Below are 57,671 nucleotides of genomic sequence, written 5' to 3' on the forward strand. Positions count from 1 at the left end.
ATGTAATGCGTTAATGGAAAAAACAATGTTGGGTGAAGCTGGATTCATGACTGGATTGAAACCGGATGTGTTAGATCCGATGATTGATTTTGTAAAGGATGTAGAGCCTGGATATAGTAGTATTTTAGCAGTTTCAGAAGTAGAGGCTGCGATGCGTAAGACGAAAGTGAATAAAACAAAAACAGTTTGTACATTTTGTGGTGTAGGTTGTTCATTTGAAGTATGGACGAAAGACCGCCACATTTTGAAAGTACAGCCTGTTTCAGATGCGCCGGTTAACGGTATTTCCACATGTGTAAAAGGCAAATTTGGATGGGATTTTGTAAACAGTGAAGATCGAATTACAAAGCCATTAATTCGCCAAGGAGATATGTTTGTTGAAGCTTCATGGGAAGAGGCTCTTGAAGTTGTTGCATCCAATATGCAGCATATTAAATCAGAATATGGCAGTGATGCATTTGGGTTTATTTCCTCTTCGAAAGTAACGAATGAAGAAAATTATCTTATGCAAAAACTAGCCCGTCAAATATATGGAACGAATAATGTAGACAACTGTTCCCGTTATTGTCAATCTCCAGCAACAGACGGTTTATTCAAAACTGTCGGTATGGGCGGGGACGCTGGAACAGTGAAAGATATTGCGGAAGCTGGCCTTGTCATTATCGTTGGAGCAAATCCAACAGAAGGACATCCTGTACTTGCAACTCGTGTAAAACGTGCTCATAAATTACATGACCAAAAATTAATTGTGGCGGACCTTCGTAAACATGAAATGGCAGAGCGTGCGGATTTATTCATTCATCCGCGCCAAGGAACTGATTACGTATGGCTCGCTGGTATTACGAAATATATTATTGATCAAGATTGGCACGATAAAAAGTTCATAGCTGAAAATGTGAAGAATTTTGATGAATATAGCAAAATGGTAGAAAAGTATACGCTTGATTATACAGAAGAAATTACGGGGATTTCGAAAGAAAATCTGAAAGAAATGGCTCGTATGGTATATGAAGCAGATGGTACTTGTGTACTTTGGGGAATGGGTGTAACTCAAAATACTGGAGGAAGTACAACTTCAGCAGCAATTTCAAATCTATTGCTTGTTACGGGTAACTATCGTCGTCCTGGTGCAGGAGCATACCCATTACGCGGACATAATAACGTACAAGGTGCTTGTGATATGGCAACATTACCAAACTGGCTTCCAGGTTACCAAGCAGTTTCAGATGATGCGCTCCGTGCGAAATTTGAAACTGCATACGGTACTACAATTCCGAAAGCACCAGGGTTAAATAATATTGCAATGTTACTTGCGGCAGATGAAGGAAAACTGCGTGGTATGTATGTTATGGGTGAAGAAATGGCTTTAGTAGATTCGAATGCCAACCATGTACAACATATTTTAGCGAATTTAGATTTCCTTGTTGTTCAAGATATGTTCTTGTCGAAAACAGCTCGTTTTGCTGATGTTATTTTACCGGCAGCACCAAGCTTAGAAAAAGAGGGAACATTTACGAATACAGAGCGCCGTATTCAAAGATTATATGAAGTATTGAAGCCGCTTGGTGATTCAAAGCCAGACTGGTGGATTTTACAAAAAGTAGCTCGTGCACTTGGCGGGGACTGGAATTATGAAAGTCCAAGTGAAATCATGGATGAAATTGCATCGCTTGCACCTTTATATTCTCAGGCGACATACGATCGTTTAGAAGGATGGAATAGTTTATGTTGGGGTAGCCATGATGGTAGTGATACACCACTATTATATGTGGACGGATTTAACTTCCCAGATAAACTAGCTCGTCTATCATTAGATGAATGGGTACCACCAGTTGTAGCGCCAGATGAGTATGATTTACTTTTAAATAATGGTCGTATGTTAGAACATTTCCATGAAGGGAATATGACGAATAAATCGGCTGGTATTTTATCTAAAGTATCTGAAGTGTTCGTTGAAATCTCGCCTGAACTCGCCCTAGAGCGCAATGTGAAAGATGGTGGTCTTGTAGAATTAGCATCACCATTTGGGAAAATTAAAGTACAGGCACTTGTTACAGATCGTGTAACGGGGAAAGAGCTATATTTACCGATGCATGCAACGGTAAATGAAGAGGCAATCAATATTTTAACTGGAACGGCGACAGATCTTTATACGTGTACACCAGCGTACAAACAAACGATGGTAAAGATGCGTGTACTACGTGAAAAAGGGAATCGTCCGTTACCATCTTCAAACCCGAGAGATAAAAAGCGTAATCCGCAAAACGGTGTTGAAATCCAGCAAAAATGGCAAAGAAAACAATACGTATCACTTGTGGACTAGGGGGCGGAGATAGTGGCGAAAGAAATTACTGTAATTAAAAAGAAAGTTGTAACAGAGGAAGAACAGAAACAGCAAGTAGCAGATGAACTTCTAAATGAGCTATCTAATAATCGTGAAGCAGTAGAAGAAACGATGCAGCTTTTAGCACAGTTGCAGAAGGCTGGTATATTAGATGCGGCAATTAGTTTACTTGCTGCGAAGGAAGATGTTTCAAAAATCGCTGTGGAGCAATTAAATCGTGAACCCGTTAAAAATGCGTTAAACAATATGATGGGGGCAGGAGAAGCGTTATCTTCAGTTGACCCAGAAATAACGAAGCAAATTACGTCAAGTTTAGTTACAGGGTTGCAATTTGCAACAGACGAATTAAATAGTGGTAAAAAAACAAAAGTGATGGATTTCTTTAAAGTATTAAAAGATCCAGATATCAATAGAGCTATTACATTCGGTTTTAGCTTCTTGAAAGCATTTGGACAAGGGTTAGAGAAAAAATAGAATAAATGAAAAAGTGATGGGAAGTAGCCATCACTTTTTTCATTATATGTATAAGAGTGTTCATGTTAAGCGGAATATATTATTATTAAAAAGATGGATTAGAACTGGAAATGTGGAATCCATCTCAAATACCGTTTTAGAATTTGGAGGAATATATGCAACACCGTAAAAAACTATCTATACCAGGAGTAATGAGACATTCCTTTCAAACAGTTAAATTTGCTTTTTGGAATGTATTAACTTTTCAACTTGCTTATAAATTATTAGCAGCGATTGTGTTTGTTCCACTATTTGGAATCATTTTTAATAAGTTATTGTATTTTGGTGGTTATGCAAATGCGACAAATGATGAATTATTAGCGTTTTTAAAGACGCCTTATGGCATCTTAGCAATTGTAATTTTGTCATTGTTAGCACTGTTTCTTATCTTTACAGAATTTGCGGTGCTTATTATTATTTCGTATTTCGCTCATAAAAGACAGAAGGTGAAATTACGTCCGATTTTATATAAAACGGTAACGTATTTACCTACTCTTTTCACATATTGCTTACCAGGATTTATTTTATATGCTGTCGTATTGTTGCCTCTTTTAAATATGGGATATGAAACGGCATTAATCCCGCAAATTCAAATTCCTAACTTTATTACAGGAGAACTGTTTAAGACAACGATGGGGCAAGTTGGTTATTACACGTTCTTTGCTGTAGTCGCGTATTTGAATCTTCGATGGATTTTCGTTCTACCTATTGTTGTTTTAGAGCAAAAATCATTTCGCGTGGCAGCACGTAAAAGTGCAAATTTAGTAAAGGAAAGCTTTTTTAAAGTACTACTCTTTTTAGTAGGATTTTTTATTTCAATTGGAATTGTATATGTCGTATTTTTGGGAATATATTTATTGTGCCTATGGGGTGTTTATGAATTTACAAACCCGAAAGGAACATTTGCATTATTAGCTGAATCAACGATTTCTGTATTTTTAACGAGTACGTTGTATTTATTTAGTTTTATCGTGACGCCATTTTATATTATGGCGATTACGCGATTATACTTACAAAAGGTACCGGTTGAAGATGTTTTATTAGAAGAAGGATTAGATTATTCGAAAACGAAAGCAGATAAATGTTTCTTCCAAAAACATCGCTGGAAATTTATTGGCGTATATATTGTGGGGATTATTACTGCCGGAATGGTTGTTGCCTTCATTGTAACGTTTATTTCAAATTCGTATAAAGAACCAATTATTATGGCGCACCGCGGGTATATATCAAAAGGCGTAGAAAATACGAAAGAAGCTGTGCAAGGTGCTATTGATGCAAAAGCAGACTACGCTGAAATAGATGTATTACAAACGAAAGACGGTGAACTAGCGGTTATACATGATTTGAAGCTGAAACGTCTCGCAAATGCAAATGTGCATGTGTCAGATTTAACGATGGCTGAGTTAAGGCAGCTTACCCTTAGTCAAGATGGACTTTCAGGACAAATAAGTACACTTGATGAAATCATTAAGCTAGCAAATGGCAAAATCAAACTTAATATAGAAGTGAAGCTTCATGGGGGCGAAAAAGACTTTGTAAACAAAGTCTTAAAAACGATTAAAGATAATGAATTTGAGAAGCAATGTGTAATTCAAACGTTACACTATCCGCTTATTAAAGAGTTTAAGCGTGCAAATCCAGATATAAAAGTAGGGTATATATTGTATGCAAGTAGAGCTAACTTAAAGAATGTGAAGGCTGACTTTTACGTAGCAGAAGAATATATGTTAAATAAGAAATTAGTAAAAGAAGCAAGGAAGTTAAACAAACCAATTTACGTATGGACAGTAAATGATATGGAAAATTTAAAGGCATATTATAAGTTAAACGTAGATGGTATCATAACTGATTACCCTGAAGATGCACGTGAAACAATTAAGATGTTAAAAGAGCAAGAAGCGGAAGAAAGTGATCTGTTTGATAAAATTACTGAAACGACAGATGATTTGTTTTTAAAATTATTTATAAGTTACCCAGCTGCTAGCTAAATGCTAGCAGCTGTTTTTTTGTGAAAAGAATATATCTCTAAAGTATTAAGTAAAGTAATAACTGTATATGTATACGTTATCGTTTAGTTTTTTACATTGTTACATTATTGTCAAATAATAAATGATTACTGTTTATTTTGAAGAAGTATAATAAAAATTGAGTGAAAGATAATGGAATGTCACGAAACCCCTAATAGAATCAATGTTTTATATATTTACACTATTCTAAATATATAAACTTTAGAAAAATGATATGTTAGCGTTTTCATAACTTTTAAGTTATGCTAGAATAAGGACATAAGTTATTAATTATTACAAAAAGAAAAAAGAATCTCTTTTTTCTGTTAATTATAAGGGGGCATTTCATTATGCGTATTGGGGTACCAGCAGAAATTAAAAACAACGAAAACCGTGTGGCAATGACACCAGCAGGTGTTGTACATTTAATTCGTAACAATCACGAAGTATTCATTCAAAAGGGTGCAGGTTTAGGATCTGGTTTCACAGACGCTCAGTATGTTGAAGCGGGAGCAAAAATTGTTGATACAGCTGAAGAAGCTTGGAACATGGAAATGGTTATGAAAGTTAAAGAACCAATTGAAAGCGAATACAAACACTTCAGTGAAGGCTTAATCTTATTCACATACTTACACTTAGCTCCAGAGCCAGAATTAACAAAAGCGTTAATTGAGAAGAAAGTTGTTGCGATTGCATACGAAACAGTACAATTAGAAAACCGTTCTCTACCATTACTTGCACCTATGAGTGAAGTAGCTGGTCGTATGGCTGCACAAATTGGTGCGCAATTCCTTGAGAAAAACAAAGGCGGTAAAGGTATCTTACTTGCAGGTGTTCCAGGAGTTAAACGTGGTAAAGTAACAATCATCGGTGGTGGACAAGCTGGTACAAATGCTGCTAAAATTGCAGTTGGACTAGGTGCGGATGTAACAATCATCGACTTAAGTGCAGAACGTCTTCGTCAATTAGATGACATTTTCGGAAACCAAGTAAAAACTTTAATGTCTAATCCTTACAATATTGCAGAAGCTGTAAAAGAGTCTGATCTTGTAATCGGTGCAGTATTAATCCCAGGTGCAAAAGCGCCAAAACTTGTAACAGAAGAAATGATTAAATCAATGGAACCAGGTTCTGTTGTTGTAGATATCGCGATTGACCAAGGTGGTATTTTCGAAACAACTGACCGTATTACAACTCATGATAACCCAACTTACGAAAAACACGGCGTTGTTCATTATGCAGTTGCAAACATGCCAGGTGCGGTTCCACGTACATCAACTCTTGCATTAACAAACGTAACAGTACCATATGCAGTACAAATTGCTAACAAAGGCTACAAAGAAGCTTGCCTAGGCAACTCTGCATTACTAAAAGGTATTAACACATTAGATGGCTATGTAACATTTGAAGCAGTTGCAGAAGCTCACGGTGTAGAGTACAAAGGTGCTAAAGAATTATTAGAAGCAGAAACAGTATCTTGCTAATAGAAGCATTATACAAAACAAAATCGAACAATATATAATACAACATGATAAGAGCTAAGAGATAATACCTCTTAGCTCTTCTTAGTAAAAGGGGGCATACATCGTGGCCAACCTATTTAAAAAGAAATCCGTTACGCAATTGTTAGGGGAAAGTAAAAGTAAAACTTTGACGAAAACGCTAGGGGCATTTGACCTAACAATGCTAGGGATTGGTGCGATAATTGGTACAGGAGTTCTAGTATTAACTGGATTAGTAGCAGCAAGAGATGCTGGTCCAGCAGTTATTTTTTCATTTATGATTGCAGCAATTGTTTGTGGATTTGCAGCATTATGTTATGCAGAAGTTGCATCTACACTTCCTGTTTCAGGTAGTGTGTACACATATTCGTATGCAACAATTGGTGAGTTTGTTGCTCATTTAATGGGATGGACATTACTATCCGTATATGTCGTAACGACTGCCGCAGTAGCTGGCGGATGGACTGGTTATTTCAATAATTTAGTGAGTGGACTGGGACTTGAAATTCCGAAAGCGTTGCTAACAATTCCAGCGCAAGGTGGTATGGTAAACTTACCAGCAGTTATCGTTACGTTAGTGATAACTTGGTTATTATCACGAGGTACGAAAGAAAGTAAGCGTGTGAATAACATAATGGTATTAATTAAAATTGGTATTGTTGTTTTATTCATTGCAGTTGGTGTATTCTACGTGAAACCAGAAAACTGGATACCATTTGCACCTTACGGTTTAAGTGGAGTGTTCGCAGGGGGAGCAGCAGTATTCTTTGCTTTCTTAGGATTTGATGCATTAGCAACTTCTGCTGAAGAAGTAAAAAATCCGCAACGTGATCTACCAATTGGTATTATTGCTTCGTTAGTTATTTGTACAATCATTTATGTTGTAGTTTGTCTTGTTATGACAGGCATGGTTTCTTATAAGGAATTAGATGTACCTGAAGCTATGGCATATGTGTTAGAAGTTGTAGGACAAGATAAAGTGGCTGGTGTAATTGCTATTGGAGCTGTAATCGGTATTATGGCTGTAATTTTCGCTTACATTTATGCGACAACACGTGTATTCTTCGCAATGAGTCGTGACGGTTTATTACCAAAATCTTTTGCGAAAATTAACAAGAAGACTGAAGCGCCAACATTTTCAGTTTGGTTAACAGGAATTGGTAGTGCTTTAATTGCTGGATTTATCGATTTAAAAGAATTGTCGAATTTAGCGAATATTGGAGCGTTATTAACATTCGCCATGGTTGGTGTAACTGTTATCATTCTTCGTAAAACGCATCCGAAATTACAACGTGGATTTATGGTACCACTTGTACCGATCTTACCGATTATTTCAATTGCATGTTGTCTATTCTTAATGGTAAATTTACCGTTAACAACATGGATATACTTTGGTATTTGGTTAGCGATTGGAGTAGTTGTATACTTTGTTTATTCGAAAAAACATAGTCATTTAAAAGACGATGGAAGTTCGCAGGATAATTTAGATCAAGCTAATTAAAGGGATATAAAATAGTAAGCCTTGTGCGTCTAGGGAGCGCGCAAGGTTTTTCTTTTGGATAAAAAAGGAAAGTAAGGTAACTTTATCGAATTTTTATGTCGGAATATGAAAAAAGGGTGGGAGCAAAATGCGAGAAACGAAAGTTGTTGTTGGAGCAGAGGGGTATAATAATAATCCTGGTTGGTTACATACGAATGAAGAAGAATTAAATTTATTGCGAAGAGAAACTTGGCTTGATAAAGTGAAACTCAATTCTTTATCAGCAATTTTAGCGGAACATGTATGGGAGCATTTATCGTACGAAGAAGGAATTGAAGCTGCAAAAATTTGTTATGAGTTTTTAATGGAGAATGGATATATTCGTTGTGCAGTACCAGATGGATTTTTTCCAGATGAAGAATATCAGCAGGGTGTACAAGTAGGTGGACCTGGTCCATTAGAGCATCCAGCAGCAAGCCATAAAATTGTTCATAACTATAAAACAATCACGTCCATGTTTGAATCAGCAGGTTTTCAAGTGAGGCTCTTAGAATACTGTGATGAGAATGGTAAGTTTCACTATAATGATTGGAATGAGAAAGATGGATTTATTTATCGATCGAAACGTTTTGACCATAGAAATCGGGATAATCAGTTAGGATTTGTTTCTTTAATTGTGGATGCGGTGAAAAATAAAAAGTAAGTAAAAAGGGGTGTGCGAATTGTACATCCTTTTTTGTATGAGAATATAGAGGATGCGGAAAATATGTATATGCCTTACTAAAATGTGAACGGAATGTTCATAAAAAAAATTCAGATTTCATTGACACATATGAGTAGGCGCTCATATAATAAGAGTATAAGATATATGAATGATTGTTCATATGTTCAATTAAAGAGGTGAGCTATAATGGCTGGAAATAAAGTGGAAACACCACAAGAGACATGTTCTCAAACAATAATTCATGAAGAAGTTGTTGAGCAAGTAAAACAAACAATTCCAACTGATGAAAGTTTAAGTAAAGTAGCAGAACTATTTAAAGTATTAGGTGACCGTACACGTACGAGAATATTACATGCGCTATTTGAAGCTGAAATGTGCGTTTGTGATTTAGCTTATTTATTAGGAATGACACAATCATCTATTTCGCATCAGCTTCGTGTGTTAAAGCAAGCGAAACTTGTAAAGAATCGTAAAGAAGGAAAGGTTGTTTATTATTCGTTAGCTGACCAGCACGTAATTCATATCTTCGAGCAAGCGTTTGAACACGTAAACGAAGAAGAATAAAAAGAACGCGAGGAGGGAGAACGATGGCTGAAGCATTAGTGAAAAAGAAACTGATGTTAGAAGGTTTAGATTGTGCGAACTGTGCAATGAAAATTGAAAAAGGTGTTGGGAATATAGAAGGAGTAAATTCTTGCTCTGTAAACTTCGCAACAAAGACAATGATCTTAGAAACAGCACAAAATAAAGAAAACGAAGTTGTTACGGAAGCAAAACAACTCGTTACAAAATTAGAACCGCATATTAAAGTGCAAGAAGAACAAAAAAATAAAATTGCTAAAGAAGTATTTATATTAGAAGGTTTAGATTGCGCGAACTGTGCAATGAAAATTGAAAATAAAGTTAAGGAAATGCCAGCTGTCTCAGAAGCGACTGTTGATTTCGTATCGAAGAAACTACGAGTAGAAATTGCGAATAAAAGAGAACTAGAAGCGACTGTAGTAAATATAACAAATGTCGTTCAAAAGTTAGAGCCAGATGTGAAAGTTGTTCGTGAAGAGAAGAACGGTCATGACCACGGACATAGTCACGATCATGGTGAAGCAAACGTGAAAAAGATGGTAGGGAGATTAGTGGTCGGCGGAATTTTGACAGCAATTGCTGCATTAGCGGGCTTACCACAAATGGTAACAATTCCGTTATTCGTCCTTGCTTATTTATTAATAGGTGGAGATATCGTTTGGAGAGCGGTAAGAAACATAACTCGTGGCCAAGTATTTGATGAAAACTTCTTAATGGCAATTGCAACTGTAGGAGCTTTTGCAATTCAGCAATATTCAGAAGCTGTAGCAGTAATGCTATTTTATCAAGTAGGAGAACTATTCCAAAGCATTGCGGTAAACCGCTCTCGAAAATCAATTACTTCATTAATGGATATTCGTCCTGATTATGCGAATGTAAAGGTTGGGAATGAAACGAAACAAGTATCGCCAGAAGATGTACAAATTGGCGATTATATTATCGTTAAGCCAGGTGAGAAAGTACCATTAGACGGAAAAGTAATTGAAGGAACATCAATGGTAGATACTTCAGCATTAACTGGTGAATCTGTACCACGTGAAGTTGAAGTTGGAAATGATGTATTAAGTGGCTTTGTGAACCAAAACGGTGTATTAACAATTGAAGTTACAAAAGAATTCGGTGAATCAACTGTATCGAAAATTTTAGATTTAGTTCAAAATGCAAGCAGTAAAAAAGCACCAACAGAAAACTTTATTACGAAGTTTGCGCGTTACTACACTCCAGTTGTAGTTATTACAGCGGCGATCATGGCGTTTATTCCACCACTTATTTTAGAAGGAGCTACATTCTCTGAGTGGATTTATAGAGCTTTAGTGTTCTTAGTAATCTCTTGTCCATGTGCGTTAGTTGTATCCATTCCTCTTGGATTCTTTGGAGGTATCGGTGGTGCATCTAAAAGTGGTGTGTTAGTAAAAGGTAGTAACTATTTAGAAGCTTTAAATGATGTGAAATATATTGTTTTTGACAAAACAGGAACATTAACAAAAGGTGTTTTCAAAGTTACAAAAATGGAACCGAGCGAAGGTACTACAAGTGAAGAGTTATTAGAGTATGCGGCATTTGCTGAAGTGTATTCTAACCATCCGATTGCCCAATCTATTCGAAAGGCATATGGAAAATCAATTGATGAAAAAATAATCGATGATTATAACGAAATTTCTGGTCACGGTACAGTCGTGAAAGTACAAGGAAAAGAAATTTTTGCAGGTAATGCAAAATTAATGAGAAAAGAAAATATTGAATTTAAACAACCAGAAACAGTAGGTACATTAGTTCACGTTGCTGTAGATGGAAAATATGCAGGTTATATTGTTATCTCTGATGAGGTAAAAGAGGATTCGAAACAAGCGATTCAAAAGTTAAAAGAACTAGGTATTAAAAAGACAGTAATGTTAACTGGTGATGCAAAAACAGTTGGTGAAGCTGTCGGTAAAGAATTGGGCTTAGATGAAGTTCATGCGGAATTACTACCGCAACAAAAAGTAGAAGAGATTGAAAAAATTGATGCAGCGAAGCACGGAAAAGAAAAAATTGCCTTCGTTGGTGACGGTATTAACGATACACCAGTATTAGCCCGTGCAGACGTTGGTATTGCGATGGGTGGTTTAGGATCAGATGCAGCAATTGAAGCGGCAGACATCGTTATTATGACTGATGAGCCTTCAAAAATTGCGACAGCTGTAAAAATTGCAAAACGCACAAGAAGTATAGTGTGGCAAAATATCATCTTTGCTTTAGGTGTAAAAGGGATTGTTCTATTACTTGGTGCCTTTGGTATTGCAACAATGTGGGAAGCTGTTTTCTCAGATGTTGGTGTGACACTACTTGCAGTGTTAAATGCAATGCGTGTATTACGAGTGAAAGATTTATAAAAAAGAGGACGCAACCTGCGTCCTCTTTTTTATTAGTGATTTTGTTGAAATTGATTTAATAAAATAATATCAAATATTATTTTACTTTTAAATAGTGTAATATTAAAATTTACAAATAAAACACATTCGTCTTATTATTTTAATATATTTTTTACAAATATCCATATAGTATTGAAAAAACAGAGAAGGAGAAACTTCTCTGTTTACTTTTGTATGTTTTTTTCAACTTGTTCTCGAACAGTTTGGATGTAATTCATTTTATGATCCCAACATTCTTGGCTTAAATCGACAGGATACTCTTCGGGATTTAAAGTTCGCATGTATTCTTCCCAAAATAGAGCGAGACTCTGTGCACTATATTGTTGAATATCTAATATACTTGGTAGTTCATATGTTCTTTCACCGTTAACGAAAATGTCTTTATGCAGTTCACGGGCTTCAAAGTTTGTTACGAATTTACTTATATATGTGTGAACTGGATGGAACATTTTTAAGCGCTCTTCTTTTCCAGGTTCTTCAGAATCTAACGCAATATAATCACCTTCTGCATGATCGTTAACACGATTGATAATACGATAAATTCGTTTCAGTCCTGGAGTGGTAATTTTTTCAGGGTTAGATGAAATTTTAATCGTATCATTTAATTTTCCGTCAGTATCTTCAATCGCAACTAGTTTGTAAACAGCTCCTAATGCAGGTTGCTCAAAGGACGTAATTAATTTTGTCCCAACGCCCCATACGTCAATTTTTGCCCCTTGAGATTTAAGGTGCATAATTGTGTATTCATCTAAATCGCTAGAAGCGATAATTTTTGTATTTGTAAATCCTGCTTCATCTAGTAGTTTTCTTGCCTTTTTAGATAAATAAGCCATATCACCACTATCAAGACGAATGCCATAGAAATCAATACGATCTCCAAATTCTTTTGCGACGCGAATCGCATTTGGAACACCAGATTTCAATGTGTCATATGTATCAATGAGAAAGACGCACTTTTTATGAGTTTCAGCGTATTTCTTAAATGCGACGTATTCATTGCGATATGCTTGAACGAAAGAGTGCGCATGTGTGCCAGCTACAGGGATCCCGAAGCGTTTTCCGGCACGAACGTTGCTTGTAGAGGAGAAACCACCAATAAAGGCAGCGCGTGTCCCCCAAAGGGCAGCATCGAACTCATGGGCACGTCTTGTGCCGAACTCTAAAAGCTCATCATTACTTGCAGCATGTTTCATACGAGCAGCTTTTGTTGCAATTAATGTTTGGTAATTCACAATATTTAAGAGGGCGGTTTCAATAATTTGTGCTTCACCGAGTGGTGCATCAACACGTAATAAAGGCTCGTTATTAAATACAACTTCACCTTCTTGCATACTGCGAATCGTCCCAGTGAATTTCATATTTTGTAAATAATGAAGGAATTCTTCTTCAAATTGTAATTCTGCTAAATAAGCGATATCGCTTTCAGTAAAACTGAAATTTTCTATGTACTCTACAATTTTCTCAAGGCCAGCAAAAACAGCGTAGCCATTCTCAAATGGAAGCTTTCGAAAATATAAATCAAAAACAGAACGGCGATTATGAATACCATCTTTCCAATATGTATAAGCCATGTTGATTTGATATAGGTCTGTATGTAAGGCATAACTATCGTCTTTATAATGAGTCATCGCGAGAACACCTCCATAATTTGGTTATAGTATACCAATTTTTCATCATTCGTAGCAAAGAAGAGATATTGATGTGAAGTCAAGAGAGAAAAAAATGAAATTATGCATATTTTTTAGAAAATTAACATTTATCAATTTATATTTCTCTCGATTTTATGTATTATTAGAGTAATGGGGTAATGAGAATGGAGGAGGACAATGCAACAAACATTAGAAAAAATAGGCAAACAAGTCTTTTACAAACGGCTCCAGCAAAAAATGACACAAGAAGAACTATGTCAGGGCATTTGTTCTGTCTCATACTTAAGTAAGATCGAAAATGGAAAGATCGAAGCATCAGAAGAAATTCTACAATTGCTCTGCACAAGACTGGAAATTGCCGTGACGGATTTGAGAGATGTAGAAGAAGATGTGAAGGGGAAGCTGGATGAATGGTTGAATGCACTAGTTCATTTGGACAAGCAACAAGTAGAACGTATATATGAAGAGTTGCAAGGTGAAATAAAGCATGTGTTGGATTTTGAAATTATAAATTATTATAAACTGCTGTATACACGTTATTTAATTATGAAAAGGGATTTTCCTGCACTCGAAGAAGAATTAGATAAGTTGAAGAAGGTATATAAAAAATATTCTCCATTTCAGAAGTTATTATATATGTATAGTAGAGGGTTATTGTGCTGTTTACAGTATAGATGGAAGGATGGGCTAGATTACTTATTAAAAACAGAAGTAATGGCCAAGGAACAAGGGTATCATGAAACAGGCTTGTATTATAATATAGCGCTTGCATATACTCATTTAGATATTCATCATCTTGCAATTCATTTTGTAAATATGGCATTAGAAGGATTTCGTAGTGAATATAAGTTTAGAAACATAATTAATTGTCAAATCCTTATTGCGGTAAGTTATACAGAAAAAGGTCAGTATGAAGAAGCTTTAAAAATGTATGAAAGTATATTGAGAGAGGCCACATCTTTTGCTGATAAGGATGTACTATTAGCTATTACTTTAAGTAATATGGGAAGTATCTATTATAAAAAAGGAAAATATCAGCAAGCGAAAAAATATTATTTAGATAGTCTACAACTTCAAAAACAAATAGATTTAAACTATTTAGATACAATATATGAAATGGCATTAGTATGCATTAAATTAGAAGAGTTGGACGAGGCAAGGGCGTTAATTGATAAGGGAATTGATGCAGCGAAACAAGAAGAGAGATTTAATGCAAAATTATACTTGCTTTTAATGCTTAGATATAAATATTTTGAAGAAGCAAAAGATTATAAATTATTTTTGGAAAATGAGGCTATCCCGTTGTATAAATCTGCAGGAAATAAAATAGAATTAAAGAAAGTATACGTTGAACTAGCAGAACATTTTTCAAATTTATCGAGATTTGAAGAAAGTAATCGATATTATAGGTTAGTTATTGATTTGATGAATGATAATAAGGAGGAATAAAAATGAAAAAGATGGTATTTGGAGTATTAGCATTTATAGTGACTCTTACAGTTGCTGGAGGAATACATCAGTATAGCAGTAAACCTGATATTGTGGGTCAACAAGCTAAAACTGTTGAACAAGTTAATTCATAATAATCCCCCTTTCCAATCGGAAAGGGTTTTTTTTCAATATTTGTTCCTCAAAATTCTACAAAACTTGAGAAAAAAATTATTTGAATTTTTAGTATATTAATAGTGGAAACATAATGCTAATATGAAACTACTCTTTTTCAAAAAATTTTTTATTAGGGGGAAGGTTATATGAAAAAGAAGAGTTTAGCATTAGTGTTAGCGACAGGAATGGCAGTTACAACTTTTGGAGGGACAGGCTCTGCGTTTGCGGATTCTAAAAATGTGCTCTCTACGAAGAAGTACAATGAGACGGTGCAGTCACCTGAGTTTATTTCTGGTGATCTAACTGAAGCAACTGGTAAGAAAGCAGAATCTGTTGTGTTTGATTACTTAAACGCAGCAAAAGGTGATTACAAGCTAGGGGAAAAGAGTGCACAAGATTCTTTCAAAGTGAAACAAGTGAAGAAAGATGCTGTAACTGATTCAACAGTAGTACGTATGCAACAAGTTTACGAAGGAGTACCTGTATGGGGTTCTACTCAAGTAGCTCACGTAAGTAAAGACGGTTCTTTAAAAGTTTTGTCTGGAACAGTTGCACCTGATTTAGACAAAAAGGAAAAGTTGAAAAATAAAAATAAGATTGAAGGCGCAAAAGCGATTGAAATCGCGCAGCAAGATTTAGGTGTGACACCGAAATATGAGGTAGAACCAAAAGCGGACTTATATGTATATCAAAATGGTGAAGAAACAACATATGCATACGTTGTAAATCTAAACTTCTTAGATCCAAGTCCAGGAAACTACTACTATTTCATTGAAGCAGACAGCGGTAAAGTATTAAATAAGTTTAATACAATTGATCATGTGACAAATGATGATAAGTCACCAGTTAAGCAAGAGGCTCCTAAACAGGATGCGAAAGCAGTAGTAAAACCTGTAACAGGAACAAATAAAGTAGGAACTGGTAAAGGTGTATTAGGAGATACGAAATCACTTAATACAACATTATCTGGTTCATCTTACTACTTACAAGATAATACGCGCGGGGCAACGATTTTCACATATGATGCGAAAAACCGCTCAACATTACCAGGAACATTATGGGCAGATGCGGATAATGTTTTCAATGCAGCGTATGATGCAGCGGCAGTAGATGCTCATTACTATGCAGGTAGAACATATGATTATTATAAAGCTACATTTAACAGAAACTCTATTAATGATGCAGGAGCACCATTAAAATCAACAGTTCATTACGGAAGTAAGTATAATAATGCATTCTGGAATGGCTCACAAATGGTATACGGAGATGGTGATGGTGTAACATTCACTTCATTATCTGGTGGTATTGATGTAATTGGTCACGAATTAACGCATGCTGTTACGGAAAATAGCTCGAATTTAATTTATCAAAATGAATCAGGCGCATTAAATGAAGCGATTTCTGATATCTTTGGTACTTTAGTAGAATTCTATGATAACCGTAACCCAGATTGGGAGATTGGTGAAGATATTTACACGCCTGGTAAAGCAGGAGATGCGCTTCGCTCTATGAGTGATCCAGCGAAATATGGTGATCCAGACCATTATTCTAAGCGTTACACAGGTTCAAGTGATAACGGTGGCGTTCATACAAACAGCGGCATTATTAATAAACAAGCTTATTTATTAGTAAATGGCGGTACGCATTTTGGTGTAACTGTAACTGGTATCGGTAAAGATAAATTAGGTGCGATTTACTACCGTGCAAATACACAGTATTTCACGCAATCTACTACATTTAGCCAAGCTCGTGCTGGTGCAGTACAAGCTGCTGCAGACTTATATGGTGCAAATTCTGCTGAAGTAGCAGCGGTTAAGCAATCATTTAGTGCTGTTGGTATTAACTAAGGATTTAAAGGATAGCTATTAATAAAATACCTCAAAAATAAAGAAGGAGCCTATGCTCCTTCTTTATTTTTTTCTCCATTTTTTCCACAAATAATATAATCCGATACAACCTGCGATTGTCACAATCCACTTCGCTTCATTTGTTCCGTTCATGACTTGGTATGCCGAATATACTTCAATCAATAAGGCCGGTATTTTACCTATTGTACTGGCAATACTGAAGGAGAGTAATGACATTTTCCCTAGAGCTGCAAATAAAGTCACGATACTTGATGGGATGAAAGGTATCAATCGAAACGATAGAACGAGTAGAAAGGCCTCTCTACCTTCTATATAAAGAAGACGCTCTACCTTTGGGTACTTATTTACTTTATCGTGAGTGAACTTTTGAAGGCCCATGCGGTAAATATAAAACGAGATAATAGCCCCTAAGGCCTCACCTGCGATCGAGATGATTGTGCCATTTGTTACACCGAAGAGCTGTATATTAATGGCGGTTAAAAAGATGCTAGGAATAACACCTAAAAGACTAATGATGATGTTAATTAAGATACTAAGTGGAATTGCGATTGAATAGTATTCTGTTAAGAAATTTTGAATCGTTTCAGCCATTGTTTAAAATCCTTTATCTTTTTTTGCATTACACCACATTTCGATTGTATAGGCAAGGGTAAATTTACATAATGTAGGAAATGTTGATAAGAAGGTATTTATATACCTTATATGGGTATTAGGTATATAAAAATAGGGGTATTTTAAGTTATTTTCAAAAAAGTTTAATAACCCTTTGTTTAAAAGGGTTATATGGTTTTATTATCGGTATTTTTATTTGGGAAATAATCATAAAATTTAGGGGGTATATATTAAGAGGGGCGGAAAATAGGGTGTTGGTGAAAGTGTGTAGGAAAATAGATGAAAAAAATGAAAACTGATAGGTTTTTTCGTTGTGAAATTGACTTTTAGTGAAGTTACGATAATAATCATGGAAGAGGTGATATGATGAAACGAATAAGCAGTCTTTTCTTGAGTAGTTTATTGGCACTAATGCTGATCTTAAGTGGATGTGCAGGAAAAGAACAAAAAACAGAGAAACAAACAGGGAATCAATCGACATCAGTAGGAAAAATTAGTGATAATATTTTAGATGAAATGGAAGGACCACCTAAAAATGGTCATACGATTGAAAGACATGTAGGCAAATCAGAAGAAGATTTGAAGAATCGCTTGAAGACAGATAAAGTATCAGCAGCAAGTACATACTATGACAAGGAAACAGCAACGAAAGCTGTAAAAGATAGTTTGAAGCAGCATGATAAGGAAATTCAAGACTGGTTAAAAAATTCTAAAGAGGCTCGTCTCGTATTAAATACAACACATTCATTCCCGGTTGGAAAAACGGTAATAAAGAAAAATATGAGTGTAAAAGACAAGTTGGTAAAAACTGTTACTGTTTTAGCGAGAGATAAGTCAGGAGAATTAGGGTTTAAGATTATTACTTCTTATCCATCTGATAAATAAGAAGGGGGAGTACATTATGTATACGACATTACAATACTTTCTTAAATCGTACTGTACGTTAAGTATTCATGAGGATGAAATAGTAAGCGTGATGGAAGAGTTTATTGAACAAGAAGACGAAGAAATTGTTTTGAAATTACGTGATGAATTAATAAATATGAAGAAAAAGAACGCGTGGGAAGAGGCGTGTGTATTAGCTGCGAAGCAAGGCAATCGTATGTGGTCTTTAGAAGAAACGAAAGACCATCTTGAAACTTTTTTACTATTACTGCAAAAGAAAAAGGCGTGATATAATCACGCCTTTTTCTTTATGCTATTCGGTGGATATTATCTATTCTTTTGGAGCGCTTTTATATACGCTTTTTGAAATTTGTCCATTTGATATTACTTCCCCGTTTTGTGTTACTTTTTTATACGTAACTGCTGTTATTTTATCACTACTTCTACTAATTACTTGAGAAGAGACTTCAACATTTTTACCAGTATTTGTACCGAAAATGCGTGTAGTAATACTACCCCCATTTGAAAATGCTTGAATATAAATATGATTGCCCGTATTATTTTTAAATTTTAAATCTGGACCATAATCTGCTACTGCTGCATCTTGCCCAAGTGGTAAATAATTTACCGGCATAGAATGATTACTTCGAGAAACAATACCTAAATCTGCCCTTAAAGCTGCGCTGTATAATGTACTACTGACTTGGCAAACTCCTCCGCCTGCACTTTGTATTACTTTACCTTGTGAATATACTGCTGCAGATTTGTAACCATGTGCAGCATCAGTTACGCCAACGCGGCCGTTAAAACTAAATGTTTCATCAGGTGCGACAATAACCCCACTTAAAGTATTAGCTGACTTATTTACGTTAAATGATTGATTTCCGTTACGGCCAGCCATTGGAGTAGAATATTCAGCGATGACTTCTTTAATACCCATTTTCTGTATGTCTTCTGTAGAACGTTCGGGTTTTATGAATGTAACTGGCAATGTAACATCTGATTTACCAGTAGTAATCGCTTCGTTTGTTAAACCGTTTAGCTTCCCTTTATCAATTTTTTCTCCGTTTTGACTTTGACTAATATTTACTGTTGGGCCTTCAATACTTAATTCCGCATTAACAGGATTTTTTAATGTTTCATTATATTTATCTTTTATAAAGGTTTCATAAGCTGTTGCATTTAATTGTGGTGTTAATTTATAGTCACGTTTTAATTCACCGTTTTCAGCTTGCTTCCGCATTTTGTAACGATTCATTACGTTTCCTTCTTGTTCTTTAAAGATTTTGTCAATAATATCTTTCTCTTTATAATTTATCCCTAAATCTTTCCATGTGTAAGTTTGTTTATCGTTTTGGAATATGTAGGTAAGGGATTTTTGATCTAATTCAGTTACCTTTTGATTAATAATTGCTTGAATATCGTTCTTATTTTTTCCATCGAGAGAAATACCTTCAAATGTAGTATTTGGTAATGCAGTAGTATTTAATTGATTATTTAATTTGGATACATATTGATATCCCCCAACACCGCCTACACAAAGTAATATGCCCCCAGCAATTGCAGAACCGATCAGTATTTTACTTAGCTTCATTTATTTCCCCCCAGAAATTTATGTATAAATATATGTATTACATTTTTTGTATAAAAATGATGAAAATAACATTATGTACGTACTAGTATACTATTATTTTCACTGTGTGTGTAATGTTTTCATAAAAAATGTTACATCGCTGTAATAATTGTCACTTCTTGTCACAATGTGTATGAAAAATATGTTGAAAAATAAAATAAAAAGGCTGTCTAGAAAGATCTAGCAGCCTTTTTATTATAATTTTTTATGTTCATTTTTATTCGTAACACCGAGATGTTTTTGAAGGGTAGTTGAAATAGTATCGACGCTTTTTTCATTTGGAACGTAATAATAAATACCACCTATATATTTATCTGTACCTTCTACTTGCATTTTTTCCATTTTTAAATTTGAATCCATTGAATTTTTTGTAATTGTCATCATATCATCAAACGTTAAATTGGTTTTTAAATCTTTATCGACAGCGTCTAGTAGGCCACCGATTTTATTAATGGAATTAAGAGATAGTGCCTTTTCAGCAATGGCCTCTAATACAAGCTGTTGTCGTTGGCCACGCATATAATCACTATCGATATGACGAGTTCTAGCTAGCGCCAATGCCTCTTCTCCATTTAAATGTTGACGTCCTTTTTTAAGATGAATTGCATCTGCTTCATCTTTACTATTTTGCTCTGTGAACTCAACTGGAACGTCCACAGTAATACCACCAAGAGAATCAACAATTTTGATAAAGGATTTAAAGTTGAATTTTACATAGTAATCAACTGGAACATCTAAAAAGTTCTCTACCGTATCAATTGTGCTGTCTACACCACCGAATACGTGAGCATGTGTAATTTTATCGTATTTATCACGTGACTTAATGTAGACGCGTGAGTCACGTGGAATGCTTACAAGTTTAACGGATTTATCGTTTTTATTAATTGTTGCAAGTAATAACGCATCTGTTCGAGTTGCTTTTCCGTAACCTTTTTCCCTAATATCACTTTCATCAACACCCATAATTAGTACGGAAATGTTGTCGGTCATAGGTTTAACAGCTTTTTCACGTTTACTGGACTTATCTCCTCGACCTAGTTCAGCATAAGCATTATTTAAGACGGACTTTGCTTTACTGTATATATGGAAGGAGTAGCCTCCTGCTCCAAGTGCTACAATTAGTAATGGAATAAGAAGGAACCAAAGTAAGCGTTTTTTCTTTGAGCGTCCTTTTTTGGCTCGCGTATTGTTGTTCGTGTCGGATTTCATCATTTTTTCTCCTTTAAAACTATCAAAGTGTATACATTTAGAAGTGTATTCAAACACATAAAAAATATTTTACGCTAAATAAAAGCGATTGTACATGTATAAAAAATAGATGTCTTGATTATTTATCCCGCATTAACGGGCAGTAAAACTCCCACCTCAAAGTCCAGCGAATGCAAGGAAGTTAGGTGGGAGTTAACTGCCCGTAAAAGCCCGATTGGTGAAGGCTAATACTCAGAGGGGGCTATCCCCCTCTGAGTAAAGTTTCACTTTATAAGACATCTATTCGTTATTGTGTACAAAAGATAGGGATAAGAAAATGATAAAATTTTACCTAATTACAACATAATGCTTACGATAATTGCAGATAAAATGCTAACGAGAGTAGCTCCATATAGTAATTTAAGGCCAAACCTTGCAACAACGTTTCCTTGTTCCTCGTTTAGTCCTTTTACCGCACCTGAAATAATACCAATGGAAGAAAAATTGGCAAAAGACACGAGGAAAACAGAAATAATACCAACTGTACGGGGAGAAAGGTTATTAGAAATTTTACTAAGATCCATCATTGCGACAAATTCATTCGTTACAAGCTTCGTTGCCATAATGCTGCCAGCTGCGACAATTTCAGAACTTGGTACACCGATAAGGAATGCGATAGGTGCAAATACGTAGCCGATTAATTGTTGGAACGTAATACCGAATATAATGAGGAACAGGTCATTAATACAACTAATTAATGCAACGAATCCAATGAGCATAGCGCCGACAACAATGGCTACACGAAAACCATCAAGAATGTATTCTCCAAGCATTTCAAAAAAGCTTTGTTTTTCACCTTTGATCTCTAAAATATCTTCGTCATCTTTAACGTCGTAAGGGTTAATGATGAGTACGATAATAAAACCGCTAAATAAATTAAGAACGAGTGCGGTTACTACATATTTAGGCTCAATCATTGTCATATAGGCACCTACGATAGACATAGATACGGTTGACATAGCAGAGGCACAAAGTGTATAAAGACGGTGTTTTGGAATTTGAGCTAATTGCTTTTTCACTGTAATAAAAACTTCTGATTGGCCGACAATGGCAGAGGCGATAGCGTTGTAAGATTCTAATTTCCCAAGACCATTTATTTTACTAAGAAAGTACCCAATCCAATGAATGAAAAACGGTAGTATTTTGAAATGTTGTAATATACCAATTAAAACAGAAATAAAGACGATTGGTAATAATACAGTAAGGAAAAATGGCATTTCACCTTTATTTGCAAGACCACCAAATACGAAATTTATTCCATCAGCAGCATACTCGAGTAGCTTGGTAAACAAACTAGAAATGATTCTAATAAGTATGAGGCCGATTTCTGTATTTAATAGTAAATAGGTTAAAATTAACTGTATAATAAGCATGATAAAAATTGGTTTAAATTTAATATGCTTCTTATTATTGCTAGCAATATAAGCGAGCAAGAAAACAACAATTAGTCCGATGAAAAAAGTAATGAATTTCATGGTAAGCCCCCTAAAAGAGATATTCTGCTATATATGTTTTTCATTTCAAGGGAGAATATGCATCTTTGGTAAAGAAAGGAATAGAGAGAGTATGAATATATGTAGAGTGCATCACGTTGCAATTATTTGTTCGAATTATGAGACGTCAAAAAATTTTTATACTAGAATATTGAGATTTAAAGAAATAAATGAAGTATATAGAAAGGAACGAGATTCTTATAAATTAGATTTATGTGTAGGAGAAGAGTATCAAATCGAATTATTTTCATTTCCAAATCCGCCTGAGCGCAAAAGTTTTCCAGAAGCAGCAGGTCTTAGACATTTAGCATTTGCTGTTACAAATATAGAAGAAGCTGTGAAGCATTTAAATCAATGTGGTGTTGAGACAGAATCGATCCGTATTGATGAAATAACGGGGAAGAAATTCGTCTTTTTCCAAGATCCCGATGGTTTACCTTTAGAATTGTATGAGGTTTGAAAATTGGTTGATTTTATATAGAGTTGCTTTCAAATAATTGAAGAAACTAAAGTGAAACTTCTTTTTAAAAGGAGGTGTAACTTTAGCTAAGAAAGCTAAAGGACATATGTGGATATTTTAAAATTATTGATGGTAGTCATTCTTATTGGGTTAACAGCATTTTTTGTGGCTGTTGAATTTGCAATTATTAAGGTACGTAGCAGTCGTATTGATCAACTCGTTAGCGAAAAAAGACGAGGTGCACTGGCAGCTAAAAAGGTAACTTCAAATTTAGATGAATATTTATCGGCCTGTCAGCTAGGTATTACAATTACTGCTTTAGGGCTCGGGTGGTTAGGGGAACCAACCATTAAACATTTACTCGAGCCGTTGTTTTTAAAATTAAAATTCTCACCTGCGATTTCTAGTACAGTTTCATTTATTATTGCCTTTGCAGTAATTACATTTTTACATGTTGTCATTGGGGAGCTTGCTCCAAAGACATTTGCTATACAAAAAGCAGAACAAGTTAGCTTATTGTTATCGAAACCACTTATTTATTTTTACCGAGTTATGTATCCGTTTATTTGGGCTTTGAATGGTTCAGCGAGGGTTGTAACTGGCTTATTCGGATTACATCCAGCTTCTGAACATGAAGTAGCTCATTCAGAAGAAGAATTAAGGTTAATCTTATCTGAGAGCTATGAGAGCGGAGAGATTAACCAAAGGGAATTTAAATATGTAAATAATATTTTTGAATTTGATAATAGAGTAGCAAAAGAAATTATGGTACCTCGTACGGAAGTTGTAGGCTTATATGAGGACGAACCATTTGAAACACATATTAAAGTAATCGCACAAGAAAAGTACACGAGATATCCTGTATTTGGTGAAGATAAAGATGAAATTATTGGGATGGTTAATGTAAAAGATTTATTTATTCGTTATATGGATGGTAATCGGGACGAAGAGTGCTCGATTATGCCATATACAAGGCCAGTTATTGAAGTGCTAGAAAATATTCCAATTCATGATTTACTATTACAAATGCAAAGAAAACACATTCCATTAGCTGTATTGTATGATGAATATGGTGGTACAGCAGGGATTGTTACACTAGAGGATATTTTAGAAGAAATTGTTGGAGAAATTCGAGATGAATACGATGAAGATGAACACCCGCCTATAGAGCATGTAAGTGAAGGGTATAAAATTGTAGAGGGAAAAGTGCTTATTAGTGAAGTAAATGATTTGCTTGGCATACATTTAATTGCTGATGATGTAGATACAATTGGTGGCTGGATTATGGTACAAAAACAAATCGTTGCTGAAGGAGATCTTATTGAGAAACACGGTTTTTATTTTAAAGTCCTTGAAAAGGATATGCATCAAATTAAACGAGTGGAAATAAGGAAAGTAGAAGAATGATTTTCTATAAACTTTAATAAAAAGGATATGCAGAAAAATAAATGTTTGCGCTTTCAAAAAAGGTGCTATATAGTGAAGGTGGATACTGAAAAATTCTTCTGAATGATACTCGTGTTTTTAGAGGGCGGATTTTTTGGATAAGGATTTAGAATGAAAAAGTATAGGTGATAAAAATGATAGCAACGAAGGATATACGTATAGAAAAAGATTTTTTAGGTGAAAAAGAAGTACCAGGTGCAGCTTATTATGGTGTACAAACATTACGTGCCGTAGAAAACTTCCCAATTACAGGATACCGCATTCATCCATCACTCATTACAGCAATGGCAATTGTGAAAAAAGCGGCGGCACTTGCGAATATAGATACTGGTTATTTAGCTAAGGACATTGGACATGAAATTGCAGAAGCAGCGCAAGAAATTGTTGATGGAAAGTTTCATGATCAATTTATTGTGGATCCTATTCAAGGCGGAGCCGGAACTTCTATTAATATGAATACAAATGAAGTAATTGCGAATAGAGCGTTAGAACGTATTGGATATGAAAAAGGGGAATATGCGAAAATTAGCCCAAATACTCATGTGAACATGGCCCAATCAACGAACGATGCGTTTCCAACAGGGATTCATATTGCAACTCTTATGATGTTAGAAGAGCTTCTTATTACAATGGAAGAACTTCATTCTGCTTTTCGTAAAAAAGCAAAAGAGTTTGATCACGTTATTAAAATGGGACGCACACATTTACAAGATGCAGTTCCAATTCGCCTTGGACAAGAATTTGAAGCGTATAGCCGAGTGCTTGAACGTGATATAAAAAGAATTAAACAGTCTCGTCAACATTTATATGAAGTGAATATGGGGGCGACAGCTGTTGGTACAGGATTAAATGCAAATCCTACGTATATTGAACAAGTAGTAAAACATTTAAGAACGTTTAGTGGATTCCCACTTGTTGGTGCAGAGCATTTAGTTGATGCAACGCAAAATACAGATGCATACACAGAAGTATCTGCAGCACTTAAAGTATGTATGATGAATATGTCTAAAATTGCAAACGATCTTCGTATTATGGCTTCTGGACCACGTGTTGGGTTAGCTGAAATTCAATTGCCAGCACGTCAGCCAGGTTCATCTATTATGCCAGGTAAAGTAAATCCAGTTATGGCAGAAGTAATTAACCAAGTCGCATTCCAAGTAATCGGAAACGATCATACAATTTGCTTAGCATCAGAAGCAGGGCAATTAGAGTTAAATGTAATGGAGCCTGTGCTTGTATTTAATTTAATTCAATCTATCAGTATTATGAATAACGGATTCCGTGTATTCCGTGAATATTGTATTGAAGGAATTACAGCAAATGAAGAATTGCTGAAGCAATATGTTGAGAAAAGTGTTGGAATTATTACAGCAGTTAATCCTCATATTGGTTATGAAGCAGCATCTCGCATTGCACGTGAAGCAATTGAAACAGGAAAATCTGTTAGGGAGTTATGTTTAGAGCATGGTGTACTGACAGAAGAGGAATTGGATATTATTTTAGATCCATTTGAAATGACACATCCTGAAATTGCTGGAGCTTCTTTATTAAAAAATAAAAAAATGTAATGTGAAAAACACCGATCCATTTGGATCGGTGTTTTATTTTTAAAAGATATTAAATACAGCGTTTAATTGAAGTAAGCTAATAACAGCTAAGAAGATTAAACTGTATTTCATTGCTGTTTTAAATAGAGCAGATTCTTTACCAACTAGTCCAACTGCGGCACAAGCAACTGCTACAGATTGTGGTGAAACCATTTTTGCCATTGTACCACCTACTACGTTTAAGGCAACGAGTGTAGAAGGAACGATGTTTAACTGGTCTGCTGTTACTGCTTGAAGTGGTGCGAATAAAGAACCACTTGAAACTACTGAACCTGTAATGAATACGCCAATCCATCCTAAGATTGGAGAAAGAACTGGGAATGCATTACCAGTAGAAGAGAATGCAAGTCCAAGTGTAGATGACATACCAGAGTAGTTCTCTACGTAAGCTAAAGCGATAACGCTACAAATTGTATATACTGGAGCTTTTAATTCTTTCATTGTTTCAATCATTAATTCTTTAACCATTTTACCTTTTACGCGGTAAACGATAAGTGAAACGATAATTGCTAGTACAATCGCAGTAGTTGTAGAAGAGAATACATCAAATTTGAAAACAGCTGCGAAAGGTGTATCAGCTTTTGTAATTGGTGTAGTTTTCATAACAGCATTATGAAGACCAGGGAACTGAATGTTAAATACTAAGTTTGCTAAAGCACCATCTGGAGCAAATAAAGCTTTAATCGGTTTTAAGTTAAAGATTGTTACAAATGCAGTTAAGAATACGAATGGAGACCAAGCATATAAAATTTGATTGAATGTATGTGATACTTTAGTTTCTTGTTTTTCTTCTTTAGTAGAAGATTTTGGTTGCCAAACACGTAAGAATAATGCAAGAGCAATCATACTTACAACGGCTGCGAAAATGTTAGTAAGTTCTGCACCTAAGAAGTAAGTTACAAGGAACTGAGTAATTGCGAAAGAAACACCACTTACAAGAATACCTTGCCAAGTTTCTTTAATACCTTTAATTCCATCGACCATTGAAACAAGTAAGAAAGGTAAGATAATACTAATGAAAGGTAAAATAAGAACAGTTTGACGACCAATAGTTAATGCGTCAAGTTCAGTTAATTGTGCTGGTACTGTAACTGGAATACCCATAGCACCCATAGCACCACCAGCAATATTAGCTACTAAACAAATACCTGCTGCTTTTAATGGATTAAAGCCCATACCGACAAGTAGTGCAGCTGTAATAGCAACTGGAACCCCTAGACCAGCTGCGCCTTCTAAGAAAGCACCGAAAGAATAAGCGATTAATAATACTTGTAAACGTTGATCATTTGTAATGCTTGAAATACTATCGCGAATAATATTGAATTGCTCTGTTTTAACAGTTAATTTGTAAAGGAAAATTGCGGCAATAACGATAGTACAAATTGGATAAAATCCAGATAAAACACCGAATCCGGCAGATGCTACAGCTACTGTTGCTGGCATTTTATAAACAAATATTGCAAGGATAATAGCGACAATCACACTATAAAGACCAGCCATGTAGCTTTTCATTTTGAATCCCATTAAACAAATGATGAAACAAAAGATTGGAAGTGCTGCGATTAGTGCAGATAACCAAATATTGTTTAATGGGTCATAAATTTGTGTCCAAGTACTCATAATAATGACAACTCCTATCTATTATATGTGAAGAAATTCACATTATTTGTGAAACTATTCACAATCAACTTACATGCTTAGTATATTCTCCTTCAACACTATTGTCAACGTAAAAAAGTATAATTATTCCATAATAGTGTTAAAAGAAAAGCTTTGTTCATAAAGTAGACAAAAAGCACACTTAAATGAATTTAAGTGTGCTGTATAAATTATTTGCATATTATTTTGCTTATTCAGATGGCATGTTTCCTATAGGTGTATATTAGATGCCGTATTTTATATAGAGTATAAAGTTTGATATATGCCACTTATCTGTCCTGTTTGATCTAGTGAGGGAGGAACGGTGAGTGGATTTAATAGGAAGTCTTTCACAACAATCCAACCGCTTGCAATACGAATAAAAAATAAGAAACAAATTTTTAATACCATATCATCTCTTTTTACTGAAAATTCCTTTTAGCGTAACAAAGAGGTTAAGTATAGTTCAACTACATTACGAAAGGTTATCAATTATAGACGATATTTTACAATACCGTTACTGTGCATTTCAATGAGGTGAAAATATAACAAAAAGCCTGATAAAACAACGTTTGCAAGCAAAGTATTCGTAGGCCATTATTTTGCTTTTTCGTTATATCATATAGTATAATATTCAAAATCAGCAAGGATTTTTTCCTGAATTTTTGCTGATGAAGATGGAAAAATTTTTCGGCTTTATAGGTTGATAAAGTTATGTCGTAACAGGAAATATAAGAACAGATATATAAATAAATAAAAAGAACATAAAAACGCAAATAAAAACGCAAATAAAAACGAAAATGAGGGGAACTTTATGAGCCAAAATCAATTCGAATGTCGTATTTCAGAAGAAGATGTACAAATGTTAAGAGCGTTAGCTCACCCACTTCGTCTACGTCTAGTAATGGAACTTATGCAAAGAGGAACATGTAATGTAACACAACTACAGGAAGTATTAGAAATTCCGCAATCAACGGTTTCACAACATTTAACGAAGTTAAAGCAAAATAAAGTAGTGCGCTTTGAAAGACGAGGCTTAGAAGTGTATTACCAAATCCATAATGATAAAGTAAGTGCGGTAGTAAAAACATTATTTTCTTAAAATTTGAATATTATGGAAAAAGACGTGTGGAATATACGTCTTTTTTTATTTGTCAGAAAGGTAGCGAGAGAGTAAATATTAGCATGTGAGGAAGAAATGACTATCAATCAACATGCTGCTTTACGGAATATATTCTAAAAGGAAAAGAAAAAATAGAAAGGAGTGTAGTAAGCAAAAGGAGGGATATTAGTATGGATGTGAAACGTGTGAAACAAATCTTATCTTCTTCAAGTAGAATTGACGTTACATATGAGGGCGTACCAGTATGGATTGAGAGCTGTGATGAGCAGAAGGGGAGTGCTCAAGTGTATGATATATCTAATCCTGGTGAGAGCGTTCATGTGGACGTGACAGCTTTAGAGGAGAAATAATAAAAAAGACGCTTCTAATTTTAGAAGCGTCTTTTTGTGTGTTATTCCATCATACTCGCAACTTTTTTAGAGAAGAGAAGGAGTACAAGTCCTAAGACGATAACGATAATACCGATACTTGCAAATACTTCAAGGTATCCTAATGATTGTGTAAAGGAAGCAAGTTTACCTGCTAACCAGTTAGCCATACCCGTACCAGCTAACCATACCCCCATTAGTAATGATGCTAATTTTACAGGAGCGATTGCACTTACCATTGATAGACCGATTGGTGATAAGAATAACTCACCAATTGTATGGAAGAGATAAGTGATAACGATGAATAATAAATTCGCTTTTACAGTTATATCTGCTTCACTACTTCCAGTTTTTAGAACTGCTAATGTTAAAACAAGATAACCTATACCTAGTAAAATCATACCAAATGCCATTTTTGTTGGCACGTTTAAATCACCGCGTTTTGTTTTAGAAAGTTTTAACCATAGCATAGATACAAATGGTGCAAGTAGTACGATGAATGCTGGATTAACGGATTGGAACCAAGATGTTGGAACTTCCCAACCGAAAATTGTACGATCTACAAATTTATTTGTATAAAGTGTTAAAGAACTACCAGCTTGTTCAAATCCTGCCCAGAAGAATACTACGAAACAAGTTAAAATTACAATTGCCCAAGTACGGTTTTTCTCTTGTTTTGTTAAAGGTTTCTTTTCGATTACAGGTTGATCTTTTGATTTTTTACCAACAACTGTTGTTCCTGCTTTACCAAGGTAACGAGGAGCTAATAAGTTGAAAACAATTTGTCCAATAATCATACCGATACAAGCTGCTAAGAATCCGTATTTATATCCCATTACAATAACGCCATTAGCGCTTGTTTTAAAGAAATCTTCTGCTAAAAATCCACAAATAAGTGGAGCAAAGAAAGCACCTACGTTAATACCCATATAGAAGATAGTAAATGCACTGTCACGACGTGAATCATTTTCGCCATACAATTCACCTAACAGTGTAGAAATATTTGGTTTGAAGAATCCATTACCAATAACTAATAGTATTAATCCAAGGAATAGTCCTGTTTTTGTATTCATTGAGAATAGTACAAAATTGCCGATTGCCATAATGATTCCGCCGAGAGTAATGGCATGACGTCTTGTGATATAATGATCCGTTAGCCATCCGCCTATAATTGGCATGAAATATACTGCCGCTGTAAAAGTACCATATAATTGCACTGCGACTGCCTTATCAAATCCTAACCCGCCACTAACAGCAGCAGTTGTTAAATAAAGAACTAAAAGGCCACGCATTCCATAATAACTAAATCTTTCCCACATTTCTGTTAAGAACAACAAGTACAACCCTGGTGGATGTTTTTTTTGTGATTGTTGCTCTCCAGCTTTGTCTAATTTTAAAGCTGCATCCATTTTTGTTTCCCCCTAATCCTGTATAACGGATATTTATGTAATCATTTTAATTTACAAAATATTTAGAAGTCAATAGAATTATATGGAAATAGAAAGAAAATTTCTAAAAAAGTTCTATTTTTCTTCAACCGTTACTGTATTTTGCCCTGAAAACGAGATGATAAGCGTTTTCAAATGTAATAATTGAATTCTAAAATAAAATAAAATAGTGATTAATCAGAAAATTTAGATTAAAACATCTATTCTGATATAGAGAAAATATATTCTATTTACTTTTATAATATAACATATTGGGAATAAAAATACAAAATGAAATAATGTGACACTTCAGTGAAATAGAAAATAGCCAGCACCATAGGAGGGTGCTGGCTAGAGATGTATTATTTAACAAAGCGCTTTTCGATGTCATCTAGTAATAGGTTAGCAGCCATTACACCGCCAGCTGTATTCCAAATAACATCGTCGACTTTGTATGCTTTACCATTTTTTACGGCATTTAAATTTTTAAATAGAGGATCGTTTATATATTCTTTTTCTAGTTCAGATCCTTTTTTCTCATTTCCTTTATCGAATGTGAAGTAGAATAATACGTCACCATCCATAGCAGAAATACGCTCTTTAGATACGTTACGCTCTGCAAAATCATCTTTGTTTTGATCTCCAGGACGTTTAAATCCAAGTTCTTTTAAAATAACACCAGAGAATGTATCGCCATGATAAATACGAACATCACCAGGCATGAAACGAACCATAGAGATTTCTTGATTTACTTTATCGCCAAGTTTGCCTTTTAAATCTTTCATACGTGATTCGTAATCAGCTACAACTTTTTGACCTTCTTTTTCTTTATTTAATGCTTTTGCATAAAATTTGAAGTTATCTTTCCATTCCCCACGTAATGTTTCTGAGAACACAGTAGGTGCAATTGCTTTTAGTTGTTCGTACACTTTTTCGTGACGCATTTTGTTACCGATAATTAAGTCTGGTTTTAAAGAAGCAATTGTTTCAACGTTAACTTGTCCTTCATCACCAACAACTTTTACATCTTTCATTTTATCCTTAATATGTGGATACCATGGGTCACCAGTCCAAGACTTTACAGCACCAACTGGTTTCACACCTAATTCAAGTAAAGCTTCAGTTCCTTCATTTGTTAAGATAACTACACGTTTTGGATTAGCAGGAACTTCTGTTTTACCCATTGCATGTTCTACAGTAACCACTTCTTTTTTATTATCTTCTTTTGTAGATTCTTCTTTGTTATTTGCTTTTCCACAAGCGCTTAAAAGCATTGAAAATGCTAGTAAAAATACAAATACTGTAAACGATTTTTTCCGCATGAAATTCATTATGTACCCCCTACATGTTGAGAATATTTTTCAATAGCAAGCATGATATTAAGCCTTTATCTTTTGATTGTCAATACATATGGTTGAAAATAATTCTCATTTCCGTTGACAATAAGAATTAAGTTGAAATACACTTACAACGTATCATTATACATTGAAGGGGAAACGCTGCATGTTATTAAAAACAAATCAAGCAAAATGGATTGGATTATTTGTTGGAATCATTGCAGTCGTTATTTGTATTTGGGGAAGTATTATTTTCGGATATACAAATACGAGCTGGAAATTAGCGCTAGATGCTTTTTTCCATTTTAATGGTTCTAATGAACATATTATTATTCAAAATGTGCGCCTTCCAAGGGCACTTATAGCAGCAAGTGTTGGTGCTAGTTTAGCCATCGCGGGTTGTCTTATGCAAACTTTAACTAAAAATCCACTTGCTTCTCCAGATTTTATTGGATTAAATTCAGGTGCTGCGTTCTTCATAGTTGTAGCAATTGTAATCTTTTCAGTAACATCATTATCAGCTTTCACATGGATTGCCTTTTTAGGAGCTGCGGTTGCAGCTGTACTTGTATTTGCTTCTAGTTCTTTAGGAAAAGAAGGGACTACTCCTCTTAAGTTAACGTTAGCAGGGGTCGCAATTAGTGCGTTATTTTCATCATTAACACAAGGATTACTTGTGTTAAATGAAAAAGCACTTGAAGAGGTATTATTTTGGCTTGCTGGATCTGTGCAAGGGAGAAAGTTAGAAATTTTACAATCTGTATTCCCATATTTATTAATAGGATGGATTGCATCTCTTATGATGGCAGGGAAAGTAAATACATTGATGATGGGAGAAGACGTCGCGAAAGGACTTGGACAACGAACAATTTTAATGAAATCATTCGTGTTACTTATTATTGTACTGTTGTCTGGTGGTTCAGTTGCGGTTGCTGGTCCAATTGGATTTATTGGAATTATTACTCCGCATTTTGCTAGATTTCTTGTTGGAGTTGACCACAGATGGAGAGTACCTTATAGCGGATTGTTAGGGGCAATACTACTAATATTGGCTGATATAGCAGCAAGATATGTCATTATGCCACAAGAAGTACCAGTAGGAGTTATGACAGCATTTATTGGAGCACCGTTCTTTATTTATATTGCACGTAAGAGAGGGCTTAGCAAATGAAGAAATATATTCCGTTTCGTATAGGAAAAGGCGAGCTCTCGTTTTTAATGTATAAACGAGCTTGTCTCGTCTTGTTAAGTTTACTAGTTGTTTTAATAGGATTATTCTTTGCGAGCGCAGGTATGGGAGACATGAAAATTGCTCCTTATGACGTATGGCAAGCAATTACCGGAAATGGCGATGCAATGTCAAATATGGTTGTAAATAAGTTTCGTATGCCACGTATTTTAATTGCTATCCTCGTAGGAATTGCGCTTGCGGTAGCGGGCTGTATTTTACAAGGGCTCGTTCGAAATCCGCTTGCTTCTCCTGATATCATCGGGATTACGGGCGGGGCAAGTGTCGCAGTTGTATTATTTTTAGCGTTATTTAGTGATAAAAATAATGCACTAACGGTAAGTATTCATTATATGCCGCTCGCAGCTTTTGCAGGAGCAACGATTGTAGCGGTTTTTGTATACTTATTTGCATGGCAAAATGATGGATTATCACCAATTAGTCTCGTTTTAATTGGTGTTGGATTTTGGGCATTAACGAAGGCGGCGACAACATTATTTATGTTGCTAGCACCAATTTATCAAGCGAGCCAAGCGAATGTATGGATTACGGGTACCGTTTACGGCTCTTCTTGGCAAAATGTTATGGTACTTGCGCCTTGGGTTCTCATTTTAACAGTAATATCATTTATCGCAGCTAGGCATTTAAATGCACAAGAGCTAGGGGATGATATAGCGGTAGGACTTGGGGTTCCTTTAACGAAGTCGCGTGTATTTATGTTATTACTTAGTACAGCTTTAATTGGTGGTGCGGTAGCTTTTGCCGGAGGGATTGGATTTGTCGGTTTAATGGCACCTCATATTTCACGAAGATTAGTTGGTTCTTTATACGGTGCATTACTCCCAGTTGCAGCTATTGTCGGTGCAATTCTAGTACTTGCTGCAGATTTAATAGGGCGTACAATTTTCACACCACTTGAAATTCCAGCAGGGGTATTTACATCAGCAATTGGTGCACCTTATTTCATTTATTTACTTTATAAAAGTCGGAATTCATAAAGGGAGATGAATATGCAAAAAGCATTGGAGACGAAACGCTTGACGTTGTCTTATGGTGAAACAATTATTATTGATGAGCTGAACTTAGAAATTCCAAAAGGAGAAATTACAATTTTTATCGGTTCTAACGGTTGCGGGAAATCAACTTTATTACGTTCACTAGCCAGATTATTAAAGCCAACAAATGGTGATATTTTGTTAGATAATCAAGCAATTCAAAGTATGCAAACGAAGCAAATTGCTCGTCAAATGGCGATTTTACCGCAAGGACCACAAGCACCAGAAGGACTTACAGTATTACAACTTGTAAAGCAAGGGCGTTATCCATACCAAACATGGCTGAAGCAATGGTCAGAAAAAGACGAGGAAATGGTACAGAAGGCACTTGCAGCAACAGGTATGACAGAATTTGCTGAGCGTGATGTGCATGCTCTTTCAGGTGGGCAGCGTCAACGTGCTTGGATCGCAATGACACTTGCACAAGATACAGATATCATTTTACTGGATGAGCCAACTACATACTTAGATATGACTCACCAAATTGAAGTGCTAGATTTATTATTCGAATTAAATGAAACAGAACAAAGAACAATTGTTATGGTATTACATGATCTGAATTTAGCATGCCGCTATGCAGATAACATCGTAGCAATTCAAGATAAACAAATATATGCACAAGGTAAACCTGAAGAAGTGGTAGATGAGAAACTAGTACGTGATGTATTCCGAATGGAGTGTCAAATTAGTACGGATCCGTTGTTTGGAACACCGCTTTGTATCCCGCACGGAAGAGGAAGACGTGTAGTTAAAGAAGTTGCCCAGGCAATGAGATAAAAAAACGATGAGTGATTCATCGTTTTTTTATTTGGTACAAGAAAATAAGAGGAAGAGAGGAATTCGTAAGCGACGTTTATACTCTTCTTCATTTTGAAAATAGGTTGGATTTGGTGTAGCTTCTTTTAATGATGTAATGGTAAATCCAGCTTGCTGTAATAATGTAAAATACTCTTCCGTTGTACGATGATATTTAATAACTTCTTGGTCAATCCATGGTTCAACCCGTTTGCCTAGTTTAAAATAATCATCGACGAGCCAACTCGTTCTTTTACCACTTGTGTGTAAGCTTTCAAATGAAGAAGTAATAACGGGATGTTGAACGCTAAAGGTAAAGGTGCCATTTGTTTTTAAAGTTTGAAACACATTTTGAAAAATGGTATCAAGATGTTCAATATAATGTAAGGCGAGTCTAGAGGTTACTAAATCAAAAGTGGAAGAGGGATAGGTATAATCTTTGAGGTTTAAAAAATGAACAGATCCATTTTTATTTTCTAGTTGTTTTTTAGCTTTTTCATACATAAGCTCGGAGCCTTCAATGCCGGTGTAAGAGTAGCAACCCTTTTCTAATAATTCCACACCAAACTTAGCGTCACCACAGCCTAAATCGAGAATTTGTTTTCCTTTCACATTACCAATGAGTGGAAAGAATACTGGTTTTTCAATGGATTCATTTGGGCTATTTTCTCGGTATCTTCGTTTCATATATTGTTCGAAAAATGCTGTGTTATTGTATACATCAGATTCTGTAAATGCCACGTTTGAAGCCTCCCTAAATATTTTTTTAATTCTATCAAATATGAAAAGTAAATGATAGATTTATTGTAATGAATCATATATAATCTAGAATTGTAAGCGGTTACTTTAAGCTATTTTTCTATAATAAATTCTGAAAACGTGTTAAGCTAGTAGAGGGATTATTAGAACTATTAAGATAATAATCCGCTTACATGAACGATGGGAGGCTTCACAATGTCTAGTAAAACACTTGCGAAATTTTTAGAAGAAAATTTAGAGGATTTAAAATCAAAGGGGCTTTATAACGTAATTGATCCGCTTGAGAGTTCGAATGGACCGATCATTACAATAGGCGGAAAAGAATATATTAACTTATCTTCAAACAACTATCTTGGATTAGCAACAGATAGCCGTTTGCAAGAAGCAGCAATTGGTGCTATTCATAAGTACGGCGTTGGAGCAGGGGCTGTTCGTACAATTAACGGTACTTTAGATTTGCATATTAAGTTAGAAGAAACAATTGCAAAGTTTAAACATACAGAAGCAGCAATTGCTTATCAATCAGGATTTAACTGTAATATGGCAGCGATTTCAGCTGTTATGGATAAAAATGATGCGATTCTTTCAGACGAATTAAATCATGCATCTATTATTGACGGTAGTCGTCTATCAAAAGCAAAAATTATTGTTTATAAACATTCTGATATGGAAGATTTACGCCAAAAAGCAATCGCGGCGAAAGAATCAGGTCTTTACAATAAATTAATGATAATTACAGACGGTGTTTTCTCAATGGATGGAGATGTTGCAAAACTACCAGAAATTGTTGAGATTGCAGAAGAGTTAGATTTAATGACATACGTAGATGATGCACACGGTTCAGGTGTACTTGGAAAAGGTGCAGGGACTGTAAAGCACTTCGGTCTTTCTGATAAAGTTGATTTCCAAATTGGTACATTATCAAAAGCAATTGGGGTAATTGGTGGATATGTAGCAGGGAAACAAAACTTAATTGACTGGTTAAAAGTTCGTTCACGTCCATTCTTATTCTCTACAGCATTAACACCAGCTGATGCGGCAGCTTGCATGAGATCAATTGAAATCTTAATGGAAAGCACAGAGTTACATGATCGTCTATGGGAAAACGGTCGCTATTTAAAACAAGGGTTAAAAGAACTTGGCTTTAACATTGGAGAAAGTGAAACGCCAATTACACCTTGTATTATTGGTGACGAAGTATTAACACAAGAATTTAGTAAACGTCTAAATGAAGAAGGCGTATATGCAAAATCTATCGTGTTCCCAACTGTAGCAAAAGGAACAGGTCGTGTTCGTAATATGCCTACAGCAGCTCATACGAAAGAAATGTTAGATGAAGCAATTCGTAAGTATGAAAAAGTAGGGAAAGAAATGGGCATCATTTAAGTAACGACATCTTTTGAATAGCTTGCAAATGAGGAGTGGGGAAAATGAAAAAAATTCTAGTAACCGGTTCTTTAGGGCAAATTGGTTCTGAACTAGTAATGAAACTTCGTGATGTATACGGCGCATCAAATGTTATTGCAACAGATATTCGTGAAACAGACAGTGAAGTAGTAACGTCTGGTCCATTTGAAACGTTAGATGTAACAGATGGACAAAAACTACATGATATCGCAAAGCGTAATGAAGTAGATACAATTATTCATTTAGCAGCTTTACTTTCAGCAACAGCAGAAAAAAATCCGTTATTTGCATGGAATTTAAATATGGGTGGACTTGTAAATGCTCTAGAAGCAGCTCGTGAATTAAACTGTAAGTTCTTCACGCCAAGTTCTATCGGTGCATTCGGTCCATCGACGCCAAAAGATAATACACCGCAAGATACAATTCAGCGTCCTACTACGATGTATGGGGTAAACAAAGTAGCAGGAGAATTACTATGTGATTATTATTATCAAAAGTTTGGTGTAGATACGCGCGGTGTCCGTTTCCCAGGTTTAATTTCTTATGTAGCTCCTCCAGGAGGCGGAACGACTGATTATGCCGTTGAAATTTACTATGAGGCGATTAAAAAAGGTGTATACACCTCATACATTGCTGAAGGAACGTACATGGACATGATGTATATGCCTGATGCTTTACAAGCGATCATTTCATTAATGGAAGCTGATCCAAGTAAGCTAGTGCATAGAAATGCATTTAACATTACAGCAATGAGCTTCGAGCCAGAGCAAATTGCAGCGTCAATTCGTAAACACATTCCGACGTTTACAATGGATTATGCAGTAGATCCAGCTCGTCAAACAATCGCTGATAGCTGGCCAAACTCTATTGACGCAACAGCAGCAATGAAAGAGTGGGGCTTCAAAGCAGAATACGATTTAGATAAAATGACAACTGACATGCTGGCTAAGTTAAAAAAAAAGCTTGCAGCTGAGTTAGTGATGAATTAATAGGAAGGGTCGATTCTTAGGAATCGACTCTTTTTATTTGTATTTTGGGAATATGCAAATAATTACAAATGTGATAGAATGAGTTAATTTGTGTGTAAAGGGGAGACAAGGAATGGAGAAATGGGAGTTAGCAAAGGAAATTTACAATACGTCACGTTTAACGGGAACATTTAAACTTCGATCAGGACAAGTATCAAATCAATACTTTGATAAGTACTTATTTGAATCTAATCCAGTACTGTTATTAGAAATTACTAAACAGTTGAAAGAGCTCATTCCTCCTGATACAGAAGCACTCGCTGGTTTAGAGATGGGAGGAATTCCAGTAGCAACGGCATTATCTTTACAAACAGGTATACCAGTCGTACTTGTAAGAAAAGAAGCGAAGAAGTACGGCACATGTAAGTTGGCAGAGGGTGTTGATATTGCTGGGAAAAATGTTTGTGTTGTTGAAGATGTCATTACGACAGGCGGTCAAATATTATTAAGCACGAAAGATTTAAGAGAACTAGGTGCGAAAGTTAATCATGTTCTAGGTGTGATTGAACGAACAAAAGAAGGAAGAGATAACTTATTAGAAGATGGATTGCAGTTGCACTCCTTATTTACAATGGATGAGTTAATTGAAGGGGAAATGCAACATGCAAAGAGTTGATGTCGTATATGCACTAATACATGACGAAGAAACAGATAAAATATTAATGGTACATAATGTAGAACAAAACGTTTGGTCATTGCCAGGCGGGGCTGTAGAAAAAGGTGAAATATTAGAGGAAGCACTAATAAGAGAAGTGAAAGAAGAGACAGGTTTAACTGCTACGTTAGGTGGACTTGTTGCGATCAATGAAAAATTCTTTGAAGAATCAGGGAATCATGCGCTATTTTTTACATTCCGAGCGAATGTAGTAAAAGGTGAACTTATTGCGGAAGATGAAGGTGAAATTTCTGCAATAGAGTGGGTGGATCGAACAATTGCGAATGAGCGCTTCCCATACTATGACGGAGGATTTGAATCTTTGTTAGAAGTAGCCATTCCATACAAGTTTCAACCAGAAACAAAGTAATTGAACGAAAAAACAGGAGCCACAAGGCTCCTATTTTCTATTCAATCGTCTTCAGTAATAATTTTTTCAGTAATGGTTTAATCTTCAATCGTAAATCTTCAGCGTGATTTGCAACTAAGAAGTGATGGTTATAAATGTTTTTCATCAATTGATAAGTTGCTTCTTTCGCTTCGCCTTCTTCGATGAAGATACCGATTACTTCCATACCACTTTTACGCGCGAGTTTAACAGCTTCATGCGTATCTAAAATTCCGTCTTGTTGATAGTCTAGCGCAGAAGGCTCACCGTCTGTGAAGACTAGTAAGAATTTGTGTTTCTCAGGTCTTTTGGCAAGCTTTTCAGAAACGATACGAATAATATATCCGTCGCGGTTATCTTCTTCTTCACGAAGTTGCATAATTTCTGGACCAACGTTTGGTAACGTTGAGTTTTTATAATTTACAACTTCATGGATAACGTTCGGCTTATCTTCAGGTTTAGCGCTAGAGGCATCTTCCCAAAATCCGCTAATAGCGTGCGGGATTTTTAAAGATTTTAAAGCTTCATGGAATAGTACAACACTCTTCTTCGTCTCTTCCATTTTGTTATACATAGAACCAGAACAGTCAACTAACAGTTGGAATGCAACATCGAGTTCTTGTGACTCTTGTCCTTTTTTATAAAACATCCGCGGTTGTTTTTCGGTATAAATACGAAGGAATTTCTTACGAAGTCTTCCGTAATATTTATCACTATTCGCATTCGTTTTATTTTCAATCGTTTTTTCGATAATTTTCTTTAATTCTTTTACATCTTTATTGACGACTGATTTGATAGCTTGGTAATCTTTTTTCTCATCGATATTTGCTTTGCGAGCTTCTTTAAATGTATGAGAAGCACCTACATTATACTTACCATATGCACCGTCGTGCTGGCTAGAAGCGTGTGAAGCCCTTGCTTCTTCTGTATCAGCGCCATCAAAGTTGGATTGTGTACTTTTTTGAGAAGTACCTTGTACAGAACCAAGTGCCTGGTCGCCATCTTCTGATTCACGAGCAGTATCGCCCATCATGTTTGTTTTTGTTCCGCTTTCTAATTCAAAGCGTAAAAAGTTTTCGTTTTCGTTATTTTTATTTTCACGATGCCATGTGGAGAAACTTTCATCCATTTTGTTTTTATTTTCATCGTCATCTATGAGCTGCGTATCATCATTTGCTAAATCTTCGACGCGACAGTTCTTTTCGTCTGCAATGACAGATAAGTAAAGTGGAGCATGTCCGAAATAGTTGTTAAGCATATCACTTTCAAGAAGCGCCTCTAAGCGATAGCGAATTTTCTCAACGATATACATAATATCTTCTGTATTACGTGCTTGGAATGTTTCATGTAAAATCGCTTCAATTTGCTCAAAATATTCATTATTAAACATTTCATATTTATCGCTCGTTAATGAAAGATAGCATAGGCAAAATAGACGATCACCGTGATAATTACGAACGCGGTTTATTTCATTTTGAGAGCCGAAATAATTGCGGTACATTTCTTTTCGGCGTTTAAAAACATGTTTCGTGCCAGGACGTAAGTTCTTTACGATTTCCTCAACGCGTAAATCTTCTAATAGAACAAATAATTGTGTTAAAAACTTTTTTAGGGGCGATTCTTGCAATTCAATCGCATAAGAACGAATTAAAGTCATGTCCGAGTAATGTTTATTACCAAGTGCTTTTAAGAACACTTCGCTTTTTAATCCGATTACTGTATCTTCTTCTTTTCGATCATCCCAAAAGTGACTAATGACAACTTTCTTTTCAATTTCGTCGTAGTATGCTTTATAGCCGTATTCAAGATAGGCATCGTCTTCTTTTAGAAGGGCATACATTAAGTTTTCCATTTGTAGAAACAGCGACGCATCAATTTTTTTGTCACTAAAAATTTGTCTCATAAATTATCCCTCAAAGAAATAACTTTCTGCTAATTCACGGACAGTCATTTGTTCTGTTTCATCATTAAGTTTTGCAATTATGCTTCGTTCAATAGCTCGCATAACAGGAATATATACACCTAAATCACATGCATCGATAATACCACGAATACTTGCTGCTTCTTCACTTACACGTCCATCGCGAGCTAAAGGCATAAGGTCGCTTGCAAATGCAACAAACTTTTCAATTGTTGCAACATCATTTAATTTTGACTCTGCTAATAATAGTTCTTTTAATGTGTCACCTTGAATGTAAGGAACTTCAATAATAACGAAACGGTTTTTTAATGCTTCATTTAGTTCACTTGTTCCAACGTAACCTTCGTTAATCGCAGCAATTACACGGTATTCTTCATCACCGTATACAACCTCTTGTGTAAATGGGTTTGTGATCATTTTACGGTAATCTAATGCGCCGTGAAGTAGCGGTAAAGTTTCAGGTTTTGCCATATTGATTTCGTCAATATATAAGAAGTGACCGTTCTTCATTGCTTTCATAAGAGGACCGTTAACGAATGAAACTTCAGATGCACCATCTTTCGTTTGTAGTGTGTTGTATCCTAAAATACCTTCTACATCTAAGTCGACAGAGCAGTTAATGCTATGCATTGGTTTTTGGAATAAAGAAGAAAGTGTTTCCGCTAGTACTGTTTTACCACTACCAGTCGGTCCTTTTAATAGAATGTTCTTGCCAAGAAGAAGTGCTGTAATCGCATCTTCGATAATGCTATTATCAGATGCTTTATATATTTTAGTACCGATTAAATGAGCATTTTCACCAGCTTCTTGTTTATTCTTTTCATGAATCGTAGAAAGCTGTTGTTTTAAATCAGCATGTATATGAAATTGTTCTAACATGTATTTCCCACCTAACATTATTTTCATAAAGTAATACATCTTATGATAACTTGTTTTAATATGGTATGCAAAGAAAAGGAAGGAGGATAAAGGGAAAAGAAAAAGCAATCAAGATGAAGTTGATTGCCTACAGTAAAGGAGAAATGAGCCTCATGAAAGACTCCAATATGCGTTTTTTTATACTTCTTTTTTGGAAAGAGTTCCATTTAATTTCAGTTGAGTGTTTAAAATCTTCTTCAAAATCACGTTTAATATCGTGAACTGTTTTTGATTCATAAAGTACGCTAATAATTTCGTAATTCAATTCAAAGCTACGTACATCCATGTTCGCTGTTCCAATAGTTGCAATTGTATCATCAACGAGTACAATTTTTGCATGCATAAAACCATCTTTATAACTGTAAATAGAAGCACCAGCTTTTAAAAGCGGAGTGAAATAGGATTGAGATGCTTGATCACTAATGATACTATCACTTTTACCTGGATATAAAATCCGTACATCTATTCCGGCAATTGCACTTAAGCGTAATAATGTTAAAGTTTCTTGGTCTGGAATAAAGTAGGGTGTAGCGATCCAAATGGATTTTTTTGCAGAGCCCATAACAGCTAATAATGTATTACGAATACTTTTATCATCAGAGCTTGGTCCGCTTGCTACGATTTGAACAGCACCTTCTGCATTTGAAATCTCTTTACCTGGGAAGTATTGTCTATTCATGAATTGATCCCAGGAATAAGTATTTAAACCACTAGAGGCATAGAGCCAGTCTTCTAGAAAGATTGCTTGTAATTTATATAATGCTTTTCCTTCTATTTTTAAATGACTATCACGCCAAACGGGAAATTTCTTTGAACGGCCAAGATATTCATCACCGACATTGAGTCCTCCGGTAAAACCAATTTCTCCATCTACAATAACGATTTTTCGATGATTACGATAATTGACAGTTTCAAGTAACCAAGCTGAAAAAATAGGGTCAAATTCTACAATTTCAATCCCAGCTTCTTTCATAGGTTGCAAAAATCGTCTTCTTAACGTGTTACTTCCAAGACCATCATAAAGGAAGCGTATAATAACACCATCTTTTGCTTTTTGTATTAAAGCATCTCGAACTTTTGTACCAATTTCATCAGATTTATAAATGTAGTATTGAATATGTATATGATGTTTTGCCTGCTCTATAGCTCGCAAAATTTCTGAAAATGTTTGATCTCCGTTTGTTAAAAGTTTTGTAGTTGTTTTATCTGCGGCAGGACCGCCTCCAAATTTTTGTATGACTTCTGTTAAATGTATGGAACGTTCATTTAGTGGGACTGTGAGTAATAACTCTAGTCTTCTTCCTTCTAATATTTCACGGAATAATTTTCTTTGTTCTTCTGAACGATGGAGATGTTTTTTTCTTCTCCAGCGGCTGCGCCCGAAAATAGCGTATAAAAGCACACCTATAATAGGAAGAAGTGCTAATACTAAAAACCATGCCAATGTGCTTTGTGGAGATCTATTTTCTATAAAGATAACGAATGAAATTCCTACGATTGTGATGGACCATAGAGCACCGACAAATGTATATAACGAAATATACGATGTATTTAATAGGAACAGAACGATAGATACAATTGTAAATATTAATAGTAACTGAACGATAGGCTTCTTCATTTCTATATAATTCCCCTAATCTTTTTTCAATATAGACTTCCTAAATAGAAGATGTAATATGACATCTTTATTATAAGGTGTTTTGCTTTTTTTACAAAATATAGACATTTCACCTATACTTTCCGCATTTGTCCTACATACAGTGTACTATCACATTTTTATCCCACTCTTAATGCATATGAAAATGAAAAAATCGAAAAGGAGCGGAGAAACATGAATTATATAGAAAATAATGGATTGTACTATCGGAATCATCACCATGGAGGACACAATCATGGTGGGCACAATCATAACGGCGGACAGCATCACCATGGAGGACACAATCACTATGATCATCATCATCATCACGGAGGCGGCTGGGGCTGGGGTGGTAGTTCATGGGGAGGCGGATTTTTCCCTGGAAGCTTTGCAGGAGGAGTGTTAGGCGGACTGACAGCTGGTGCATTAACAGGTACAACAAGTGGAGGATATTATCCAGCTCCATATCCAGTAACTTATCCGTCACCATACCCTGTAGCGTATCCAATGCCATACCCAGGTTATCAGCAAATACCCTATTCATATTAAACTAAAAAAGAGGCTATCCTCTTTTTTAGTTTAATATGGTATTTATTTATAAAATACTTCCAAAATTAAGGTGAAAATATGTTAATATTTTGTTATTGTAATTCAAAAACATATACATTAATGTAGGTTTTCATATTATTATTCGTGAATAGTTATTTAGTATGGTCTAATTTCTATTTCGTTATTAAAAAACAAAGAAACCAGACATGAGTGGACTTATTTGGAAATAAGGCTTGGATAGAGCCACTTAAAGGGATTGCAGTATAATAAGGCACGAGATAATTAGGGAGATGAGAAGCTACTAGTTATAATTGAAACAGTATAATATTGCTTTTTATTACAAATAATATTATGTTATTTTAATCGGTCTATTTAAAAAGATAATTTATGTAATGGGCTAGTATTAGAAAATGAAATATCTCTATTTCTATGAAGAGAAACAGGTTGTGTTTTAGTCAGATAGGAAGCAAGGAGAGATGCGCATGCTAGAACAGAGAGGTCATGCATTATATGACTCTTCATTGCGAGATTTAAAGTTAGCATTAGATGAGTCTTCAATTGTTGCAATTACAGATCGAAAAGGTCTTATTACATATGTAAATGATAAATTTTGTGAAATCTCTAAATATAAAAGAGAAGAATTAATTGGAAAAGATCACCGTATTTTAAATTCAGGACATCATCCGAAAACCTTTTTTCAAAACTTATGGAAACGTATTTTGAATGGGAAAGTATGGACAGGTGAGATTCGGAATCGAGCAAAAGATGGTACATATTATTGGGTCAAAACAACAATTGTTCCATTTTTAAATGAAAAAGGAGAGCCATACCAGTTTATCGCAATTCGAAATGATATTAGTAGTAGAAAAGAAGCGGAACATAGATTGCGGCTAAGTGAAAGTCGTTATAGGGAACTTGCCTATCATGATGCTTTAACGAGTTTGCCTAACCGTTTACAATTAATAACGACCGTTAATAAATTGATTGCAGATAAAAAAGAATTTGGTATGATTTACTTTGATTTGGACCGTTTTAAATTAGTAAATGATACGTTAGGTCATATGATAGGGGATTTACTTTTAAGCGAAGTTGCTTCACGGTTGCATTATGTACTAGGAGAGAAAGATGTTCTGGCTAGGCTAGGTGGCGACGAATTTGTGCTGTTAACAAAAAATCATAGACAAGATGATATGAGGCAGTTAGCGACATCTGTGTTGTCATGTTTCCAGGCACCATTTATGCTTGAAGGCCATGAAGTATACATTTCAGCTAGTCTAGGACTTTGTTCTTATCCACAAGACGGACAAGATGTGGAAACGTTATTGAAAAACTCTGACTTAGCTATGTATAGTGCAAAAGAACAGGGGAGAAATGCTGCATGTTTCTTTACAGATGAGCTACGCGCGAAAATAAATCGCAGAATGAAAGTTGAGTTTGCTTTGCAAAAGGCAATTCGTGATGAAGAGTTAGATGTAGCATTGCAGCCTATTATTGATTTGAAAACGAAGAGATATTCTGGTATAGAAGCTTTAGTACGATGTATGACAGAAGATGGACCTATTTCACCAAGCGAATTTATCCCCGTAGCTGAAGAGTCTGGACTTATTATAAAGCTAGGAGACTGGGTATTAGAAAAATCATGCCGATTGTTTAAAACATTGCCAAATTATCAAGAAGGACTAAAGTTATCTGTGAATTTATCTATACAACAATTAATGCAGAAACGTTTTATTTTGTCTGTACGTAGCATTTTAAAGAGAACTGGTTTTCCTCCGAACCGTTTAATATTAGAAATAACGGAAAGCATTGCAGTTCGCCATTTTGATTATATTATTGCTACATTACAAGAATTAAGAAATATGGGTGTTTTAATTGCTTTGGATGATTTCGGAACTGGCTATTCTTCCTTATATTATTTAAAACAACTACCACTGGATATTGTGAAAATTGATCGTAATTTTATTCGTGAATTTCATTATGATCACGCACAGCCAGAACGAACGATTGTAAAATCTGTTATTGAAATTGCTCATAGTTTAAATTTAGCAGTAGTTGCTGAAGGGGTAGAAACAGTAGAACAAGAGAGTTTATTACAATCAATGAGCTGTGATTATGTACAGGGATTTTATTATGCGAAACCTTTATCTGTAGGAGAGCTAAAAGAAAAGTTAATTACAGATTTTTAATAAAAAAGAGAAGCCAGCAGCTTCTCTTTCTTTAATTCGTTTTTTGGGAGTCTTTCATTAGTACGGGATAAAGAATAAGACCTAATACGAACAATCCAATTCCTAAGAAGAACGTTTTTAAATCAGCAGTTCCCGTTTTGATAACCCAAATTGAGTATACAAATGCCAATGTAGTAATGATCCCGTCCTTTATTCGAGAACCAGGCATTATATCATACGTTTCTCCTGTAATAACCAGTTTGAATTGGTACAGAGTAGAAACAAGGTATGGAATTAAATAGGCTAATGTTGCTACGACGATAGCGAAACTATACGCTTCTGAAACAGTACCAGAAATCGTTGAAAATAAGAAGATTTGCGTCATTACATTTGTAATCAATAATGATTTTGAAGGACTACCTTTTTTATTTGTTTTCCCGAAAAACTTAGGGAAAAGTCCATTCTTTGCTGCCTGGTAAGGTACTTCTGAACTAACAACAATCCAGCCAACTGTAGATCCAAATAAAGATATAAGAGCGAGTAAAGCCATTATATATGCACCTTTATTTCCAATTGCTAAATTTAATGCGTCTACTAATGGTTTTTGAGACTCTTTTAAAGCATCTTGCGGAAGAGCTCCCATTGTAAGTAAAGTAATTGACATGTAAATAAGAAGAGCGATAATTAATCCGAAAATCGTAGCTTTTTTTACATCGCGCTGTGATTTTGCACGATTAGAAAGCATAACTGCTGATTCAATACCGATAAATGCCCAGAGGGTTGCAATAGCAGCTGAATTGATTTGTCCACCTAACGAGATGGATTGTCCAGCTTCATTCATAAAGGTTTGACCGTCTCCGAAATTAGAGGCATTGAAAATGAATAATGTAATTACAATAAACATTGTAAATCCGATAATTTTTGCAATGGTAGCAAGTAGATTCATATTTCCAGCTCGATCAATATTTTGAGAAAGAATATATTGAATTCCCCACAGCATAAGGCTACATATGAGGAAAGTTAACCCTTTTCCGAGTTCTAGTGAAAATCCGTTTATTGAAAAAAGAATTTGCTTACTTTGTAAAACTGGAAAGAACGTTGATAAATATCCAGCAAAGGAAATAATAACAGATGCTGTTGCAGCCCAGTTAGCAGCCCAATATCCCCATGCCATACTATATCCTGCAACTTTACCAGCTTTTTTTGAAGGAAACATCGCTTGAGCATAGCTTTGTGGTCCAGCTTTTAATTCTGGTTTCCGAATCGCTAAATTTCCAAATACAAGTGCAATCATAAATACGCCAAGGCCTGTAATACTCCATGCGAGTGTAGAACCCATTGGACCTGATACTTGTGCTAAATTTGCTGGAAGCATAAATACGCCGCCGCCAACCATATTCCCGATAACAAATGCTGTTAAAACCCATAATCCCCATTTTTTCGTTTCCATTTTTGTTAACTCCTTTGTAGTAAGTTTTGCTTAAACATCATTTTTTACTAGCCTTTTTGACAATAAAAAAAGAGCCATGTAGATAAAAAATACCTACATGGCTCTTCGCCTGACGTAGGTACAACGGGAATAACCCTTGTACCTACGCGTAATTTTCCGCTAGGTTTCAAGGGTTAAGTATGATGATGATGTTTTTGTGCAAATGTAACTACAATTGTTGTATAAGTAAGCATAGTTCTTTGCTCCCTCTCTCCTCTGATTTTGAAGTTAGTATACTACATGTTTTTTTGAATGAAAAGAAAAATATAAAAATTTTTATAAAAATCCGTTTTAGAGATTAAAAATTCACCTGTATTTTTCCTATACTGGAAAATAAGTGAGAGATTGGCAGAAGAGTGTAGCATGGTATAATACATATAGAATTAGAAGGTGACAAGGGGCTAGTGTAGATGATGAGTAAGTATGAACAAATTTATACAGAAATCAGTAAGTCTATTGATAATAAGCAATTAAAAGAAGGATGCAAAATCCCATCAGAAACAGAATTAATGAAGCAGTATGAGGCAAGCCGAGGTACGGTAAGAAAAGCAGTAGATTTACTGCAAGAGCGTGGATATGTGCAAAAAATTCATGGAAAAGGTGTTTTTGTTTTAAAGCGAAAAAACATTGAGTTTAATTTCGGTGGTATTGTAAGCTTTCAAGAAGAAAATGAACGTTTAGGGCGTCATTGTATTACAGATGTCGTAGAAATGGAGAAAATCGAAGCGACGGAAGACGTAGCAAAGTTATTAAACGTGAAAGAAAAAACAGAGATTGACCATATTAAACGTGTACGAAATATTGATGGAGAAAAAGTAATTTTAGATATAAATCATTTTGTATCTGAGTTTATTCCAGGATTAACGAAAGAAATTGCAACTGCATCGATTTATAAATACATCGAGAAAGAGCTTGGGCTACATATTAGTTATTCGCAGAGGGTAATAGAAGTACAGCCATGTACAGAGGATGACAGAAAGTATTTAGATTTAAATGGAACAGACTATGTTGTCGTTGTGAAAAACTTTACACATTTGTATGATGGAAGTCAGTTTGAATATACAGAATCACGCCACCGTTTAGATATTTTTCACTTTTCGGATGTGGCACGCAGGAAGTAAAGAGGTGGAACAAAATATTGTTTCATCTCTTTTTTTTATAAAAAAAACACAAACTCGTATATACGAGTATTGACTAACTTATATATACGAGTTAATATGTAATTGTAAACGGTATCAAAAAAAGAAAAGAGGGACGGGAATATGGGGAAAGACTATCGTAAAACAGCAGAGGAAGTGTTGCAGTATATTGGTGGGAAAGACAATATTGAACAAGCTGCACATTGTGTGACGAGGCTCCGTATCGCTTTAAAAGATGAAAGTAAAATAGATAATGATAAATTACAGTCTGTTTCATTAGTGAAAGGAGCGTTTCATAACGCTGGTATATTTCAAGTTGTAATTGGTCCAGGGGATGTAGATCGTGTTTACGCTGAATTGATAACGCTTGCAGGTATGAAAGAATCGACTGTAGCTGACGTAAAAGACTCTGGAAATCAGAAGTTAAATCCAGCTCAAAAGTTTGTAAAAATATTTTCGGATGTATTTATGCCGATATTACCAGCGATCGTAACAGCTGGTTTACTAATGGGTATTAACAATCTATTAGGGGCAAAGGACTTATTTTTTGATGGGAAAAATTTATTAGATGTTTATCCGAACTTAGGCGGGCTTTGGGATTTAATTAATATGATGGCCAATACAGCATTCGTATTCTTACCAGCACTTGTCGGGTGGTCAGCAACGAAGCGTTTTGGTGGTAGTCCAATACTAGGGATTGTTATGGGATTAATGCTTGTGCATCCGGCCTTATTAAACGCTTGGGACTATGGAAAAGCAGCGACTGGTTTAGAGGGTCAAAAGATTGAGTACTTCAATATTTTAGGACTGTTCCAAATTGAGAAGGTAGGATATCAAGGACAAATTTTACCTGTTTTAGTAGCTGCATTTGTGTTAAGTAAAGTAGAAATCTTTTTAAAGAAACATGTACCAAATGCAATTCAATTATTAGTTGTACCAATTACAACAATCGTTGTGACAGGTGTGTTAGCATTAGGAATTATCGGTCCGGTTACACGTCATATCGGAGATTTATTAACAGTAGGATTAGTAGGTGTATATGAAACAGTACCAGTAGTTGGAGCAGTATTATTTGGAGCATTATATGCACCGCTCGTAATTACAGGTATGCATCATATGTTTATTGCAATTGATTTACAATTAATTGCACAACATGGTGGTACATTTATTTGGCCGATGATCGCTCTTTCTAACATTGCGCAAGGTAGTGCGGCACTTGCGATGTTCTGGATTTCTAAAAATCAAAATGATAAAAGTATGGCATCGACATCAGCCATTTCAGCATACTTCGGTATTACAGAACCAGCGATGTTTGGTGTGAATTTACGAAATAAGTTCCCGTTTTATGCAGCGATTATAGGGTCTGCTGTGGCAGCGATATTCATTACATTAAATGGTGTATTAGCACCTGCTATCGGAATTGGCGGATTGCCAGCATTTATTTCTATCATTCCGAAATCGATTCCAATTTTTATTGTAGGAATGATTATTGCAGTTGTAATCCCATTTACTTTAACATGGTTATTTGCAAAAAGAGTCAAACAGAAGTAGGAGGAAGTTAAACATGAAGGATTGGCATAAAAGTGTAGTCTATCAAATTTATCCGAAGAGCTTTAATAGTTATTACAATAGAGAAACCGGTGATATAAAAGGGGTTACAGAGAAACTAGATTATTTAAAAGAACTCGGAGTGGATTATATATGGTTAACACCGATATACCAATCACCACAAAATGATAATGGATATGATGTAAGTGATTACTACAGCATTGATCCATCTTACGGAACGATGGAAGAGTTTGAAGAACTTTTAGCAAAAGCGAAAGTACGTAACATTGAGATTATGCTTGATATTGTTGTAAATCATAGTTCGACTGAACATAAGTGGTTTAAAGAAGCGAAGGAAGATAAAAATAGTCCATATCGTAATTACTATATTTGGCGTGATGAAAAAAATAATTGGCAGTCTAAGTTTGGTGGATCTGCTTGGAAATATGATGAGAAGACGGAGCAATATTATTTACATTTATTTGATGAAACACAAGCTGATTTAAATTGGGAAAATGAAAAACTTCGTGAAGAAGTATATGATATGATGCGTTTTTGGCTGGATAAAGGAGTAACAGGATTCCGATTAGATGTCATTAACTTAATTTCAAAAGACCAATGCTTCTTAAACGATGAAGGTAGTACTGCGACAAGTGATGGGCGCAAGTATTATACAGATGGTCCGCGTGTTCATGAATATTTACAAGAGATGAACCGAAATGTTTTTGAAGGAAAAGATGTAATTACAGTTGGAGAAATGTCATCTACGACAATTGATAATTGTATTAAATATTCTAACCCTGAGCGCAATGAACTAAGCATGACGTTTAGTTTCCATCATTTAAAAGTAGATTATCCGAATGGTGATAAGTGGACGAAAGCAGAGTTTGATTTTATTAAATTAAAAGAGATTATGTCTAACTGGCAAATTGAAATGCAAAAGGGCGAAGGATGGAATGCTTTATTTTGGTGTAATCATGACCAGCCTCGCATCGTGTCACGCTTTGGTGATGATGGAAAGTACCGAAACGAATCTGCAAAAATGTTAGCGACAGCCATGCACATGCTGCAAGGAACGCCTTATATTTATCAAGGGGAAGAAATCGGTATGACGAATCCTAAATTTGAGTCCATCGAGCAATATCGTGATGTGGAATCGTTAAATATATACGATATAAAGCTAAAAGAAGGGCTATCAAAAGAAGAGATTATAGGGATTTTAAAGCAGAAATCTCGTGACAACTCTCGCACTCCGATGCAGTGGAATGAAGAGATAAATAGCGGGTTTACAACAAGTACACCTTGGATTTCGGTCGCTGAAAACTTTAAAGAAATAAACGTAGAGAAGGCATTAGAAGATAATGAGTCTGTATTTTATCATTATCAAAAACTAATTGAACTAAGAAAAACATATGATGTTATTACAGAAGGAGAGTATGCTATTTTAGATGAAAATCATCCTAAGATTTGGGCATATACACGTACTGTAGAGAATGAAGTACTACTTGTTATAAATAACTTTTATGGAGAAGACATCACATATTCCGTACCAGTTCATGTTCAAGTAGATGGTATGAAACAAGAAGTAGTAGTATCAAATTATAAAGATTCAAGTGTGGACATTAATAATTTAAATTTAAGACCATATGAATCAATTGTATATCGATATACGAAATAAAAGGTTGTATGCCGAGGAGGCATACAACCTTTTATTTTAAGACACCACTATACAAAATATTTACTTCTACTTCAGGCTTAAATTTTACTTTTGCATAATCTTTATTCCAATTTTTTTTCTTCCATAAATCAGGATGATAAGCGATAAGGTGTCTGCCGATACCGAAAGCATCACAGTTTGCTTTTTGTAGCTTTTTTGTTATTTGTTTTGCTTCTTTTGTAAGTTGCTTTGATAATTCTTTATTTAGTTTTTTTCTTGCACTCATTTTATAAAGATTATCTCTTGGAGCCTCAAGTGCTATAACTTTTAGTTGGAGCTTAATGTGAGCATAAACATTTCCTTTTTTATCTGTTGTTATTTTTAAGTCTCGTTTTAACTTTCGATTACTTACTTCAATTGTAAGATAGTCAGATGTACTAGATGAATCGTTATTTGTAAGTTTTTGGGTTATGCGAGCGCTTTTCCCCATTTTATCAGTTAGTAATACGAAGAGTACCGATTGGCGTAAAGGTAAAAGTCCAGTTAATTTATCTTTGTTAAATAGAGCTATCCCATTGGTTACAACTTCTTTTCCTTTTAGCTTTATAGATGGGAGGGTGAAATCTTTTCCGGGATCTAACATTTTTGTAGCGGCCGTTTCTAAAGTTTCATCTGGAAATATACTCATGTCTTCTAAGCTCTGTACTTTTTTCTTTAAAAAGTCTCCAATTAATAAATTTCCTACCTTCTTTTGGGCAAGTATTTTATCCGTTTCCCCATCTACTGATATAAGTTTTACTAATGCGGTTGGATTTGTTGGATCTCTAAATCCAACGTCTAAATAAGGGAGTATGCCTTTCTTTTGGATTTTTGTTCCTAATAGTTCTACTCCATATTTGAAATAACGAATATTACCAGTAACGTTTTTTCTTAAAGAATCACTTGTATCACGTATGTTATAGCCAGTTGCTGAATGTACTTCATTTTTAAATGAAGATTGATCCCCACTCGAACTCTTTACGAGTTCAATGGTTTGCTGCAGTTTATTTTCTTCTGTAATATCAAAGCCAATACTATAAGCTAATCTCGCATCTCTTAAAGGTTCTTGATCCCAACAACCAGAAAGAAGTGAGCTAGCGCACAATATGCTACATAATTTAATTGTTTTTTTGTGCATATGGAGCTCCTTTCTTATTTCTGAATAAGGAATAGAGAAGAAATAAAAAAGGTAGAATTACTATAAAAATATAGGTGAATTTATCAGTAAATGTAGCAAGTACTTTAAGCTCCTCAGGTGTATCTATAAATAAGGCTACACTAAAAGCAATAATACCAACGATTGGAACAGCTTTTTTATGATTAGCAAGATTGAATATATGTCCAATTCCTATTGAAGCAGCACAGTAATAACTAGCGATGGAGGCTACAACAGTTATCATCCAAATTGGAATGAAAATTAGGTCTGTTCGGTCTATAATCCCAATATGGAGAGAGCGTAATAAGTAAGCAACTGGTTCTGGAATAAGCTCAACTTGTTTTGGACTAAATACAATAAAGCAAATCCAAACGGTAAAAGTGTAAAAAAGAGTTACAAATCCATTAGCGATAGAAATGGCCTTTAGCCGTGCAACAGGATTCCCATTTACTTTTGGAAAAGCGATCAGAATAATTTCAAAACCATACATAGCTGTAATGGTTTCCTTTGAAGCTTGAATAATATTCCACCATCCGGCTTCTGTAATTGGAAAAATATAAGAAAAATCAGCTCGTGAAAAACCTAGTGCAATTAAAAGAGCCATGGGCAAAATGAGAATAGAAGCCATGACATAAAATCTTACAATTACTTTAAATGTATTATAGGCTACATAGCAGCAAGCTATTGTAAATAGTATGAGAATTGCAGACCAAGGGGTTGCTTGCAAAACCCATACTTTAATGACATTACAAGCATTTAACATAACGGTCATACCGATAAGTGTAAAATAAAGAACATATGAAAATCCTAATAGTTTTCCGAATTTATTCCCAAACATTATAGAAGAAATTTCATACATAGTTGCATCAGGAAATCTTCTTAACAAAAACCACATAAGTAAAATAATAAGTTGAATTGCAAGACCAGCGATGAGAGCAGAAATCCATCCGCCACCTTTCGCTATTGGGTGAAGACGGTTTGGTAAAGAAAGTATACCAACTCCGATTTGGCACTGAATAACGAAAAAGGTAAATTGAACAAGTGAAATTTTACTTTGCGTGTTTGTCACCATTCTCATCCTCTCTCGTTACATGCTGTCGTTGCATTTTTTTCGGCTTTGGATCATGAGGCCGTTCCCAAAACGACCAAATTGGAAGTCTTACAAAAGAATCTTTCATATCTTTGATCCGCATAGGTGCAAGAGGAGAAAGATATGGTGTATGAAACGAATGAAGCTGACATAAGTGAACGAAAGTTATAATTAGACCGAATGATATTCCTACATATCCAAATATGGCAGCAAGAATCATTAATGGAAAACGAAGAATACGAACTGCTGAACTCATATCGTTTGATGGAACGAGAAAAGATGCAATTGCAGTTAAAGCTACAACGATAATCATCGTATAAGAAACGAGTCCAGCTTTTACAATCGCATCACCAATTACTAAACCGCCTACAATACCGATTGTTTGTCCAACTCGGCTTGGCAAGCGAATACCAGCTTCCCGTAATAATTCGAAAATCAATTCCATTAAGAGAGCCTCAAAAATGGGAGGGAGAGGTACTTTTTCTAATGAAGCTTTAATTGTATAAACGAGCTCGAGTGGCAACACATCAGGATGAAAAGCGACGGTTGCGATATATATAGCTGGTAAGAGAAAGGCAATCAAGAAGCTCACTAGGCGAATCATTCGGACGAAAGAACCAACAATCCAGCGATTATTATAGTCATCTGGTGATTGATAGAAAGCGAATAACGTAACAGGAACGATAAGAGCTGTTGGATCTCCATCGGATAAAATAGCAACTCGGCCTTCCATTAAATTAGCGACAGTTCTATCTGGCCGCTCTGTATTTAATTGTTGTGGAAATGGCGAGAAAGAATTATCTTCTATAAATTCTTGTATATAACCTGGTGCCATAAGGGAATCGGTTTTAATAGTTTCTAGCCTTCTTTTTACTTCGGTAACGAGATCATCATTAGCTATATTTTGAATATAAGCAATAGCTACTTTCGTGTGCATTTCTTCACCGAGTGTAAAATATTTAACAACTACATTTGGACTCTTAATGAGTTTACGAATAGAAGCTAAATTCGTTGCTAAATCTTCTACAAAACCAGTATGCGGTCCACGTACAATACCTTCATTATCAGGCTCTGTTATATCTCTTTTTAAAGATAGAGCTGTTTCAAAAATACAAAAGCTTTCGACTTGCTCATGGAAATATAATGATTTACCTTGTAATAAAAGCTGCACACCATAATTTAAATTCGTTTCTTTTGTCATATTCAATGTAGAAAAAGCTTTATCTAAAGCTAAGTCTGACCGTGTCAATAAAGGCTCAAGGGCTAACTGATGAATTAGATTTGGATCTGCTAAAGATTCGATATATAAGATTGTTCCTTTTCCGTTTTGAAAAGGGAGATCTAATTTTTTTATATCATCAGAATGAGAAAGTTTATTTTCAATGTAATTAATGTTCTCCGGAAGTGATGGAAACATATGCTTTTGTTTTTTACTCTCTTGTTGTTCTTTTTTCTCTGTCATAATTTCCACCTCTTTTAAAGTGCAATTGTTTCTGTTAATTTTTGTCGTTTGTGAGAAATTTATGCTTGAATTATTTTTAAAAAAAGAGGATTGAAAGTTACGTTACATTGTCTTTTGTGCACTATTCAATTTCATAGCAGTACTTCTCACATTTGTGTCGAATTAAGAAGATATATAGGAGGGATACATATGGAAATAGCTGTAGAACGTGTTTTTACAAAGGAAATTTTAGCAAGAGCGGCAAGAGAATTTCATGTAACAGTGGAAGAAAAGCCACTTGGAGATTTTGAAAATTATATTTTTAAGGCGAAGGGTGATAATGATGAAGATTACGTATTACGTTTAACGCATTCTTCTCATCGCTCTAAACAAGAGGTAGAGGCGGAACTAGATTTTTTACGATATGTTGCGGAGAATGGGGCAAAGGTAGCAGGACCTCTTTATTCAACGTCTCAGAATCTTGTAGAAGAAATTGTAGCAGAGGATGGAACGTTCTTTTTCGCGTCTTTATTTACATATGCAAAAGGCGAGCAAGTAAAAGGAGAGGAATCGCCTTATTGGGGAAATACTTACTTTGAAGCGTGGGGAAAAGCGATTGGACAACTGCATCGCCTTACAATGGATTATCCTAAAACAGATTACCGTGATACGTGGGAAGAGGACGAGAGTAGCATTGTTAATGAATTAGAAGATGAGAAAGTGAAAGAGATTGCTGCTGTATTAATGGAGGAAATAAAGACTCTTCCAATTGGCAGAGAAACGTTCGGTCTTATGCATGGCGATATTCATCCAGGTAATTTCCATTATGATGGAAAAGAGCTAACAATCTTTGATTTTGATGATGCTGCCTATAATTACTTCATTCATGATTTGGCAATGGTTCTTTATTACTCGGTCCTTTTTGCACCGTGGACAGTGGAGGAGAAGACGACATTCGCTCGTAAACAGTTACAAGTGTTAAGAAAAGGATACGAATATGAGCACAGGCTGGCGGATAGTTGGTATGAATCGTTACCACTATTTTTACGCTTACGTGATATAGGTTTATATGGAACGCTTCAAAAGAAGTTTAAAGGGAAAGATATGCCTGATAATTTCTTGAAATTATCGGAAGAGCTATACGGAAGAATTATCAAAAAAGAAGCAATTGTGAATATATAATACATTTAGTTCAAAACAAAGTATATAAAACAAATATATACTTTGTTTTTTTATACAAAAATATGTTTACTTTATTAAAATAATATTGTCCTAGATTCGCTATACACTTATAATTTTATATATATTCTGAATATTCTTTATAAAAAGAGGAGGGGGAATGTTGGAAGCTATCGTAAGTTGGATCAATAATATTGTTTGGAGTCCAGCACTTGTTTATTTATGTTTAGGAGCAGGTTTATATTTTTCCATTCGAACGAGGTTTTTACAAGTAAGGCATGTAGGAGAAATGGTGAAGCTTACATTTCAAGGAGAAAAATCGGATGCTGGTGTTTCTTCGTTCCAGGCGTTAGCACTTTCTTTATCAGGGCGCGTTGGAACAGGAAATATTGCGGGTGTTGCAACGGCTGTTGCATTTGGTGGTCCAGGAGCTGTCTTTTGGATGTGGGCGGTCGCGTTTCTAGGAGC

The 57,671-nt window shown here is 35.2% G+C and carries 48 protein-coding genes (1 of these 48 running past the window's edge); 32 read left to right on the forward strand and 16 right to left on the reverse strand.

Annotated elements, in window-relative coordinates; all coding sequences use genetic code 11:
* From fdhF to MR170_RS08605, 8 genes are all read left to right on the forward strand, one after another.
* Positions 1 to 2,323, forward strand: a 2,323-nt coding sequence (fdhF, locus tag MR170_RS08570; RefSeq protein WP_242307938.1) for a formate dehydrogenase subunit alpha, incomplete at its 5' end; no start/stop codon positions are given.
* 12 nt (positions 2,324 to 2,335) lie between these two features.
* Positions 2,336 to 2,818 carry a helical membrane plugin domain-containing protein gene (locus MR170_RS08575; RefSeq protein ID WP_001040540.1) on the forward strand — a complete coding sequence of 161 codons (483 nt, stop codon included), beginning with the start codon at positions 2,336 to 2,338 and terminating at the stop codon, positions 2,816 to 2,818.
* A 155-nt stretch (positions 2,819 to 2,973) separates the two neighbouring features.
* Entirely contained in the window at positions 2,974 to 4,845 is a 1,872-nt protein-coding gene (locus tag MR170_RS08580) for a glycerophosphodiester phosphodiesterase (RefSeq protein WP_001164720.1), read from the forward strand.
* Between the two features lie 368 nt (positions 4,846 to 5,213).
* Entirely contained in the window at positions 5,214 to 6,347 is a 1,134-nt protein-coding gene (gene ald, locus MR170_RS08585) for an alanine dehydrogenase (protein WP_001219741.1), read from the forward strand.
* A 103-nt stretch (positions 6,348 to 6,450) separates the two neighbouring features.
* On the forward strand, positions 6,451 to 7,866 hold the full coding sequence (locus MR170_RS08590; protein ID WP_001284896.1) for an amino acid permease: 1,416 nt from the start codon (positions 6,451 to 6,453) through the stop codon (positions 7,864 to 7,866).
* Positions 7,867 to 7,993: 127 nt separating this feature from the next.
* Positions 7,994 to 8,548 carry a class I SAM-dependent methyltransferase gene (locus MR170_RS08595; RefSeq protein ID WP_242307940.1) on the forward strand — a complete coding sequence of 185 codons (555 nt, stop codon included), beginning with the start codon at positions 7,994 to 7,996 and terminating at the stop codon, positions 8,546 to 8,548.
* A gap of 207 nt (positions 8,549 to 8,755) precedes the next feature.
* Positions 8,756 to 9,133 (forward strand): ArsR/SmtB family transcription factor, encoded by a 378-nt coding sequence (locus MR170_RS08600; RefSeq protein ID WP_000918378.1) that lies wholly within the window; start codon positions 8,756 to 8,758, stop codon positions 9,131 to 9,133.
* A gap of 23 nt (positions 9,134 to 9,156) precedes the next feature.
* Complete coding sequence (locus tag MR170_RS08605) at positions 9,157 to 11,523, forward strand: heavy metal translocating P-type ATPase (RefSeq protein WP_088115194.1); 2,367 nt, start codon at positions 9,157 to 9,159, stop codon at positions 11,521 to 11,523.
* Positions 11,524 to 11,726: 203 nt separating this feature from the next.
* On the opposite strand, the gene MR170_RS08610 is transcribed toward MR170_RS08605, so the two are convergent.
* Positions 11,727 to 13,190, reverse strand: a complete 1,464-nt coding sequence (locus tag MR170_RS08610) for a nicotinate phosphoribosyltransferase (RefSeq protein ID WP_242307942.1) — start codon at positions 13,188 to 13,190, stop codon at positions 11,727 to 11,729.
* Positions 13,191 to 13,388: 198 nt separating this feature from the next.
* Between MR170_RS08610 and MR170_RS08615 the strand changes: the two genes are divergently transcribed.
* The 3 genes from MR170_RS08615 (at position 13,389) to MR170_RS08625 (ending at position 16,663) form a co-directional block, all read left to right on the forward strand.
* On the forward strand, positions 13,389 to 14,660 hold the full coding sequence (locus tag MR170_RS08615; RefSeq protein ID WP_242307944.1) for a tetratricopeptide repeat protein: 1,272 nt from the start codon (positions 13,389 to 13,391) through the stop codon (positions 14,658 to 14,660).
* Between the two features lie 2 nt (positions 14,661 to 14,662).
* Positions 14,663 to 14,794, forward strand: a complete 132-nt coding sequence (nprX, locus tag MR170_RS08620; RefSeq protein ID WP_000738912.1) for a quorum-signaling peptide NprX — start codon at positions 14,663 to 14,665, stop codon at positions 14,792 to 14,794.
* A gap of 168 nt (positions 14,795 to 14,962) precedes the next feature.
* Entirely contained in the window at positions 14,963 to 16,663 is a 1,701-nt protein-coding gene (locus tag MR170_RS08625; protein WP_242307947.1) for a M4 family metallopeptidase, read from the forward strand.
* 63 nt (positions 16,664 to 16,726) lie between these two features.
* On the opposite strand, the gene MR170_RS08630 is transcribed toward MR170_RS08625, so the two are convergent.
* Positions 16,727 to 17,275: a TVP38/TMEM64 family protein gene (locus MR170_RS08630; RefSeq protein ID WP_242307949.1), complete on the reverse strand. Its 549-nt coding sequence runs from the start codon at positions 17,273 to 17,275 to the stop codon at positions 16,727 to 16,729.
* A 387-nt stretch (positions 17,276 to 17,662) separates the two neighbouring features.
* On the opposite strand from MR170_RS08630, the gene MR170_RS08635 reads away from it, so the two are divergent.
* On the forward strand, positions 17,663 to 18,181 hold the full coding sequence (locus MR170_RS08635; RefSeq protein WP_242307951.1) for an RNase A-like domain-containing lipoprotein: 519 nt from the start codon (positions 17,663 to 17,665) through the stop codon (positions 18,179 to 18,181).
* A 16-nt stretch (positions 18,182 to 18,197) separates the two neighbouring features.
* On the forward strand, positions 18,198 to 18,470 hold the full coding sequence (locus tag MR170_RS08640) for a hypothetical protein (RefSeq protein ID WP_000288803.1): 273 nt from the start codon (positions 18,198 to 18,200) through the stop codon (positions 18,468 to 18,470).
* A gap of 42 nt (positions 18,471 to 18,512) precedes the next feature.
* Here MR170_RS08640 and MR170_RS08645 read toward each other — a convergent pair whose 3' ends face one another.
* The 3 genes from MR170_RS08645 to MR170_RS08655 all read right to left on the reverse strand — a co-directional run bounded on the left by MR170_RS08645 (position 18,513) and on the right by MR170_RS08655 (position 22,537).
* Positions 18,513 to 19,775: a VanW family protein gene (locus MR170_RS08645; protein ID WP_043935527.1), complete on the reverse strand. Its 1,263-nt coding sequence runs from the start codon at positions 19,773 to 19,775 to the stop codon at positions 18,513 to 18,515.
* 234 nt (positions 19,776 to 20,009) lie between these two features.
* A complete protein-coding gene (locus MR170_RS08650; RefSeq protein WP_002163841.1) occupies positions 20,010 to 21,026 on the reverse strand; it encodes an LCP family protein in 1,017 nt (338 codons plus the stop codon).
* Between the two features lie 332 nt (positions 21,027 to 21,358).
* Positions 21,359 to 22,537: a NupC/NupG family nucleoside CNT transporter gene (locus tag MR170_RS08655; protein WP_016083566.1), complete on the reverse strand. Its 1,179-nt coding sequence runs from the start codon at positions 22,535 to 22,537 to the stop codon at positions 21,359 to 21,361.
* Between the two features lie 91 nt (positions 22,538 to 22,628).
* On the opposite strand from MR170_RS08655, the gene gloA2 reads away from it, so the two are divergent.
* The 3 genes from gloA2 to aspA all read left to right on the forward strand — a co-directional run bounded on the left by gloA2 (position 22,629) and on the right by aspA (position 26,029).
* A complete protein-coding gene (gloA2, locus tag MR170_RS08660) occupies positions 22,629 to 23,015 on the forward strand; it encodes an SMU1112c/YaeR family gloxylase I-like metalloprotein (RefSeq protein WP_043935526.1) in 387 nt (128 codons plus the stop codon).
* A 108-nt stretch (positions 23,016 to 23,123) separates the two neighbouring features.
* Entirely contained in the window at positions 23,124 to 24,422 is a 1,299-nt protein-coding gene (locus tag MR170_RS08665) for a hemolysin family protein (protein WP_043935525.1), read from the forward strand.
* A 173-nt stretch (positions 24,423 to 24,595) separates the two neighbouring features.
* Entirely contained in the window at positions 24,596 to 26,029 is a 1,434-nt protein-coding gene (gene aspA, locus MR170_RS08670) for an aspartate ammonia-lyase (protein ID WP_043935524.1), read from the forward strand.
* A gap of 39 nt (positions 26,030 to 26,068) precedes the next feature.
* Here the strand turns inward: aspA and MR170_RS08675 are convergent, their stop codons facing one another.
* Positions 26,069 to 27,688: an L-lactate permease gene (locus MR170_RS08675; RefSeq protein ID WP_016083562.1), complete on the reverse strand. Its 1,620-nt coding sequence runs from the start codon at positions 27,686 to 27,688 to the stop codon at positions 26,069 to 26,071.
* Between the two features lie 832 nt (positions 27,689 to 28,520).
* On the opposite strand from MR170_RS08675, the gene MR170_RS08680 reads away from it, so the two are divergent.
* Both MR170_RS08680 and MR170_RS08685 read left to right on the forward strand, forming a co-directional pair.
* Complete coding sequence (locus MR170_RS08680; RefSeq protein WP_000081428.1) at positions 28,521 to 28,808, forward strand: ArsR/SmtB family transcription factor; 288 nt, start codon at positions 28,521 to 28,523, stop codon at positions 28,806 to 28,808.
* 191 nt (positions 28,809 to 28,999) lie between these two features.
* Complete coding sequence (locus tag MR170_RS08685) at positions 29,000 to 29,179, forward strand: acid-soluble spore protein H (RefSeq protein WP_043936520.1); 180 nt, start codon at positions 29,000 to 29,002, stop codon at positions 29,177 to 29,179.
* Between the two features lie 41 nt (positions 29,180 to 29,220).
* Here MR170_RS08685 and MR170_RS08690 read toward each other — a convergent pair whose 3' ends face one another.
* Positions 29,221 to 30,606, reverse strand: coding sequence for a peptide MFS transporter (locus MR170_RS08690; RefSeq protein WP_043936519.1), 1,386 nt, complete (start codon positions 30,604 to 30,606; stop codon positions 29,221 to 29,223).
* A gap of 380 nt (positions 30,607 to 30,986) precedes the next feature.
* Entirely contained in the window at positions 30,987 to 31,955 is a 969-nt protein-coding gene (locus tag MR170_RS08695) for an ABC transporter substrate-binding protein (protein ID WP_043936518.1), read from the reverse strand.
* Positions 31,956 to 32,127: 172 nt separating this feature from the next.
* On the opposite strand from MR170_RS08695, the gene MR170_RS08700 reads away from it, so the two are divergent.
* Genes MR170_RS08700 through MR170_RS08710 form a run of 3 tightly spaced genes read left to right on the forward strand, consistent with a single transcriptional unit; the run spans position 32,128 to position 35,021 of the window.
* Positions 32,128 to 33,132, forward strand: a complete 1,005-nt coding sequence (locus tag MR170_RS08700; protein ID WP_000925211.1) for a FecCD family ABC transporter permease — start codon at positions 32,128 to 32,130, stop codon at positions 33,130 to 33,132.
* On the forward strand, positions 33,129 to 34,187 hold the full coding sequence (locus MR170_RS08705; RefSeq protein ID WP_000760059.1) for a FecCD family ABC transporter permease: 1,059 nt from the start codon (positions 33,129 to 33,131) through the stop codon (positions 34,185 to 34,187). Before MR170_RS08700 ends, MR170_RS08705 begins: the two co-directional genes overlap by 4 nt.
* A 12-nt stretch (positions 34,188 to 34,199) precedes the next feature.
* Positions 34,200 to 35,021 carry an ABC transporter ATP-binding protein gene (locus tag MR170_RS08710; protein ID WP_001167953.1) on the forward strand — a complete coding sequence of 274 codons (822 nt, stop codon included), beginning with the start codon at positions 34,200 to 34,202 and terminating at the stop codon, positions 35,019 to 35,021.
* A gap of 27 nt (positions 35,022 to 35,048) precedes the next feature.
* On the opposite strand, the gene MR170_RS08715 is transcribed toward MR170_RS08710, so the two are convergent.
* Positions 35,049 to 35,780 carry a class I SAM-dependent DNA methyltransferase gene (locus MR170_RS08715; RefSeq protein WP_043936516.1) on the reverse strand — a complete coding sequence of 244 codons (732 nt, stop codon included), beginning with the start codon at positions 35,778 to 35,780 and terminating at the stop codon, positions 35,049 to 35,051.
* 213 nt (positions 35,781 to 35,993) lie between these two features.
* Between MR170_RS08715 and MR170_RS08720 the strand changes: the two genes are divergently transcribed.
* From MR170_RS08720 to MR170_RS08735, 4 genes are all read left to right on the forward strand, one after another.
* Positions 35,994 to 37,184 carry a glycine C-acetyltransferase gene (locus tag MR170_RS08720; RefSeq protein WP_043936515.1) on the forward strand — a complete coding sequence of 397 codons (1,191 nt, stop codon included), beginning with the start codon at positions 35,994 to 35,996 and terminating at the stop codon, positions 37,182 to 37,184.
* A 44-nt stretch (positions 37,185 to 37,228) separates the two neighbouring features.
* Positions 37,229 to 38,194: an L-threonine 3-dehydrogenase gene (locus MR170_RS08725; protein ID WP_029441548.1), complete on the forward strand. Its 966-nt coding sequence runs from the start codon at positions 37,229 to 37,231 to the stop codon at positions 38,192 to 38,194.
* Positions 38,195 to 38,306: 112 nt separating this feature from the next.
* The gene (gene pyrE / locus MR170_RS08730; protein WP_043936514.1) at positions 38,307 to 38,849 is read left to right on the forward strand and encodes an orotate phosphoribosyltransferase; all 543 of its coding nucleotides are present in this window, start codon (positions 38,307 to 38,309) and stop codon (positions 38,847 to 38,849) included.
* Positions 38,836 to 39,258, forward strand: a complete 423-nt coding sequence (locus tag MR170_RS08735; protein ID WP_043936513.1) for an NUDIX hydrolase — start codon at positions 38,836 to 38,838, stop codon at positions 39,256 to 39,258. Before pyrE ends, MR170_RS08735 begins: the two co-directional genes overlap by 14 nt.
* Positions 39,259 to 39,295: 37 nt before the next feature.
* On the opposite strand, the gene MR170_RS08740 is transcribed toward MR170_RS08735, so the two are convergent.
* The 3 genes from MR170_RS08740 to MR170_RS08750 form a co-directional block, all read right to left on the reverse strand.
* Positions 39,296 to 41,179 (reverse strand): vWA domain-containing protein, encoded by a 1,884-nt coding sequence (locus tag MR170_RS08740; RefSeq protein WP_043936512.1) that lies wholly within the window; start codon positions 41,177 to 41,179, stop codon positions 39,296 to 39,298.
* A gap of 3 nt (positions 41,180 to 41,182) precedes the next feature.
* Positions 41,183 to 42,076: an ATP-binding protein gene (locus MR170_RS08745; protein WP_000892974.1), complete on the reverse strand. Its 894-nt coding sequence runs from the start codon at positions 42,074 to 42,076 to the stop codon at positions 41,183 to 41,185.
* A gap of 127 nt (positions 42,077 to 42,203) precedes the next feature.
* On the reverse strand, positions 42,204 to 43,733 hold the full coding sequence (locus MR170_RS08750) for a cardiolipin synthase (protein WP_043936511.1): 1,530 nt from the start codon (positions 43,731 to 43,733) through the stop codon (positions 42,204 to 42,206).
* 213 nt (positions 43,734 to 43,946) lie between these two features.
* Between MR170_RS08750 and MR170_RS08755 the strand changes: the two genes are divergently transcribed.
* Both MR170_RS08755 and MR170_RS08760 read left to right on the forward strand, forming a co-directional pair.
* The gene (locus MR170_RS08755) at positions 43,947 to 44,300 is read left to right on the forward strand and encodes a hypothetical protein (protein WP_043936510.1); all 354 of its coding nucleotides are present in this window, start codon (positions 43,947 to 43,949) and stop codon (positions 44,298 to 44,300) included.
* A 482-nt stretch (positions 44,301 to 44,782) separates the two neighbouring features.
* A complete protein-coding gene (locus tag MR170_RS08760) occupies positions 44,783 to 46,486 on the forward strand; it encodes a putative bifunctional diguanylate cyclase/phosphodiesterase (RefSeq protein ID WP_029441552.1) in 1,704 nt (567 codons plus the stop codon).
* 31 nt (positions 46,487 to 46,517) lie between these two features.
* On the opposite strand, the gene MR170_RS08765 is transcribed toward MR170_RS08760, so the two are convergent.
* Positions 46,518 to 47,915 carry an amino acid permease gene (locus MR170_RS08765; RefSeq protein ID WP_043936509.1) on the reverse strand — a complete coding sequence of 466 codons (1,398 nt, stop codon included), beginning with the start codon at positions 47,913 to 47,915 and terminating at the stop codon, positions 46,518 to 46,520.
* Between the two features lie 449 nt (positions 47,916 to 48,364).
* Between MR170_RS08765 and treR the strand changes: the two genes are divergently transcribed.
* From treR to treC, 3 genes are all read left to right on the forward strand, one after another.
* A complete protein-coding gene (gene treR / locus MR170_RS08770; protein WP_098139036.1) occupies positions 48,365 to 49,075 on the forward strand; it encodes a trehalose operon repressor in 711 nt (236 codons plus the stop codon).
* A 141-nt stretch (positions 49,076 to 49,216) separates the two neighbouring features.
* Complete coding sequence (gene treP, locus MR170_RS08775; RefSeq protein WP_043936507.1) at positions 49,217 to 50,644, forward strand: PTS system trehalose-specific EIIBC component; 1,428 nt, start codon at positions 49,217 to 49,219, stop codon at positions 50,642 to 50,644.
* Positions 50,645 to 50,657: 13 nt separating this feature from the next.
* Positions 50,658 to 52,319: an alpha,alpha-phosphotrehalase gene (gene treC, locus MR170_RS08780; protein WP_242307953.1), complete on the forward strand. Its 1,662-nt coding sequence runs from the start codon at positions 50,658 to 50,660 to the stop codon at positions 52,317 to 52,319.
* A 31-nt stretch (positions 52,320 to 52,350) separates the two neighbouring features.
* Here the strand turns inward: treC and MR170_RS08785 are convergent, their stop codons facing one another.
* The 3 genes from MR170_RS08785 to gerKA are packed head-to-tail and all read right to left on the reverse strand — an operon-like array spanning position 52,351 to position 56,045.
* On the reverse strand, positions 52,351 to 53,475 hold the full coding sequence (locus MR170_RS08785) for a Ger(x)C family spore germination protein (protein WP_043936505.1): 1,125 nt from the start codon (positions 53,473 to 53,475) through the stop codon (positions 52,351 to 52,353).
* Positions 53,456 to 54,562, reverse strand: a complete 1,107-nt coding sequence (locus MR170_RS08790) for a GerAB/ArcD/ProY family transporter (protein ID WP_029441556.1) — start codon at positions 54,560 to 54,562, stop codon at positions 53,456 to 53,458. Before MR170_RS08790 ends, MR170_RS08785 begins: the two co-directional genes overlap by 20 nt.
* Positions 54,543 to 56,045: a spore germination protein GerKA gene (gene gerKA / locus MR170_RS08795; RefSeq protein WP_043936504.1), complete on the reverse strand. Its 1,503-nt coding sequence runs from the start codon at positions 56,043 to 56,045 to the stop codon at positions 54,543 to 54,545. Before gerKA ends, MR170_RS08790 begins: the two co-directional genes overlap by 20 nt.
* Positions 56,046 to 56,234: 189 nt before the next feature.
* Between gerKA and MR170_RS08800 the strand changes: the two genes are divergently transcribed.
* Positions 56,235 to 57,206 (forward strand): phosphotransferase enzyme family protein, encoded by a 972-nt coding sequence (locus MR170_RS08800; RefSeq protein ID WP_016083544.1) that lies wholly within the window; start codon positions 56,235 to 56,237, stop codon positions 57,204 to 57,206.
* Positions 57,207 to 57,366: 160 nt separating this feature from the next.
* Positions 57,367 to 57,671: the 5' end (the start) of an alanine/glycine:cation symporter family protein gene (locus tag MR170_RS08805; protein WP_000387486.1), read on the forward strand. The gene runs 1,156 nt beyond the window's last position; the window shows 305 of its 1,461 coding nt (coding positions 1–305); it begins with the start codon at positions 57,367 to 57,369; its stop codon lies off the right edge, out of view.

Source organism: Bacillus cereus group sp. BfR-BA-01524, assembly GCF_022662595.1.
Lineage (GTDB): Bacteria > Bacillota > Bacilli > Bacillales > Bacillaceae_G > Bacillus_A > Bacillus_A thuringiensis_S.

What these genes read in the sequence shown, in the direction of transcription:
- MR170_RS08580 (WP_001164720.1), top strand. Translation starts at nt 2,974, where the DNA reads ATGCAACACCGTAAAAAACTATCTATACCAGGAGTAATGAGACATTCC.
- ald (WP_001219741.1), top strand. Translation starts at nt 5,214, where the DNA reads ATGCGTATTGGGGTACCAGCAGAAATTAAAAACAACGAAAACCGTGTG.
- MR170_RS08595 (WP_242307940.1), top strand. Translation starts at nt 7,994, where the DNA reads ATGCGAGAAACGAAAGTTGTTGTTGGAGCAGAGGGGTATAATAATAAT.
- MR170_RS08600 (WP_000918378.1), top strand. Translation starts at nt 8,756, where the DNA reads ATGGCTGGAAATAAAGTGGAAACACCACAAGAGACATGTTCTCAAACA.
- MR170_RS08605 (WP_088115194.1), top strand. Translation starts at nt 9,157, where the DNA reads ATGGCTGAAGCATTAGTGAAAAAGAAACTGATGTTAGAAGGTTTAGAT.
- MR170_RS08610 (WP_242307942.1), bottom strand. Translation starts at nt 13,190, where the DNA reads ATGACTCATTATAAAGACGATAGTTATGCCTTACATACAGACCTATAT.
- MR170_RS08615 (WP_242307944.1), top strand. Translation starts at nt 13,389, where the DNA reads ATGCAACAAACATTAGAAAAAATAGGCAAACAAGTCTTTTACAAACGG.
- nprX (WP_000738912.1), top strand. Translation starts at nt 14,663, where the DNA reads ATGAAAAAGATGGTATTTGGAGTATTAGCATTTATAGTGACTCTTACA.
- MR170_RS08625 (WP_242307947.1), top strand. Translation starts at nt 14,963, where the DNA reads ATGAAAAAGAAGAGTTTAGCATTAGTGTTAGCGACAGGAATGGCAGTT.
- MR170_RS08630 (WP_242307949.1), bottom strand. Translation starts at nt 17,275, where the DNA reads ATGGCTGAAACGATTCAAAATTTCTTAACAGAATACTATTCAATCGCA.
- MR170_RS08635 (WP_242307951.1), top strand. Translation starts at nt 17,663, where the DNA reads ATGAAACGAATAAGCAGTCTTTTCTTGAGTAGTTTATTGGCACTAATG.
- MR170_RS08640 (WP_000288803.1), top strand. Translation starts at nt 18,198, where the DNA reads ATGTATACGACATTACAATACTTTCTTAAATCGTACTGTACGTTAAGT.
- MR170_RS08645 (WP_043935527.1), bottom strand. Translation starts at nt 19,775, where the DNA reads ATGAAGCTAAGTAAAATACTGATCGGTTCTGCAATTGCTGGGGGCATA.
- MR170_RS08650 (WP_002163841.1), bottom strand. Translation starts at nt 21,026, where the DNA reads ATGATGAAATCCGACACGAACAACAATACGCGAGCCAAAAAAGGACGC.
- MR170_RS08655 (WP_016083566.1), bottom strand. Translation starts at nt 22,537, where the DNA reads ATGAAATTCATTACTTTTTTCATCGGACTAATTGTTGTTTTCTTGCTC.
- gloA2 (WP_043935526.1), top strand. Translation starts at nt 22,629, where the DNA reads ATGAATATATGTAGAGTGCATCACGTTGCAATTATTTGTTCGAATTAT.
- aspA (WP_043935524.1), top strand. Translation starts at nt 24,596, where the DNA reads ATGATAGCAACGAAGGATATACGTATAGAAAAAGATTTTTTAGGTGAA.
- MR170_RS08675 (WP_016083562.1), bottom strand. Translation starts at nt 27,688, where the DNA reads ATGAGTACTTGGACACAAATTTATGACCCATTAAACAATATTTGGTTA.
- MR170_RS08680 (WP_000081428.1), top strand. Translation starts at nt 28,521, where the DNA reads ATGAGCCAAAATCAATTCGAATGTCGTATTTCAGAAGAAGATGTACAA.
- MR170_RS08685 (WP_043936520.1), top strand. Translation starts at nt 29,000, where the DNA reads ATGGATGTGAAACGTGTGAAACAAATCTTATCTTCTTCAAGTAGAATT.
- MR170_RS08690 (WP_043936519.1), bottom strand. Translation starts at nt 30,606, where the DNA reads ATGGATGCAGCTTTAAAATTAGACAAAGCTGGAGAGCAACAATCACAA.
- MR170_RS08695 (WP_043936518.1), bottom strand. Translation starts at nt 31,955, where the DNA reads ATGAATTTCATGCGGAAAAAATCGTTTACAGTATTTGTATTTTTACTA.
- MR170_RS08700 (WP_000925211.1), top strand. Translation starts at nt 32,128, where the DNA reads ATGTTATTAAAAACAAATCAAGCAAAATGGATTGGATTATTTGTTGGA.
- MR170_RS08705 (WP_000760059.1), top strand. Translation starts at nt 33,129, where the DNA reads ATGAAGAAATATATTCCGTTTCGTATAGGAAAAGGCGAGCTCTCGTTT.
- MR170_RS08710 (WP_001167953.1), top strand. Translation starts at nt 34,200, where the DNA reads ATGCAAAAAGCATTGGAGACGAAACGCTTGACGTTGTCTTATGGTGAA.
- MR170_RS08720 (WP_043936515.1), top strand. Translation starts at nt 35,994, where the DNA reads ATGTCTAGTAAAACACTTGCGAAATTTTTAGAAGAAAATTTAGAGGAT.
- MR170_RS08725 (WP_029441548.1), top strand. Translation starts at nt 37,229, where the DNA reads ATGAAAAAAATTCTAGTAACCGGTTCTTTAGGGCAAATTGGTTCTGAA.
- pyrE (WP_043936514.1), top strand. Translation starts at nt 38,307, where the DNA reads ATGGAGAAATGGGAGTTAGCAAAGGAAATTTACAATACGTCACGTTTA.
- MR170_RS08735 (WP_043936513.1), top strand. Translation starts at nt 38,836, where the DNA reads ATGCAAAGAGTTGATGTCGTATATGCACTAATACATGACGAAGAAACA.
- MR170_RS08740 (WP_043936512.1), bottom strand. Translation starts at nt 41,179, where the DNA reads ATGAGACAAATTTTTAGTGACAAAAAAATTGATGCGTCGCTGTTTCTA.
- MR170_RS08745 (WP_000892974.1), bottom strand. Translation starts at nt 42,076, where the DNA reads ATGTTAGAACAATTTCATATACATGCTGATTTAAAACAACAGCTTTCT.
- MR170_RS08750 (WP_043936511.1), bottom strand. Translation starts at nt 43,733, where the DNA reads ATGAAGAAGCCTATCGTTCAGTTACTATTAATATTTACAATTGTATCT.
- MR170_RS08755 (WP_043936510.1), top strand. Translation starts at nt 43,947, where the DNA reads ATGAATTATATAGAAAATAATGGATTGTACTATCGGAATCATCACCAT.
- MR170_RS08760 (WP_029441552.1), top strand. Translation starts at nt 44,783, where the DNA reads ATGCTAGAACAGAGAGGTCATGCATTATATGACTCTTCATTGCGAGAT.
- MR170_RS08765 (WP_043936509.1), bottom strand. Translation starts at nt 47,915, where the DNA reads ATGGAAACGAAAAAATGGGGATTATGGGTTTTAACAGCATTTGTTATC.
- treR (WP_098139036.1), top strand. Translation starts at nt 48,365, where the DNA reads ATGATGAGTAAGTATGAACAAATTTATACAGAAATCAGTAAGTCTATT.
- treP (WP_043936507.1), top strand. Translation starts at nt 49,217, where the DNA reads ATGGGGAAAGACTATCGTAAAACAGCAGAGGAAGTGTTGCAGTATATT.
- treC (WP_242307953.1), top strand. Translation starts at nt 50,658, where the DNA reads ATGAAGGATTGGCATAAAAGTGTAGTCTATCAAATTTATCCGAAGAGC.
- MR170_RS08785 (WP_043936505.1), bottom strand. Translation starts at nt 53,475, where the DNA reads ATGCACAAAAAAACAATTAAATTATGTAGCATATTGTGCGCTAGCTCA.
- gerKA (WP_043936504.1), bottom strand. Translation starts at nt 56,045, where the DNA reads ATGACAGAGAAAAAAGAACAACAAGAGAGTAAAAAACAAAAGCATATG.
- MR170_RS08800 (WP_016083544.1), top strand. Translation starts at nt 56,235, where the DNA reads ATGGAAATAGCTGTAGAACGTGTTTTTACAAAGGAAATTTTAGCAAGA.